Annotated in this window: 43 protein-coding genes, 1 tRNA gene and 1 riboswitch; of the genes, 6 read left to right on the top strand and 38 right to left on the bottom strand. The window is 55.7% G+C overall.

Annotated elements, in window-relative coordinates:
* Positions 1 to 156: 156 nt before the first annotated feature.
* The 13 genes from BM181_RS11410 to nikB (BM181_RS11470) form a co-directional block, all read right to left on the bottom strand.
* Positions 157 to 906, bottom strand: coding sequence for a class I SAM-dependent methyltransferase (locus BM181_RS11410; RefSeq protein ID WP_075445049.1), 750 nt, complete (start codon positions 904 to 906; stop codon positions 157 to 159).
* An 80-nt stretch (positions 907 to 986) separates the two neighbouring features.
* A complete protein-coding gene (locus BM181_RS11415; RefSeq protein WP_177207207.1) occupies positions 987 to 2,540 on the bottom strand; it encodes an ABC transporter substrate-binding protein in 1,554 nt (517 codons plus the stop codon).
* 87 nt (positions 2,541 to 2,627) lie between these two features.
* A complete protein-coding gene (locus BM181_RS11420) occupies positions 2,628 to 3,386 on the bottom strand; it encodes an ABC transporter ATP-binding protein (RefSeq protein ID WP_075445053.1) in 759 nt (252 codons plus the stop codon).
* A 4-nt stretch (positions 3,387 to 3,390) separates the two neighbouring features.
* A complete protein-coding gene (locus BM181_RS11425) occupies positions 3,391 to 4,170 on the bottom strand; it encodes an ABC transporter ATP-binding protein (protein WP_075445055.1) in 780 nt (259 codons plus the stop codon).
* A gap of 2 nt (positions 4,171 to 4,172) precedes the next feature.
* A complete protein-coding gene (locus BM181_RS11430) occupies positions 4,173 to 5,021 on the bottom strand; it encodes an ABC transporter permease (protein WP_075445056.1) in 849 nt (282 codons plus the stop codon).
* Positions 5,018 to 5,959 (bottom strand): nickel ABC transporter permease, encoded by a 942-nt coding sequence (nikB, locus tag BM181_RS11435; RefSeq protein ID WP_075445058.1) that lies wholly within the window; start codon positions 5,957 to 5,959, stop codon positions 5,018 to 5,020. The genes BM181_RS11430 and nikB (BM181_RS11435) overlap by 4 nt, the downstream gene beginning before the upstream one ends.
* A gap of 88 nt (positions 5,960 to 6,047) precedes the next feature.
* Entirely contained in the window at positions 6,048 to 7,364 is a 1,317-nt protein-coding gene (locus BM181_RS11440) for an MATE family efflux transporter (protein WP_371263039.1), read from the bottom strand.
* Positions 7,365 to 7,477: 113 nt separating this feature from the next.
* Entirely contained in the window at positions 7,478 to 8,392 is a 915-nt protein-coding gene (locus tag BM181_RS11445) for a sirohydrochlorin cobaltochelatase (RefSeq protein ID WP_075445062.1), read from the bottom strand.
* A complete protein-coding gene (locus BM181_RS11450; RefSeq protein ID WP_075445064.1) occupies positions 8,385 to 9,242 on the bottom strand; it encodes an ABC transporter ATP-binding protein in 858 nt (285 codons plus the stop codon). The genes BM181_RS11445 and BM181_RS11450 overlap by 8 nt, the downstream gene beginning before the upstream one ends.
* Positions 9,235 to 10,023 carry an ABC transporter ATP-binding protein gene (locus BM181_RS11455; RefSeq protein WP_075445066.1) on the bottom strand — a complete coding sequence of 263 codons (789 nt, stop codon included), beginning with the start codon at positions 10,021 to 10,023 and terminating at the stop codon, positions 9,235 to 9,237. The genes BM181_RS11450 and BM181_RS11455 overlap by 8 nt, the downstream gene beginning before the upstream one ends.
* Before the next feature lie 10 nt (positions 10,024 to 10,033).
* Entirely contained in the window at positions 10,034 to 11,608 is a 1,575-nt protein-coding gene (locus BM181_RS11460) for an ABC transporter substrate-binding protein (RefSeq protein ID WP_075445131.1), read from the bottom strand.
* Positions 11,609 to 11,662: 54 nt separating this feature from the next.
* Positions 11,663 to 12,478 (bottom strand): nickel transporter permease, encoded by an 816-nt coding sequence (nikC, locus tag BM181_RS11465; RefSeq protein WP_075445068.1) that lies wholly within the window; start codon positions 12,476 to 12,478, stop codon positions 11,663 to 11,665.
* A complete protein-coding gene (gene nikB, locus BM181_RS11470; RefSeq protein ID WP_256211372.1) occupies positions 12,475 to 13,383 on the bottom strand; it encodes a nickel ABC transporter permease in 909 nt (302 codons plus the stop codon). Before nikB (BM181_RS11470) ends, nikC begins: the two co-directional genes overlap by 4 nt.
* A 234-nt stretch (positions 13,384 to 13,617) precedes the next feature.
* Positions 13,618 to 13,823, bottom strand: a riboswitch (cobalamin riboswitch).
* A 377-nt stretch (positions 13,824 to 14,200) separates the two neighbouring features.
* On the opposite strand from nikB (BM181_RS11470), the gene hydE reads away from it, so the two are divergent.
* Both hydE and hydG read left to right on the top strand, forming a co-directional pair.
* On the top strand, positions 14,201 to 15,277 hold the full coding sequence (gene hydE, locus BM181_RS11475) for a [FeFe] hydrogenase H-cluster radical SAM maturase HydE (protein ID WP_075445072.1): 1,077 nt from the start codon (positions 14,201 to 14,203) through the stop codon (positions 15,275 to 15,277).
* Positions 15,270 to 16,685 carry a [FeFe] hydrogenase H-cluster radical SAM maturase HydG gene (gene hydG, locus BM181_RS11480; protein ID WP_075445074.1) on the top strand — a complete coding sequence of 472 codons (1,416 nt, stop codon included), beginning with the start codon at positions 15,270 to 15,272 and terminating at the stop codon, positions 16,683 to 16,685. Before hydE ends, hydG begins: the two co-directional genes overlap by 8 nt.
* Before the next feature lie 75 nt (positions 16,686 to 16,760).
* Here the strand turns inward: hydG and BM181_RS11485 are convergent, their stop codons facing one another.
* From BM181_RS11485 to BM181_RS11590, 22 genes are all read right to left on the bottom strand, one after another.
* Positions 16,761 to 17,426, bottom strand: coding sequence for a cytochrome b/b6 domain-containing protein (locus BM181_RS11485; protein ID WP_075445076.1), 666 nt, complete (start codon positions 17,424 to 17,426; stop codon positions 16,761 to 16,763).
* A 16-nt stretch (positions 17,427 to 17,442) separates the two neighbouring features.
* Positions 17,443 to 17,748 (bottom strand): iron hydrogenase small subunit, encoded by a 306-nt coding sequence (locus tag BM181_RS11490; RefSeq protein WP_075445078.1) that lies wholly within the window; start codon positions 17,746 to 17,748, stop codon positions 17,443 to 17,445.
* Positions 17,749 to 17,761: 13 nt separating this feature from the next.
* The gene (locus BM181_RS11495) at positions 17,762 to 19,018 is read right to left on the bottom strand and encodes a [FeFe] hydrogenase, group A (protein ID WP_075445080.1); all 1,257 of its coding nucleotides are present in this window, start codon (positions 19,016 to 19,018) and stop codon (positions 17,762 to 17,764) included.
* Between the two features lie 178 nt (positions 19,019 to 19,196).
* Entirely contained in the window at positions 19,197 to 19,754 is a 558-nt protein-coding gene (locus BM181_RS11500; protein WP_256211369.1) for a peptidoglycan-binding protein, read from the bottom strand.
* Between the two features lie 187 nt (positions 19,755 to 19,941).
* Positions 19,942 to 20,682 (bottom strand): NADH-quinone oxidoreductase subunit NuoB, encoded by a 741-nt coding sequence (gene nuoB, locus BM181_RS11505; protein ID WP_075445084.1) that lies wholly within the window; start codon positions 20,680 to 20,682, stop codon positions 19,942 to 19,944.
* A gap of 11 nt (positions 20,683 to 20,693) precedes the next feature.
* Positions 20,694 to 22,211, bottom strand: a complete 1,518-nt coding sequence (locus tag BM181_RS11510; protein WP_075445086.1) for a hydrogenase large subunit — start codon at positions 22,209 to 22,211, stop codon at positions 20,694 to 20,696.
* Positions 22,211 to 23,719 (bottom strand): proton-conducting transporter transmembrane domain-containing protein, encoded by a 1,509-nt coding sequence (locus BM181_RS11515; protein WP_082336288.1) that lies wholly within the window; start codon positions 23,717 to 23,719, stop codon positions 22,211 to 22,213. Before BM181_RS11515 ends, BM181_RS11510 begins: the two co-directional genes overlap by 1 nt.
* Positions 23,720 to 23,728: 9 nt before the next feature.
* On the bottom strand, positions 23,729 to 24,358 hold the full coding sequence (locus tag BM181_RS11520; protein WP_075445088.1) for a hydrogenase: 630 nt from the start codon (positions 24,356 to 24,358) through the stop codon (positions 23,729 to 23,731).
* 15 nt (positions 24,359 to 24,373) lie between these two features.
* Positions 24,374 to 25,279: a respiratory chain complex I subunit 1 family protein gene (locus BM181_RS11525; RefSeq protein ID WP_255449417.1), complete on the bottom strand. Its 906-nt coding sequence runs from the start codon at positions 25,277 to 25,279 to the stop codon at positions 24,374 to 24,376.
* A gap of 1 nt (position 25,280) precedes the next feature.
* Positions 25,281 to 27,323, bottom strand: a complete 2,043-nt coding sequence (locus BM181_RS11530; protein WP_075445090.1) for a proton-conducting transporter transmembrane domain-containing protein — start codon at positions 27,321 to 27,323, stop codon at positions 25,281 to 25,283.
* A gap of 213 nt (positions 27,324 to 27,536) precedes the next feature.
* Positions 27,537 to 27,613 (bottom strand) — tRNA-Arg (locus BM181_RS11535).
* A 193-nt stretch (positions 27,614 to 27,806) separates the two neighbouring features.
* Positions 27,807 to 29,486: a carbon starvation CstA family protein gene (locus BM181_RS11540; RefSeq protein ID WP_075445092.1), complete on the bottom strand. Its 1,680-nt coding sequence runs from the start codon at positions 29,484 to 29,486 to the stop codon at positions 27,807 to 27,809.
* Between the two features lie 230 nt (positions 29,487 to 29,716).
* Positions 29,717 to 30,823 carry an NADH:flavin oxidoreductase gene (locus BM181_RS11545; RefSeq protein WP_075445094.1) on the bottom strand — a complete coding sequence of 369 codons (1,107 nt, stop codon included), beginning with the start codon at positions 30,821 to 30,823 and terminating at the stop codon, positions 29,717 to 29,719.
* Positions 30,824 to 30,934: 111 nt separating this feature from the next.
* The gene (gene murA / locus BM181_RS11550) at positions 30,935 to 32,200 is read right to left on the bottom strand and encodes a UDP-N-acetylglucosamine 1-carboxyvinyltransferase (protein WP_075445096.1); all 1,266 of its coding nucleotides are present in this window, start codon (positions 32,198 to 32,200) and stop codon (positions 30,935 to 30,937) included.
* Between the two features lie 89 nt (positions 32,201 to 32,289).
* The gene (locus tag BM181_RS11555) at positions 32,290 to 34,284 is read right to left on the bottom strand and encodes a SpoIVB peptidase S55 domain-containing protein (RefSeq protein WP_256211370.1); all 1,995 of its coding nucleotides are present in this window, start codon (positions 34,282 to 34,284) and stop codon (positions 32,290 to 32,292) included.
* Between the two features lie 72 nt (positions 34,285 to 34,356).
* Positions 34,357 to 35,802 (bottom strand): phosphodiester glycosidase family protein, encoded by a 1,446-nt coding sequence (locus tag BM181_RS11560; protein ID WP_075445107.1) that lies wholly within the window; start codon positions 35,800 to 35,802, stop codon positions 34,357 to 34,359.
* Positions 35,739 to 36,803 (bottom strand): flagellar basal body P-ring protein FlgI, encoded by a 1,065-nt coding sequence (locus BM181_RS11565; protein ID WP_082336289.1) that lies wholly within the window; start codon positions 36,801 to 36,803, stop codon positions 35,739 to 35,741. Before BM181_RS11565 ends, BM181_RS11560 begins: the two co-directional genes overlap by 64 nt.
* 26 nt (positions 36,804 to 36,829) lie before the next feature.
* Positions 36,830 to 37,423, bottom strand: coding sequence for a flagellar basal body L-ring protein FlgH (locus BM181_RS11570; protein ID WP_075445137.1), 594 nt, complete (start codon positions 37,421 to 37,423; stop codon positions 36,830 to 36,832).
* 23 nt (positions 37,424 to 37,446) lie between these two features.
* Positions 37,447 to 38,199 carry a flagellar basal body P-ring formation chaperone FlgA gene (gene flgA / locus BM181_RS11575; RefSeq protein WP_075445109.1) on the bottom strand — a complete coding sequence of 251 codons (753 nt, stop codon included), beginning with the start codon at positions 38,197 to 38,199 and terminating at the stop codon, positions 37,447 to 37,449.
* 5 nt (positions 38,200 to 38,204) lie between these two features.
* Positions 38,205 to 38,996 carry a flagellar basal-body rod protein FlgG gene (gene flgG / locus BM181_RS11580; RefSeq protein WP_075445111.1) on the bottom strand — a complete coding sequence of 264 codons (792 nt, stop codon included), beginning with the start codon at positions 38,994 to 38,996 and terminating at the stop codon, positions 38,205 to 38,207.
* Between the two features lie 92 nt (positions 38,997 to 39,088).
* The gene (locus BM181_RS11585) at positions 39,089 to 39,889 is read right to left on the bottom strand and encodes a flagellar hook-basal body protein (RefSeq protein WP_075445113.1); all 801 of its coding nucleotides are present in this window, start codon (positions 39,887 to 39,889) and stop codon (positions 39,089 to 39,091) included.
* Positions 39,890 to 40,003: 114 nt separating this feature from the next.
* Positions 40,004 to 41,026, bottom strand: coding sequence for a rod shape-determining protein (locus BM181_RS11590; RefSeq protein ID WP_075445115.1), 1,023 nt, complete (start codon positions 41,024 to 41,026; stop codon positions 40,004 to 40,006).
* Between the two features lie 365 nt (positions 41,027 to 41,391).
* Here BM181_RS11590 and BM181_RS11595 point away from each other — a divergent pair, with 365 nt between their 5' ends.
* On the top strand, positions 41,392 to 42,348 hold the full coding sequence (locus BM181_RS11595; RefSeq protein WP_075445117.1) for an L-lactate dehydrogenase: 957 nt from the start codon (positions 41,392 to 41,394) through the stop codon (positions 42,346 to 42,348).
* Between the two features lie 67 nt (positions 42,349 to 42,415).
* Here the strand turns inward: BM181_RS11595 and BM181_RS11600 are convergent, their stop codons facing one another.
* Complete coding sequence (locus BM181_RS11600) at positions 42,416 to 43,735, bottom strand: sensor histidine kinase (protein ID WP_075445119.1); 1,320 nt, start codon at positions 43,733 to 43,735, stop codon at positions 42,416 to 42,418.
* Positions 43,736 to 43,745: 10 nt separating this feature from the next.
* The gene (locus BM181_RS11605) at positions 43,746 to 44,474 is read right to left on the bottom strand and encodes a LytR/AlgR family response regulator transcription factor (protein ID WP_173371048.1); all 729 of its coding nucleotides are present in this window, start codon (positions 44,472 to 44,474) and stop codon (positions 43,746 to 43,748) included.
* 186 nt (positions 44,475 to 44,660) lie between these two features.
* Between BM181_RS11605 and BM181_RS11610 the strand changes: the two genes are divergently transcribed.
* The 3 genes from BM181_RS11610 to BM181_RS11620 are packed head-to-tail and all read left to right on the top strand — an operon-like array spanning position 44,661 to position 49,340.
* Entirely contained in the window at positions 44,661 to 45,701 is a 1,041-nt protein-coding gene (locus BM181_RS11610; RefSeq protein WP_075445123.1) for an HD domain-containing phosphohydrolase, read from the top strand.
* 2 nt (positions 45,702 to 45,703) lie between these two features.
* On the top strand, positions 45,704 to 46,822 hold the full coding sequence (locus BM181_RS11615) for a BMP family ABC transporter substrate-binding protein (protein WP_075445125.1): 1,119 nt from the start codon (positions 45,704 to 45,706) through the stop codon (positions 46,820 to 46,822).
* Positions 46,815 to 49,340: an ATP-binding protein gene (locus tag BM181_RS11620; protein ID WP_075445127.1), complete on the top strand. Its 2,526-nt coding sequence runs from the start codon at positions 46,815 to 46,817 to the stop codon at positions 49,338 to 49,340. The genes BM181_RS11615 and BM181_RS11620 overlap by 8 nt, the downstream gene beginning before the upstream one ends.
* Before the next feature lie 56 nt (positions 49,341 to 49,396).
* Here BM181_RS11620 and BM181_RS11625 read toward each other — a convergent pair whose 3' ends face one another.
* Entirely contained in the window at positions 49,397 to 49,798 is a 402-nt protein-coding gene (locus tag BM181_RS11625; RefSeq protein WP_075445129.1) for a hypothetical protein, read from the bottom strand.
* Positions 49,799 to 50,164 lie beyond the last annotated feature (366 nt).

Below are 50,164 nucleotides of genomic sequence, written 5' to 3' on the forward strand. Positions count from 1 at the left end.
AGCGGAGAAAAAGTGCACCCGCCCCCACCCAAGCTGAGCTGTACCGAGTTTGTTTTAACCACGTACGGACAGATAAACTGCAATTTGATAAAAAATGCCCCCTAAGTCAGATTCCACCTCCGACTTAGAGGGCGTTACATAGTCAACGGATCATTTTTATTTATAGGCATATATCGCAAACAACGGAACATTGTCATAATGCATGGCAGGGTCATTGTGGACCTGTGGCGCGATATCCGCTTCCACCTCCACCTTCATCCCGAGTTCTTGCAGATAACTGGCATCCCAATCGGGACGGCGATGCGTGCTGATACGCACAGCATCCTTGATCCTATTGCACGTATCCACAAGATCCTGGCTGATATTGGCATGGACGTTTTCCTGTTCTTCTTTGCGTGAGAAGGTCTCCAGCCCATAGTCCGAATCGAAATTCATCAAGAGCCCGCCCGGCTTCAATACCCGCCGCCACTGGCGATAAGCCTCCATGGCATCGGGCAGCGTCCAGGTGAGATTGCGGCTCACCACCACATCAAATGCTCCCTCCACAAAATCAGGCTCCTGCGCATCCATCTTCATGAAATGCACCGTAACCCCCGCCGCTAACGCGTTGCATTTTGCTTCGTGCAGCATATCTGCCGACATATCGATGCCGGTTACCTCATGTCCAAGCCGTGCGAGCAGGATGGAAAAGAACCCCGCCCCCGTGCCAACATCGAGAATACGAAGCGGCCGCACCTGCGGCAGCCTTGCCTGCAGCACCTTTGTCCAAGCAGCCGCGCTAGGCCCGGCCAGTTCCTTTAACCGTGTCTGGCTGAAAGCCTGACTGCGCGCATCCCAATAGCTTTCGATTTCCTGCGCCAGTTCCCTATCCTCATTCTGTAGCACGGTCTGCAAAGCTTCCTGCATAACGTGTCCCTCCTCTGTACTATCTCTTCGCTTTCATTGTAGCGGATAACCAGAGGCTGCGTAAGCCCCCCAGGGGGATATCACTCAACATCGAGATCAGCTGTTACCTGATAGTAGTCACAAGCATGCGAAATATAGTTCTTGACATTAGCTTTAGAAATCATGCTCATCTTAAGGAACGAGCAGAACACAAACGCGTGGTCATCGAGCACTACCTGCTGCATCTGCAGGGCCAGCTCGGCGCGCTTGGCCGGATCGAACTCGCGGCTGAGCTGAGCCTCCAGCGCATCGAGTTTCGCACTCTGGTATCTGCCCTGGTTCTTCGTAGCCGTGGATACAGCAAACACCGTAAACCAATATTCCGGATCACCAGTCGGGGCCTGGACATTGGCCATCGCATAGACATCCCATTTCTTCGGATCTTTTACCACCTGATTGTTATCGGCTGTATTGTTGATGTCAACGGCAATGCCGATAGCTTTGAGCGTGGACTGCGCCGACTCAGCCAAGAGCGGCAGCTCCTGGCGGCTCGGATATGTCAGCCATTTGACCACGAGCTTGCGGCCATTCCTTTCGCGGATGCCATCGCCATCGGTATCCACCCAGCCGGCCTGCTCCAGGACCGCCTTGGCAGCCTCCGGATTATATTTCTCAGCCCTTACCTTCTCGCCACCAAAGGCCGAACCGGCAGGGAACACACCATTTGCAGCAAAGCCATTGCCCTCAAGCAGGGTCGTGACAAAATTCTCCTTGTCGATCCCCAGAGCTATGGCCTGGCGCACTGCCGGATCAGCACAGACTGAGTCCGGATCGAAATTCATCTTGCCAAAGAAGCAGCGCGAAGTCGAGATCTGCGAAATCGTGTATTTATCATTGCGGAACAACGGATAGCTCTCATAGGCCATGCCATAAGCAGCCTGCACCTCTCCTGACTGCAGCGCGTTGGCCAGCGTATTGCCGTCCGTGATCGTGCGGATGGTCAGTTTATCGAGCTTCGGCGTGCCGCCCCAATAGTTCTCATTCTTCTTGAGCGTCAGGTGGTCGTCCGGCTTCATATCCGTCACGATGTACGGACCTGTACCGGCAACAATGCCGTTTTCAAAACCAGCTTCCACATCAATGATACAGCCATAGGGATCGCCCAGATAGTTCAACAAGGCCGGTCTTGGCTCAGTCGTCTTGATGATGAGCTCCTGCCCGTTGGCCTCAAGCGAAGCAATCTTGAGGTCCTGCTTGGCGCGCTTGTTCTCCGCAATCAGATGCTCAAGGCACTGCTTTACCGAAGCAGCATCCATCTTGCGGCCGCTCGAATAAGTCACATCATCGCGCAGCGTGATCTTCCAGGTCAGCGGATCGATATTTTCCCACTTCGTCGCCAGCCATGGCTGGATTTCCATATTGTCTGAGTACTTGATGAGCGTCTCACCGATACCATAGCGGATGCACGCCCAGCCTGCATAGGCATTGTGCGGATTGACATCAGGCTCTTCGTTTGAGCTGTTGAAGGTCGTATCACCGATAGTCAGGGTTTTACCGCCTGCATGCTTTGCTGCCTGATTGTCACCACAACCGGCAAAGACACCAAGGCAGAGACTGACACTCACAGCCAATGCCGCCAGTTTTTTCCATTTCATATGTATCATCCTCCTATGTCTACCTTCTGCCAAAGGAAATGGCCCTCATAACGAGGCAAGCGATATGCCTCGGGCAACACAGCAGCGTCATAACACGCTGTCGATAAGCCGTTGCGTATATGTCTGCTGCGGGGCACCGATCACCTCATCCGGCGTGCCTTCCTCGACAATGCGGCCTTCGTGCATGACCAGCACGCGGTCGCAGAAATCCTGCACGAGCGCGATGTCATGGCAGATGAACAGATACGCCAGTGACAGCTCGCGCTGCAGCCGTGCGAGCAGGGCCAGGATATCTGCCTGTACCGTCACATCAAGTGCCGACGTCGCCTCGTCCAGCAGCAAGAGCTTCGGCCGCAGCGCCAGCGCTCTAGCGATAGCCGCGCGCTGGCACTGGCCGCCACTGACCTCATGCGGATAGCGCTGTGCAATCTCCACCTCCAGGCCACACAGCATAAGCAAACGCTCCATCTCCTGCCAGGCTGCCTGCTTCTGCCAGCCAAAGTTCCGCAGCCCCTCAGCAATCCCATCGCCCAAGGTACAGCGCGGATCAAAGCTATCGGCCGGTGACTGGAATACCAGCTGCATATGACGGTAATGCTCGCGCAGCTTGCGGCCGGTCAGCTGCGTGATGTCTGTCCCCTGCAGGAATATCCTGCCAGCGGTCACATCTGTGAGCCGTGCAACCATGCGCGCTATGGTCGTCTTGCCACTGCCACTCTCGCCGATGATGGCGACCTTCTCACCTGCCGCCACGGAAAAACTGACATCATCGACGGCCAGCAACGTCCGCCTGTCATCCACGGGAAACACTTTTCTTAGGTGTTCCACCTGCAATACGGGAACCACTCCATCACCTCCTGAGCTGCGGCACAGCGGCCAGTAGTCTCTGCGTATACTTTGCCTGCGGCCGCAACATCAGCTCCGAGGCGCTGCCGTATTCGACAGCTTCTCCCGCCCGCAGCACGAGCATCTTGTCGGCCATGACGCGGATGACACCGATATTGTGCGTGACCAGCATGATTGCCGTCCCGAAGAGCTCCCGCGCCAACAGCATCTCCTCGATGACTTGCTTCTGCACCGTGACATCGAGAGCAGACGTCGGCTCATCCGCCAGCAGCACCTTCGGGCGCAGCAGCATCGCCGCCGCCACGCCCACGCGCTGCTGCATGCCGCCAGAGAGCTCAAACGGATAGCTTTCCAGAATGCGCCGCGGCTCGCGGAAGCCAAATCTTGCAAACAGCTCCTGCACCTGTTCTTCGAAAAGCTGCGCATCCGTCATGCCATGCGCCTGCATCATCTCCCAGAGCTGCGCCCGCACCGTACGGATAGCGCAGAAGGAACTGCCTGCTGACTGGAAGATCATACCGATATCTGCGCCGCAGAGGCGGCGCAGCTCCTGCGGTACAAGATCTGGCAGGGATTTGCCCTGATACCAGATATCCCCCCGCGTGACAAGGCCATCTTTGCCCAGCAGCCCCATGGCCGCTCGTAGCAGCGTCGATTTGCCGCTGCCGCTCTCGCCAGCGATGCCGAGGATTTCTCCCGGCTGGACACCAAAGCTGATATCATGTAGCACGCATTTGCCATTGTAGCTGACATCTACATGGTCATAGCGAATGATTTCGTTCATGCCTACCTCCTGTTCTTCGGATCGAGCCAGTCACGGACTGTATCACCGAGCAGATTGAAGATCATGACCGAAAGGAAGATCGCAAAGCCTGGCGCCAGCGTCACCCACGGCTGTGTCGCCAGCAGATTGCGCGTATCACTCATCATGCTGCCCCATTCAGGAATCGGTGGCTTGGCACCGAGGCCTAAAAAAGAGAGTCCTGCCAGCTCCATCATCATCGTGCCGATATCGAGCATCGCAGTCACGAGCAACGGCCCGGCAATATTGGGCACTACATGGCGGCAGATCAGCCGCAGGGGCGTGCAGCCCGCCATCTTCGCCGCCTGCATATAAGGGAGCTCCTGCTGGGCAAGCATCTGGCTGCGCGCCAGCCGCGCATACTTGGGCCAGCTGATGGCCGCCAGCGCAAAGATGGCATTATGCACACCACCACCGAGCACCGCAGCCACCGCCAGCGCAAACACGAGTCCGGGGAAAGCCAGGAACATATCGGCCAGACGCATGATGAGCGTATCAATCCACTTCCCCGACCAAGCACAGAAAATCCCGATCAGGCTGCCAAACACGGTGATGAAGCCAACGAGCAGCAAGGTAGAGAAAATACTGGTAAAGCTTCCCGCAATGACACGCGACAGCATATCGCGGCCATAGCGATCCGTGCCCAGCCAGTGCTCCGCTGACGGAGCCGCCTTGGCGATGGCCAGATTCTGCTCATAGGGATCATAGGGACACAATGAGCTGCTGAAGAACGCAGCCAGGATCAACACTCCCGCCAGCCCGCCGAAAAACAGCAAGCGCCGCCGCAAATGATCGCGCCGTACTACCTGCACGCGAACTGTAACCTCACTCATTGGCGGCTCACCCCCAGACGGATGCGCGGATCGAGCCGATGATATAAGAGATCCGTCACCAGATTGACAAAAACATAGATGATGGCCATCCACATGACATACATCTGGATGACTGGATAATCACGCATATTGATGGCGTCCACAGCCATCTTGCCTACGCCATCCCACATGAATATACTCTCAATGATCGCTGTGCCGCCGAGCAGGCTGCCGATGGACAAGGCCAGCAAGGTCATGATGGTCAGCAAAGACGCCTTCATGACGTTCTTCCAGAGGATGATCCTGTCGCTGACGCCACGAGCCATGGCCCCCTGCACATAATCCTTGCCCAACTCCTCAAGCACCGCCGAGCGCACCTGCCGCAGATATTTTGCCGACATGGCGATTGCCAGCGTAAGAGTAGGCATCACAGCGCTCTTCACATCCATGCCGCCCGATATGACCGGCAGCACGCCAAGCTGGATGCCCAGGAACTGCATGAGCAGCATCGCCACAAAGAAATTCGGCATCGCATTGCCGATGAAACTGACGAACCGCAGCACAGAATCCACGGTCTTATCGCGCTGGACGGCCGCCGCGATTCCACAGGGAAGCGAAATGACGACCGTCAGCACCACCGAGAGCACGGTCAGCAGCAAGGTCGCCGGCAGTTTGCGCAAGAACGCCGCAAACACCGCCTCGCCAGTGACATAGCTCACCCCCATATCCCCATGGAGCAGTGACCATAGCCAGTGCAGATACTGCTCGAAGAATGGTCGATTGAGCCCAAGCTCCTCACGCCGTGCATCGATGACCTCCTGCGCGACCTCGATACCACGGTTCGTATAGAGCTCCGTCACTGCATCACTGCCCGCCATATACATGAGCAGGAACGATAGAAAAGTAATCCCCAGCAGAATGGGAATCAACTGCAAGAACCTTTTAAGGGCATAATCCATCCCCGTTATTGCCTCCTAACCACCATGCTTACAAGAATAAAGCAGTACAACACATGCTGTACTGCCATCAATAATCTGTCTTTTCACATTATATATGATTCTCCAGCGGCTGCGTAAGCCCCCCAGGGGGATTCTTTGCCAATTTCCAGGTCAGGAATGACGCACAGCCAGCGCGCAAGCTTTGGTCGAGGAACACCGCCAGCCAGGCACCAGCCAATCCCATATCGAGCGTATAGAGCAGGAACGCCGTGATAAGCGGGCGCAGGACAGCGATGCTGACAAAGGAATAGGCCGCCACCTGTGCAGAACGGCCACTGCCACGCAGGATACCAGCGCAGACCATCTGCTGCGCTTCCGGAAAACTCAGCACAGCCACAAAGAGCAGCACCATAGCCCCCAGCGGCAGCATGGCTGCCTCCTGCGAATACAGGCAGAATATCTGCTCACGGAACACCACCGTGAGCAGGCAGGCCGCCAGCGAGAAGACCAAGCTCCATTTGACGCCTATGCCCAAGCTGATGCGCCAGCCGCCCCAATCCTGCCGGCCTTTGGCCTGACCAGCCAGCACCGTACTGGCCTTCCCCAGCCCACCGGCAAAGCAGTAATAAAAATCGCAGAAATTCATGCAGATGGCATGCACCGCATACGGGATTGTGCCGAGCTCAGCCACCATGCGGGTATAGAGTACCATACCTGCCCGCTCAAAACCCTGCTCAGAGAAGATACTGCCAAAAACAGGCAGCATCTGTCGGAAATAGGCAGCATTCGGCAGGAAACTGCCACGCAGGAGGCCCTGCCGCCACAGGCTGTACACTACTACCGCCAGCGTATAGAGCGTGCCGGCAAGCGTGCCAATGGCTGCTCCGCGCACACCAAGAGCCGGAAAAGGCCCCAACCCGAAAATCAGCAACGCATTGACCACGAGATTCAGTACATTTCCCTGCAGATTCGTCCGCAATACGGTCCCCGTCTGCCCAAAGCCCAACTGCAGGGCCTGCAGGATAGCCGTCAATGACGTCACATAGACTGCCGCCAGCGCGATCCAGCCATAATCAAGAGCCAGCGCCAGGTACTCGGGCGCCGCTCCCATCCAAAGCAACAGCGATGGCAGGTATGCGCCAAAGAGCATATGCAGTCCCAACAGTACGAATGCCCCCAAGCCCAGCGACTGCCGCATGATTGCAGCGGCCTGTTCCCGTCTGCCTCCGCCAAAGTGCTCCGCCGTGAGCACGGTAACCGCCGAAGCCAGCGACCGCGCAACCGTCAGCAGCATCATGCGCGGCTGCGTGAAAATGCTTACGGCTGCAATCGCCGCCGTTCCGAGCACACCGACCATGATGAGGTCCACCGAACTCAGCAGGATCATGAAGACGCCTTCCCAAGCGGCCGGCATCGCCAGCTGCAAGTATTTCCTATCCGCTTGTGTCCATAAATATCTTTGTATCATAATACCTTTAGCATACCGATATCCCAGCGCTTCTGTAAGCCCCCCTGGGGGATATATCTTTTTCCCAGCTTCTACTCACTTGCTTCCCTCTGCAATACAGACCAGCATTCTCTGACCCGTGCCCGATAAAGGCTGCGGATGACCGGATTCTCTCCCATGCCATGAAGATACGCATCAACAGCAAATCCCTGTGCCTCCAGCTGTGATTTATGCGAATCTTCTTCAGCGCCGGCCATATCCTGGCAGGCATGATTGCCCGCCACCAGCATCAGCGGCAACAAGGTGATATGACGGACATCCTGCTGCCGCAGCTGCGGAATGACATCGTCCAGCCGCGGCCACCCCTCTACCGTGTAGACAAAGGCGCGCGGCCACCCTTGCTGCCATAGCTTCAGCTGCATGATGCCATGATAGGCGTTCGCCAGATGCGGCGAACCATGCGCCAGCAGCAGCACAGCATCCTGCCGTCCCAACGGCGGAAACACCTTGCTCACAGCCCGCATGACATCACCAACATCATCCGGTTTCCCCCGCTGTCCCTGCCAGTACATCAACGGTGTTCCCAGTACCATCCGTTTGGTTTGCGGACTGTATTCCCTCCACAACTCCAATGCGTAATGATACTCAATCCCCGGCAGAACATCCGTCGTGATCATAGCAATAGAATTATATCCTGCTGCCAACAGCTGCTGCAGCGCTTCCTCTGGCAATGGATAATGGATCCCTTCCCTTTCCCGGATGCGCCGCACGACAAGGTGCGAGGTCAATGCCGATACCACATGGATTCCTGGATACTCAGCCTGTATTTCCGCCACCAGCGTATCGATAGTCTTCGCCCGTGTCCCGGCATAAGTCGTGCCAAAGCTCAGGACAAGGATTGCTGCTTTGATAGCTTCCCCCTGGCGGGCCGTATCATCATAGCATCTCATGCCAAGCTCAGCCGCCCGTGCCAGTGCCGCCGAATAGCGCGCAAGACCTTCAGACATACGCCACCTCCTGCTGTTCCCCGCACGTCAAAGGACTGCCGCTTCGAGCTGACAAGTCAACGTCACGGGAATGTACCGAAAACACCGAACGCAGCAAGGCCTGCGTATACGGGTGCTGCACTTCCGTCAATTTCTCTCCTGGCAGCTGCTCCACTACCCGGCCCTGCTTCATGACTATCACTTGATGGCTGAACAGGCTGACCAAAGCCAAGTCATGGCAAATGAACAGATAGGTGAGCCCCTTTTCCCGCTGCAATCTCACCAATAGCCGGATCACACTGTCCTGTACCGACACATCCAGTGCACTGGTCGCTTCATCACAGATGATGATTTCAGGTTCAAGCGCCAATGCCCGCGCAATAGCCACGCGTTGGCGCTGGCCGCCACTCAGGCTATGCGGGTAGCGGTCAGCAAAATCCGCCGGCAGTTCCACCAGCTGCAGCAGTGCGCGTGCTCGCTCTGCCACCTCCTGGCGGCGGATCACCTCAAAGCTCAGCAGCGGCTCACAGATGATATCCTTGACCTTCATTTTCGGATTGAATGCCGTAGCGGGATCCTGGAAGATCATCTGGATATGACGATAATTTTGACGTTTTGCTTCACCGCGGAGGCTCGTGATATCCGCCCCGCGGAACAATACCTGACCGGCCTCTGGGGTATATAGCCCCATGATCGTACGCGCCAAGGTTGATTTTCCGCTGCCGGACTCGCCGACAATAGCCGTTGTCTCCCCTTTGCGGATAGCGATGCTGATATCATCACACGCCTTCAGCCGTCCGCCAGCCGGCAGCGGAAACTCCTTGGTGATATGCTCCACGCGCATCAATACCGGCTCTGCTGTCTCAGACATACCGCACCCCTCCGATCTCTGGCACTGCTGCCAGCAACTTCTTAGTATATGCCGTCTGCGGCTTGTCCAGGATCGATGCTGCGGAGCCATATTCCATCACCTTGCCCCCGGCCATGACCATCAATTTGTCTGCCATACAAGCCGCCACACCAATATTATGGGTAACCATGACCAGCGCCGTTCCCGAATCGCGTACCACCTGCATCAGCTCGCGTACAATCTGCGCCTGTGTCGTCACATCCAGTGCCGACGTCGGCTCATCAGCCAGCAGCAGCTGCGGATGGAAGGCAATGGCCATGGCAATGCCGACACGCTGACGCATACCACCAGACAACTCGAAGGTATATGAAGCCATGATGCTGTCGGGATCCGGCAAATGCATCCGCCCCAGCAGATCCTTGGCCATTTCATCAGCCTCCGTATCCTGCATATCGCTATGGGTCTGGAGATACTCGCGGAACTGGTGTCCAATCGTCTGGACCGGATTCATCATGTTGCCACTATCCTGAAATATCATGGCCATCTCCTTGCCCCGCAGGCGCCGCCATTCCTCTGCGCTCAAGTGCCCCAGATCCTGCCCGGCGAAGTTAATCTGGCCACGGCTTATCCGGCCCGTTCCGGGCAGGACACCGAGTATCGAGCGTATGACCGAGGTCTTGCCACTGCCAGACTCACCGACAATAGCCAGCACCTCACCTGCCGCCAGGGAAAGCTCCACATCCTGCACCGTCGGCGCACTGTCCCCATAGGAAATATCCAGATCCTTGATTTCTAACAACATGGATATCTCCTTACTTTCCTGCCGGCTTGATAAGATCCGTGACCCAGTAATAATCCGACGGATACATCTTCACACCGGCAAGTGCCGTACTGCTGATGATATTGGTCTGCGGATAGCCCAGGAATAATGCGGCACTGTCATTCAGGATGATCTGCTGGATTTCGATGATCAGCTGACGGCGCTTGGATTTATCAAATTCCACGGCCAACGCATTGAACTTCGCATCCAGGGCAGGATTGCTATAGCCAGAACCATTCTGCGGATTTTCCCCATGGAAGTTGGATTTCCAGTACCAGGACAGATAAATTTCCGGGTCTCCCGTGTTGGCCGTCGTGATATTGGAAATCAACAGATCATATTCCCCTTTGATCCCCATTTGATCCACCAGGTTGTAGTCCACATTCTTGATCTGGATATCAAAGCCCAGCTTCTTGAGGTCTGCCTGCACAGCCTCCGCATACAGCGGCAGCTCAGCCCGGCTGTTGTAGATAACAAAGTCCAGCTTGAGCGGCTGGCCATCCTTTTCGCGGATCCCATCACCATCGCTATCTCTCCAGCCGGCCTCATCAAGCAGACGGGCAGCACGCTCCGGATCATAGGCATTCGGGTCAGTGAGCTGATCGAACCCATAATCCATGGACGGCGGCACCGGCGCCTTGCCTGCCATGAACGTCCCTTTCAGCAGCACTTTGTTATAGGTTTCGCGATCACAGCCACAGATGAGCGCAGCGCGCACCTTCGGATCTTTGAGTATCCCTTTCTGGTTCAGACGGGCCAATACCGTACGCAGGGACGAGATCTCGTCTACCACATACTGGCTATTGTTGCGGAAGGTGTCGATATCGCCAGCTGCGATATTCACAGCCATATCCACGTCCCCGGACTGCAAGGCCATGGCCCGGGTATTGGGATCATCGATGCTCGGGATCTCCACCGTCTCAAACGGCACCTCACCAGCCCAATAGTTGGGATTCTTCTTCATGACAGCTTTTTCTTTGACAAAGGACTCTACCATATACGGGCCGGTACAGATGGGGCCTTCCTTGGCAAAATCACGGCTAGCCTCGGCCTTCGTATCCACCACGATGAACAATGGATCTGCCAGGAAGCCCATGAGATTGGGCATTGGTTTTTCCGTCGTTATGATGAGGTTCTGGCCTTCGGCCCGGATTTCCTTATACTTGAAGAATGTCTCCGCACGATTGTTCTTGGCAAAAACGCGTTCCAGTGATGCCTTGACAGCCTCGGCCGTCAGTTCATCCCCATTGGAGAATTTCACGCCATCGCGGATCTTGATGGTCCATGTCAGATGGTCGTCACTGATTGACCAGTTCTCCGCCAGCCACGGCTGCACATTCATCTTCTCATCAAACTTTGTCAGGCACTCACCCAGACCATAGCGCATGACTACCCAGCCAAAATAGTTCTGCGTCGGCTCCAGGGTATCAGCAAAATTCGTCACACCAACCTTCAGTATGCCCTTCTGCACCGACTCATTGCCAGCCGTACTACCGCAGCCAGCAATCAGCGCAGCAGCGGCAATCCCGCACAAGCCCACGCTTACAGCCCGCCAAAGTTTCTTCATTCTGCTTTTTTCCATGAAAATATCATCCTCTCCACAACATGACTAAATCACATCTCAGTTCTGACGCGGATCCAAAACATCGCGCAAATTGTCTCCCCACAGGTTGAACACCGCAACTACCAAAAAGATAGCCAAGCCTGGATAAACCATCAGCCACGGTGCCGATTGGATATATTGCCGCCCTTCATTGAGCATTAATCCCCACTCTGGTATTGGCGGCTGAGCCCCAAAGCCCAAAAACGACAGCCCTGCAATCTCCATCATCATCGTGCCGATATCCATCGCCGCCGTGATGACTACCAGCGGCAACGTATTCGGCAGGATATGGCGCCACAAGATCATCGGCGTCCGCGTGCCGCTGAGACGGGCCGCCAGCACAAAATCCTGCTGCCGGAGCTTGAGCACCAGACTGCGCACCAGGCGCGCATATTTCGCCCAGCTTACCACCAGCAGCGCCATGATGGTATTGATGATACTGCCACCAAGTATTCCCGCAATGGCAATCGCCAGCACAATCCCAGGGAATGACAGCATCATATCCGCCAGCCGCATGAAGACCATCTCCACACGGCCGCCAAAATAACCGGCCAATGTGCCTACCAGCGACCCCGTCAAAGCCACCAGTACCACCAGGCAGAGCGTCATAAACAACGACGTCTGCGTGCCGCAGATGATCCGCGAAAAAATATCGCGGCCCAGCTTATCCGTCCCCAGCCAATGCTCAGCCGACGATGGCTGCAAGGCCAGCTGCATATTGCTGGCCAGCGGATCTTGCGGTGTCAGGTAAGGAGCAAACAATGCCACCAGCACGATAAGTGACACCAGCGCCGTATAAAAGGAAAACAACTTGTGCTCCCAAATAAGCGTCATCTTCGTACCTCCCTTCTAAGGCGCGGATTCAGATAAGTATACGACAGATCGACCAAAAAATTGATGGACATATAGACCAGGGAAATCCAAAGGACAAAGCCCTCGATAAGCGGATAATCACGCATCGTGATAGCCCGCACCGCCATGTTGCCGATCCCCGGCCATGAAAACACGATTTCGACTACGGCTACACCGCCTAGCAGCCACCCCATCGACATCCCCAACAACGTGATCAATGGCAACATCGCATTGGGTAGGACATGTTTCCAAAGGATTGCCATCTCCGACAATCCCCGAGCCCTGATTCCCGTGACATAGTCTTGATTCAGTTCTTCCAATACCACCGTACGGACCTGCCGCATGTATTTCGATGACATATAGATTGCCAGTGTCAAAGCAGGCAGCACGATTCCCGCCGCCGTGACTTCCGACTGCGCAATGGGAAACAGGCGCAGCTTCAAACCGAATACATATAGCAGCAACAATCCCAGCCAAAAACTTGGCATCGATACACCGATAAAGGACACCCCCCGCACGAGATGGTCTGGCAGCCTGTTCCGCTTCACAGCCGATAAGATCCCCAGCGGCAGCGAAATCAGCACCACCAGGACCATCGTGACAAATGCCAGAAGCAACGTCCCTTTGAACCCCTCCAGCAATTTTGCTGTAACCGGTTTCTTCGCAGAGTAAGACATACCCATATCTCCCTGCAAAACACCAGCCGCCCAATTCCCATACTGGACCAGGAACGGCTTATCGAGCCCCAGCTCATGCCGCGTCTGAGCCAGCGTCTCCTCCGACACGATTGTATCCGAAGCTTCCAGCAGCATCGAAGCCGGATCACCAGGTGCCAGCCAGGTCAGGCAAAAAGTCAGGAAGCTGACACCAATGACCGTCACCACCATCTGCAAAAGGCGGCTCCCATATGATTGCAACCACAACATCTCCCTCTCACCTCCACAAACAGATAAAAACCAATATCACGGAACTCTTATCCATAAACAGCGTCCCTCTTCTCCCTTCCCCGCCCGCACACCGGACAGGCATAAAAAAAACCTGTCTGCAAAATGCAGACAGGCCAGGAATATCCAGAGCACGAATCTCCTCCGAAAATCCCCTCCCTATCGCTCGCAGGTCAAACGGTGATTGTCAATCAGGCAGTTCTCCTGGCTCCAGTTCATCATGATTGCTGCGCCTTCCCAAGAAAATCATTCCTCAGTGACCGGGATACCCTCAAAAGTGGCATCCACGAAGCAGCATCACTCGCTGTTACAGTGGCGGGACCGCGCCGGACTTTACCGGCTTCCCTATTAAGTCTTGCGACACCTGATCCATACTTTATGATATTGCATATCATATGCAAAAATATGCGAAAACATTGTGATTATACCATTTTCTGAACTGCGTGTCAAAACTAGACAATTCCCCTAAACCGCTTAAAAATTATGTTTTTATCCCCCCGGGGAGCTTCACACCCCCATTAATATTTTTTATAATAAAACTAATCGTAAGATATATTCCATTCACTAATCCAGAGGCTCAACTGTTTTAGCTGGAATGTATATGCAGAGAATAACTTCCCGTTTGTCTACTGCAATATATAGACGCCGTGCATCAGTATGATTATTATCAATGGATACGATGCACGGCGTCTTATTTCCCTATTTTTCGTGTTATAATGAAAAAACAACGACTACTTCAGCAACCATCCGAGGCTAGACTATGAACAGGAAAAACTTGCTTGACCAGTTGGCTCATACCCATACCCTCGCCTTCGAAGACTTCATCGATCTGCTTGCACACCAAGATGAAGAATTGCAGGCATACGCAGCCGGACTGGCCGTCAAAACAACACAGCGCTATTACGGCAACAAGGTTTTCAGCCGCGGCCTGATCGAATTCACGAACATCTGCCAAAACAACTGCTATTACTGCGGCATCCGTGCCAGCAATGAAAACGTCCAGCGGTACCGGCTGAGTGATGAACAGATCCTGCAATGTGCCGCCACCGGCTATGAACTGGGCTTCCGCACCTTCGTCCTGCAAGGCGGCGAGGATCCCTACTACACCGACGACAGGATCTGCCATCTGGTGCAGCAGCTCAAGTACAAGCATCCCGATTGCGCCATCACCTTGTCCATTGGCGAAAAGAGCCCAGAAAGCTATAAGCGCTACCGGCAGGCAGGGGCCGAGCGCTACCTTCTGCGCCATGAAACCGCAACGCCTGCGCATTACCATAAGCTCCACCCGCCGTCCATGAGTGCCGAAAACCGCTACGGCTGTCTCCGTACCTTGAAAGCGCTCGGTTTCCAGACGGGCGCCGGCTTCATGGTCGGCTCACCATGGCAGACATCGGAAGATCTGGCCCGCGACCTCATCTTCCTCCACGAGCTTCAGCCGGAGATGGTAGGCATCGGCCCCTTCATCCCCGCCGCAGGAACACCGTTTGCCCAGCAGCCAGCCGGCACCTTAGACCAGACGCTGTTCCTGCTGAGCCTCATCCGGCTGCTGCTGCCAGAAGTGCTGCTGCCAGCCACCACGGCCTTGGGCACAATCGATCCCCGCGGCCGCGAAAAGGGCATCCTGGCTGGTGCCAACGTAGTCATGCCCAACCTTTCCCCCCGGAACGTCCGGGCAAAATACCAGCTTTACGACAACAAGATCTGCACGGGCGAAGAAGCTGCTGAATGCATTGTCTGCCTAACCAAGCGAATTGAATCCGTCGGCCGTGAGCTGGCCGTCGACCGTGGCGACAATGTCCGCTATATGAAAATGAAGGAGGAACCCTACTGTGTATAATCCCAAATCGAGCAAAGCCGCAGAATTCATCGACCACGAGGAAATCCTCGCCTCCCTTGAATATGCTGACCAAAACAAGAACAATGCTGAACTCATCGATTCCATCCTCGCGAAAGCCAAGGAATGCAAAGGCCTTGACCATCGCGAAGCATCGGTTCTATTGGCCTGTGAGATCCCCGAAAAAAATGAGGAAATCTTCAAGCTTGCCGAAGACATCAAAAAACAGTTCTACGGCAACCGCATCGTGCTGTTCGCCCCGCTTTATCTGTCCAATTACTGCATAAACGGCTGCGTCTACTGCCCGTACCACGGGATCAATAAAACCATCCCGCGCGTAAAGCTTACGCAGGAGCAGATTCGCGACGAAGTCATCGCTCTGCAGGATATGGGCCACAAACGCCTGGCCATCGAAGCCGGCGAAGATCCGGTCAACAACCCGATTGAATATATCCTCGAATCCATCCATACAATCTACTCGGTCAAGCACAAAAACGGCGCCATCCGCCGCGTCAACGTCAATATCGCCGCCACGACAGTGGAGAATTACCGCAAGCTCCACGAAGCTGGCATCGGCACCTACATCCTGTTCCAGGAGACCTACCACAAGGATTCCTATGAGAAGCTCCATCCAACGGGACCGAAACACGACTACGCCTACCACACCGAAGCCATGGACCGCGCCATGGAAGGCGGCATCGACGACGTCGGCCTTGGTGTACTCTTTGGCCTAGACAAATACCGCTACGAATACGCTGGCCTTTTGATGCATGCGGAACATCTCGAAGCCACCTTCGGCGTTGGCCCCCACACGATTTCCGTGCCGCGCATCTGCCCGGCTGACGATATCGATGTCAACACCTTCAGCAACGCCATCGACGACGATATCTTCGCCAAGATCGTTGCCTGCATAAGGATTGCCGTTCCCTACACGGGCATGATTGTCTCGACGCGCGAATCCCAGAAATCCCGCGAACGTGTCCTGCACTTGGGCATCTCCCAGATTTCCGGCGGCTCCCGCACCTCCGTCGGCGGCTACACCCAGGAGGAACGCCCCGACGAGACAGCACAGTTCGATGTCTCGGATACCCGCAGCCTCGACGAAGTCATGAAATGGCTCATCGACATGGACTACGTTCCTTCCTTCTGCACCGCCTGCTACCGCGAAGGCCGCACCGGCGACCGCTTCATGGCTCTCTGCAAAGCAAAGCAGATCCAGAACTGCTGCCTGCCCAACGCCCTGATGACCCTGAAGGAATATCTCGAGGATTATGCCTCCCCGGAAACGAAAGCTGCCGGCGAGAAACTGATTGCGAAAAACATCCCCGATGTAACCAATCCCGCCGCCCGCAAGACTCTGGCCGAACGCCTGCAGAAAATCGAACAGGGCGAACGCGACTTCCGTTTCTAAGCCTATAATGGATTCATGAAAACGCCCCTATAACTGAGCTTCAATGCTCAGTTATAGGGGCGTTCGTATTCTCAATCAGTCTTTGACTTTTTCGATTTCATTCTGGGTCCAGAGCGGATGATGATGTGCCGCGTGTTTGGCATTGATGGTGCCATCACCGAACATGCTGCAAAATTCCGGCCAGTTGTAGATGCCGAGGGGAATATGTCCCCCGCAGACGCAAAGGAACAGGCCCAGGCCAACAATCAGATGAATGCGGTCTGCATAGTAGGCAATCTCTTTCGGTACCAGCGGCAGGGCAAAGTAGAGCACCGCACCCGTAAGGATGATGAGCAATGTACCGAAAAATACCATGATACCCATCATTTTCTGACCCGAGTTGATCTTTCCCATCGGCGGTACATCGATTTCCTGCAGAAAAATCATTTTCTGCGGGTAGCCGCCGCCGACTTTCATCCATTCAATATCCTGCTTCGTCCAATGGAACGCCTCGCGCCAGAACGCTGCCACACGTCCTGGGCAGAGCAGGAAGAACAGCGTGCAGGCAATCATGAGGATCCATGCGCCTACGATATGGATCTGCATGGAAAGATGCATTGCCGCCTCGCCAAACGGGCGGAAAAACAGGATGACACCAGTTACTCCTGCCGGCAGGAACCCCAAGACCAAGCACCAATGAAACAGGCGGACTGGCAGGCTATGATGAAGGATCCGTTCATTTCCCTTAAAGTTGTTATCCATCGCAATCCCACCTTTCTTACAGGACACTGCGGTCTACATAATGCGTATGGAAAAGCTCTTCCGCCATCGGACTCAGCGGCTGGAAGTTCATCTTCTTGTACATGTTGAGCAGGCTCTGGTTGTGATGGCTCTGGCGTTTCGCCTGTTTCTCATCATCCTGATACAGCCCCGCCGTACGCATCTTGATGTATTTGTTACGATCGACAATCAGATCCGTCACCGTATAGGCACCGGTCCAAAGGACTGCCGCAATGACACCGGCAAAGCCGAGGAATTCACGGCGGTTGATCTTTACTTCTTTTTCTTTATAGGAATATCTCATAACGCACCTCCTATCACCATGGCAAGATAGCCTTGAACTTGCCGGTCCAGGACGTTCCCATCGGGTTGATTGGCTGGCCGCCGCCGTTTACGCAGCCGCCCGGACAGTTCATGACCTCGATGAAATGATACGGGCTGCTCCCAGCTTCGATTTCAGCCAGCAGTGGCTCGACATTTTTCGTCCCATGGACAACCGCGATCTTCAGCGTGATTTCCTGGCCATTGTCCTTGAGCTTGAGCGGGATATCCGCCGTCTTGACCTCCTTGAGGCCGCGGACAGGCTCATAGCGGAGCTCACCGAGCTCCTCCCCCGTCAGGACGAAGTAAGCCGTGCGCAGGGCAGCTTCCATGACGCCGCCCGTTGCACCAAAAATCGTACCTGCGCCTGTATACTCAGCCAGCGGATTGTCTTTCTCCTCAGCCGGCTCCACATTGCGGACATCGATATTAAGCTTTTTGAGCAGACGTGCCAGATCGCGGGTCGTCAGGACGACATCGGTATCCTGATACGTTGCCGTATGGCCTTTCTTCTTCCAGTAATCAGCAGCTGCCGTGAACTCCGGCCGCGATGCTTCGAGTTTCTTCGCCGTGCAAGGATAAACACCGACGCAGAAAATCTGCTCCGGCTGCACGTGCCAAATTTCCTCAGCACCGTAGATCTTAGCTACTGGGCCAGCCATTCCCTGCGGCGACTTCGCCGATGACAGGTGCTGGCGCAGATTTGGATGATAGAGCTCCATATAGCGCACCCAGGCAGGGCAGCAAGAAGTGAACTGCGGCAATGGGCCAAGTTCGCCTTCCACAGGCTGCTTGAGCACGTATTTCTGGATTTTGTGGATAAGCTCCGTCCCCTCTTCCAGGATTGTATTATCCGCGGCAAAGTTGACATCCATGATCTTGAAGCCCGCTTTCTTCAAGGCTCCATACATCTGCTCCGTGATGAGTTTGCCCGGTTCCATACCGAACTCCTCACCCAATGCAACACGTACTGCCGGGGCAACCGTTGCCACGACTGTCGTATTGCCATCCTTTAATTTTTCAATAACCTGATCGACTACATCGACCGTATCCTCGATTGCTCCGAATGGGCAGTTCACCAGACACTGTCCGCACTGCAGACAACGCTCATTGTTAATCTGATGGTTTGCACCGTAGGCGCCATCAATGGCGTCAGCGGGGCAGAAGGATTTGCATGTGTCACATCCCTTGCATTTCCCTTCATCGATCTTAATGATGCCGGTGAGCTCATTCGCCTGATAAGATTTTGGCATAGCTTTCGTCCTCCCCTATCCTGCAAACAATTCTCAATTATCATCATAGTTTATTATCCCTATATTAAATTATAAATTTATTTGATTGCAAGCACAAGCTCCCCCAGGGGATATTCCTGCAAAAATTTATATAAAAACAAAAAAGAGGCCTAAAAGCCTCTTTTCTAACCAGTAAAAATCAATCCATGATATAGATTTCAAAATTCTGACGGCCAAACGCCAGCGCCTCACCATACGTGTCGAAAGCCACATCGATATGGTTGCCGTGAAAACCACCGATATCTTCAGCTACAGCCTCGCCATAGCCTGGGATAAACACATGCGTACCGAGCGGAATGACAGCCGGATCGACGGCAATGACGCCATGGCGCACCTTGGTGCCCGTCGCCGTATGCACAGAATTGCCAGGATCTTGCGCACTATAAGCAGTCGCTGACACATAGAACATGGTCCCCGCATGTGTTTCCGGATCTACAGCGGGTGGCTCATACGTCTTACCGCCCGAAAGGACACGATAGGTGCCATCGCCGCAGATGCCATCGACCTCAAGCCCCTTGGCCTCCTGGAATTTTCTGATAGCTGCTACTGTCTGCGGACCACAGATACCATCGGCCTCCCCGGAAAGATATCCCTGCTCAATCAACAGGGTCTGAACATGCTTGACGGCCTGGCCGCGCGATCCATCCTTGACGAGAATGGCAGCCGCAAATGCCGCCGAGCAAAAACATATTAACATAAGCATAACAACTAAGGAAAGGAGTATTCGTCTGTTCAATAAGATCACCTCTCAAAAGTAATTGTCTTAGTTTCTGATCATAACGCCGTTGTTCCTATAAATAAGAGGTGCAGACCTAACCTGCACCTCTTATACTCTATCATAATCTATGATTTCTCGTCAAACGAAGAAGAATTTCTCCGACCATTTACAATTTTTCCGCCAACAGATCAGCTGCCGCCAACAGCCCTGCAATCATCGCCGACGGGCGCGGCGGGCAGCCAGGCACATAGATGTCGACAGGCACGACTTTATCGGCCGCGCCGACAATCGCATACGAAGCACCATACGTCTCACCACCAGCTGCGCAGGCACCGCAAGCCATGACCAGCTTCGGCTCCGGCAGGGCCTCATACGACATGCGCAGAGCCTCCTCAAGGTTGCGCGTGACGGTACCCGTGACCATCAACATATCGGCATGGCGCGGCGAAGCATCGAAATGCACGCCATAGCGGTGCAAATCGTAAATCGGATTCGACATCGCGCCCATCTCAAAATCGCAGGCATTGCATGAACCCGCATCAAGATGACGGACATGCAGGCTGCGGCCGAGTTTCTGCCGGATGACATCAGCCGTGACCTGCTGTGCCTTTTCCACGAGATAGGGCATCGCTTCGTCAGCCGTATGCGACAGCAGTCCCTCAGGTGCATCCGCCGCCTCAGCGCAGGCCGCCACGCAGCGGCCACAGAACAGGCAGCGGCGGTAATCGACAGTGTATTCCTCCCCCTGGCACTGGAAGGCCCCAACAGGACACGCCTTGGCGCAAGCCGCCAGTGCATCAGCCGGGCACTTGCCCGCAAGCTTTCCCCGGAACCGTGCGCTGCCCGAAAGCGAGATAGCTTCCGTGGCGATCTTATCATGAAGTAAACGCTCTAATACCTTAAACATCGTTTCCTCCTTTAACGGTCCAAGCAGGCATAGCAGAGCTCAAAGCTCTTGTTGATCAGCGGGAAGTCGGGGATGATATCCCCCTGCACGGCAATCGGCAGCGCCGGCCAGTTCGGATAAGAGGCGCTGCGCACGAAGATGCGGTCGATGCGCCCCTCTGCATCGAGTGCGACAAAGTGCAGATTGCTGCCGCGCGCCGATTCGCTGATGCCGAAATCTTCACCAGCAGCTGCCGGAACCGCAACGCTGAGTTCCGTATGGTCAGCGTCCAAATGCTCCAAGAGCTGGCTGACCATGAAGAAGCTCTGGCGCAGCTCCTCGATTCGCACAGCCAGTCGTGCTGCCACGTCGCCGCTCTTCTGCGTGACGACAGCAAAGTCAAGATCTGGATATGCGCCATAGCTGAAATCCTGACGGCTGTCATGGGCAAAGCTGCTCGCACGTGCCCCGACACCGACCAATGCCAGATCCACCGCCGTCTGATGGCGGACAATCCCCGTCGTACGGATGCGGTTCTGGAAGTTTTCCTGTTCCGCAAACATCTTGTCGAGGGCTTCGACGTTTTCCGCTACGGCAGCCAGCGTCGTACGGATATCCTGCCGGAGCTCTGCCGTGATGTCCAGCGACACACCGCCAGGCACGATGACACCGCGCAGGAAGCGGTTGCCTGCCAGACGTTCCTGCAGACGCATCAGCATCTCTTTCGTGCGGCCGCCAAGGCTGATGGCTGGAGCAAAGCCGACACCAGCAGGGATGTTGCCGCAGTCACCGACATGATTCGTGATGCGTTCGATTTCCATGAGCAGCGTGCGGATAAGCTGTGCGCGCTTGGGAACCGTAACTTTGGCGATCTTTTCCACCGCCTGGCAGAAACTCCAAGTATTGGCAATGCTGCAAGCACCGCAGATGCGCTCAACGATGGGCAATGCCTCATGCGGCGTCTTGCCCTCCATGACCTTCTCCAGGCCGCGGTGCGTGAAGAACAGCTTGGCATCAAGCTGGAGCATCGACTCACCCGCCTGGCTGAAGCGGAAATGCCCCGGCTCGATGATGCCCGCATGTATCGGGCCAACCGGCACCTCATAGATGCCCTCACCGTGCGCAACACTCATCTTGATTTCGCTGCCCTCGCCTGCCTTGGCCCGCGGGCTGGCCGTCGCCGAAACCTGCTTGCGCAGCGGGTGATACCCCTGCGGGAAGGATTCGTGGAGCACCAACGGGCGCGGGTCGGGATGGCCGGCCGGCACAAATCCGAACATATCCTGCATCTCACGCTCATACCAGGCTGCGGCTGGCAGGATCGGCGTCAGTGAATCGTAGCGCAGATCGCCATCGGCTGGCACTGCTGCCTTCAGCACCGCCAGGCGTTTTTCCTCCGGGATCTCGAACATGACATAGATTGCGTAGCCGCGGCCCACAGCCGTCTCATCGCGGCCAAACATCGCCGTGAGCGGATGACGGCCAGCAGCCGATAAAGCCTTGGCCTCCGCCCGGAGGTCTGCCAGCTTGATTTCCTTTACATTTTCCATCAGGACATACCTCCTAAAACAATCTGCCCAGCGGCCATGATGAGGTCACTGAGATACGGGATTTCCGCCAGCGCACCGCTGATGATGCCACTGGACAGCAGCAATACCAGGAGCACCGCCGTATCGAGACGCCCCATAAGTTCCCCCGCACACTTGCGCGACGGTTTGCCGCCGAGCATGCGCATGGCATGGTAAAGGATACCGATGAGCATCCCCGCCAGCAGCACCAGCGCCAGGATTCCGAGCCACGGGCGCTCCGCGAGGAAGAAACTGTCGATGATATAGAACTTGCTGAAGAAGATACCCATCGGCGGCATGCCGAGAATACCGACAATGCCCAGCAGCCAGAACAGCGCGGTGCGCGGCGACTGCTGCAGCATGCCATGCATGCGCATCATGTTCTTCGTGCCATAGGCTTCCATGATCGTACCGGCCGTATAGAACAGTGCGTATTTGACGAGGGCATGGTTCATCATATGCAGCAGCGAAGCCTCGACTGCCAGCGGCAGGAACAGGCCAAAGCCAGCGGCCATCAAGCCGAAGTTCTCCATCGAAGAGTAGGCCAGCATGCGTTTGATGTCACGCTGGACGACGACAAAGGGGATGGCCAGGGCAATCGTCAGCAAGCCGAAGAACAGGAACAGGCCGCTGATAAAGCCCATGCCGACAGCAGGCATGATGACGATGACATTGCGCAAGAGCACGTAGATCGCGCAGATGCAGAGCGCACCTGAGAGCAGGCCGCTCGTAAGCGCTGGGGCCTCCGAATGCGCATCAGGCAGCCAGGCATGCATCGGCGCCAGGCCGACCTTCGTACCGTAGCCGACAAACAGGAAGCAGAAGGCCACCTTGGCCAGTGCCGGATTGAGCTCGCTGCCATGTGCAGCCAGATACTGCCAGTCCAAGGCCTGTGCGCCGCCCATAGCCAGGATCTGCGCATAATAGACCAGGATCGTGCCCAGCAGCGCCAGGCAGATGCCCACCGTGCAGACCATGACGTATTTCCACGCCGCCTCCAGCGACGTGCGGGTGAATTTGAAGGCAACGAGCAGTGCCGAAACCAGCGTCGTCGCCTCAATGGCTACCCACATAAGGCCGAGGTTATTGACGAGCACCACCAGCATCATCGTCCAGACAAAGAGATGGGAAAGCGCATAGAAGCGGCCCTCAAGATGACCGAAACGGCGCAGATAGCCGTAGCGGATATTCGTATCGCGATCCAGATACGCCTTGCTCGTCCAAGCAAAGGCCAGATAGAGCATCGTGACAATGACGAGCATCCATAGGCCCAACGCATCGAGATAAAGATAGCCGAAGGCCTGCGGCGCCGCTGGGTCAAACTGCATGACCAGCCGGACGACGATGGCACCGGCCGCCACCGAGGTCAGACGGTTGAGCCAGTGCAGCAAGCCCTTGCCAAGAACATTGACTGCCGCGATGATACTGAATACCGGCGGCAGCGCCAGCAGCGTATAGACAAGCTGCGGGATAGTATAGTTGAAATCCATATTGCTGTCTTATCCTTTCAGTTTCTTCATGACAGTCGTATCGGTAGTCATAAACGAAAGGCTCATGCGGTTCGTCAGGATGACCAGTACGACAACGGCGATAAGGACGTCGAGGAAGACGCCGAGCTCAACGACGAGCGGCAGGCCTTCCGTCATCAGCAGGCCCAAGAGATAAATTCCATTCTCAAGCGTAATGAGACCAACCATCTGCAAAATAGCACGCTTGCGCATGACCATGAGCGCCAGGCCCGTCATGATCATGAGGATAGCCGCCGCGATGATGCTGCGTCCCGGCGTGCCCGGCAGCAGATGGTCGACAAGCAGATACCCCATGACGAGGAAGGCCGCAGCGGCCAGTGTCGAATAATTGACATTGATATCGGAAACGATCTCGCGCTCATCGGTGATGCGGCCTGCCAGACGCAGGATCGCACCCGGGATGAACAGCACCTTGACAAAAATCGTCAGCAGGCCCGGCAGCCAGGCATGCAGGCCCGAACCAGCCCCCAGGCCGATGGCCAGGCAGGCACCAGCGATGATGCCAGACTGTGCGGCCAGACAGTAGACCGAGCGTTTAAGCTCCATGATCCGCGTCTGCAGGAAGACGACAAAAATCAAGAGTACCACCAAATATTCCATGTTTTGTCTCCCTCCTTATTCCGCAATCAAAGAAACAACAAGCAAGATCAAAGCCGCAGCCAGATAGACACGGACCTTGAACAGACGCATCTTATTGTTGAGCGTCTCAACCACGCCGATGACCAGCGCCCCCAAGAGAACCTTGACCGGTACAGGGATTGCCAGCGGCAGATATAAGGTGCTGAACAACACCAGGAAAATCAGGATCTTGAGCATACTGCCGAGATGGATGAGCGACAGCAGGCGGCCAGAATACTCCAGCGTCATGCACTCATGGATCATCGTGAGCTCCAGATGTGTATCGGGATTATCGACTGGCAGGCGGCTGTTCTCAGCCAGCATGACGAGGAAGAACGCCACGCAGGTCAGTACTGCCGGTACCGTGAAATAGAACGTGTCAAAATCAATGACCATGCGCGTGAGGGTCGTCGACTGATAGCGCATGGCATTGACAAGGATGGCCAGCATGACCGCTGGTTCGACGAGCACGGAGATATAGATTTCGCGCGATGCCCCCATGCCGCCAAAAGCCGTAGCTGAATCCATCGCCCCGAGCGTCATGAAGAAACGCCCTAACGCCAGGAGATAGACAAACACGAATGCATCCCCCATGCTGAGCCCCGCACTGCCTGCCTGCATGACGCTGACGAGCAGCCCCGGCACCATTGCCGCCGCCATCAGCGTCGTGCCGAAGTAAACGGCTGGCGCCAGGATAAAGATGCGGCTCGTATAGGGCGTGACGATGACTGGCTTGCGCCACCATTTCCAGAGGTCGAAATACTCCTGCAGGATGCTGGCTCCCTGCCGCTTCTGCAGGATGGCCTTCGTCTTGTTGATGATGCCGACGATGAGCGGCGCAAAGATGAGCAGCAGGACTGCCTGTGCCAGGCCCACGCCTAAGCTCTGTACCATATAACCCATCTTACATCACCCCCCAGATCAGAACGGCCACCATCGCAATCATCGTATAGCCGATATAAAGACGTACACTGCCCTGCTGCACGAGATGCAGGAACGAGGACAAACGGACCATCAGATGCTGGACCGGCACATAGAGCCGCTCCGTGAACTGGTCCGGAATAAACAGATTATAATGAACCGTGCGGCCGAAATACGCATGCTCCTTCTTGAGGAAAGTGCGCTCCTTGCGCGGCTTCAAGATATAGTCGAAGGCACGGCGCAACGGTTTTGAGAAGCCCGTAGCCGTGTACTGCTGGCGGCGCGTCGGCACCGTACCACAGTTCCAGGTCACATCCTTCTGCACATAGAGGCCTTTGCCCTCAAGGGCAAGGGCCAGCACAGCCGTGACGATGAGGGCGAGCATCAGCAGCATGAATGGGCTGTAGGCCGAATACTTCGTGCCATCTGCCAAAATGCCCAAGCCATTCCAGACGACAGCATCAGCACTGACCATCGGCAGTGCCAGCATCCCTCCGGTAAGGGATGACTCCATAAGCTCGACCAACGGCATCGGGAAGATACCCAGGACTACGATCAGGAGCGCCTCCAGCCCCATGCCCAGCAGCATGAAGAACGGCATTTCATGGGCCTTCAGGACGAGTGCCGAACGACGGCGTCCCAGGAAGACCACGCCATAGAGACGCACAAAGCAGCCCAGTGCCAGCGCCCCCGTAAGGCCGAGCAGCACAAACGCAGCGATGACCAGAAGGCGCATTTCCTGCGTCCCCGTCTGCCAGCCCAGCGTGACAAAGCTCTGCAGAGCCATCCACTCGCCGACGAGGCCGCTCGTGAACGGCAGCGACGCCAGGGACATGGAACCGATCAGCGTGAACAGTGCCGTATAGGGCATCTTCTTCGCCAAGGCTCCCATGAGCTCAACATTCTTGCTGCCGACCGCATGCATGACCGCACCGGCACTCATGAACAGCAGCCCCTTCATAAGGCTATGGCTGAGCGAATGCACGAGCACCGCCGTGAAGGCAACCATAGCCATCGTGCCATGTCCCGTCTGCACGAGCAGCATGCCGCAGCCAAAGGTCGCAAAAATGATGCCCATATTCTCGACCGACGAATAGGCCAGGATGCGTTTCATATCCTTCTCCATCGAGGCGTAAAGCACGCCGAGGAACGCCGAGAGCAGGCCCACGATCATGACAACGAGGCCATAAGCAAAGACTTCCATGCCGAGGAAATAGAAGACAAAGCGGCCAAATCCGTAGACGGCGACCTTGAGCATGACACCGCTCATCAGGGCCGATACATGGCTTGGCGCTGCCGGATGCGCATTCGGCAGCCAGACATGCAGCGGCATCAGGCCGGATTTCAAGGCAAAGCCGATAAAGGCCGCACCGAAGGCCACATGACGCAGCGGCCCTTCCAGCGTGTTGTGCGCCAGATCCGCGAACAGCAGGCTCTCCGACTGGCTGCCCACCAGGTAGAACGCCACAAGGATAGCCGCCGTGCCCAGATGGGTCATGACCATATACTGATAGGCGGCATGGACGGTATCCTTCTTCTTGCTCTCATGATTGACGAGCAGGAACGACACCAGTGCCATGACCTCCCAAGCCAGGATAAACGTAAACGCATCGCCAGCCATGAGCACGAGCACCATCGAGAGCAGGAACAGGTTCCAAAGCCCCGAAAGAGCCCGGATGCCCATACCACGATACGCCTTGCCATAATCGATGCCATACAGACTGATAATGGCACCAGCCAGTCCCGTAATGACGAGAAAAGCCGCGCTCCATCCATCAGCAGTAAGATTATAGCCGCCCCAGCCAGCATCCATCAGCAGGCCTAAAGGGGAAAGCATCAACCCCGCCGGCAAGCCAAAACCGCTCATGCTGCCAAGGTAGCTGACCGCCACGGCAAAGACCAGTGCGCTTGCCGCCGCCGCCAGCAACATGCCAGCCGCATGAGCTGCCATCTCCAGCCGCTTCGGCCAGAGCATTGTCATGGCACCTAACGCATAGAGCGCCAGCGCCAGGAATAAGAAATCCATACACGCCTCCTAAAAATAAGTCCCAAACAAGAGAAAATAAAAAGTTGATGAAGTAAAAAGAAAACAGACAAAGATATCTTTGTCTGCTGTCAACGAGTCTATGCACGCAAAAGCCGCGTGATTTTGATATTATACTACATTTCTGCCTTGATTAAAAGCACATGAAGAAAAAAAACAGCCCCGGCCTGAAAACCGGAGCTGTGATATCCGCTATGGTGCGATTGGTGAGAGTCGAACTCACGACCTGCCGCTTAGGAGGCGGACGCTCTATCCATCTGAGCTACAACCGCAACAATATAATTCTATCAAACATATGCTATATATGCAAGAGCTATCCCACCATCAGACTATAAAAGCTCAACAGATTGCAGATTATCTGCCGTCCATCTTTCCAGGCCGCAAACACAAGAATCCCCGGTGCGCCTCGCAAACGCTCCGGGGATTCTTTGTCTTAGGGAAAATTACAACATGAGCGAATCTATCTTATGCTTCCGTTTCTGCTATCTCAGCCTTGCCCGTGACAAGTTCCTTGCCACAATGCTTGACCACCAGCACCGCCAGCGTCATCAGGGCCACTGCCAGTACGAGCTGCAGACCGTCCACCATGAATACGAAGCTTCCCGCCTGGAGTTTCGTCACGATACCGGCCACGCTCATGACGAGTGCGGTCATCGTGACCAGGAACATGAACGTCATCGGTATATAGAGCATCCATCCCTGGCGTCCTGTCGTACGCAGGAACACAGCCAACGAGATCAGCACGAGCGCGGAGAGCAGCTGGTTGGCTGCACCGAACAGCGGCCAGATATTCATATAGCCAGCCAGGCACAGGATAAAGGCCAGGACCAGCGTGATGATGGTCGAGAAGTACTTATCCATGCAGAGCTTGGCTGCTGCGCCAGCCGTTTCACCTTCGCTCGGCGTGAAGAGCTCCTGGAACGACATGCGGCCGATGCGGGCCACGGAATCGATCGTCGTCATCGCCAGCGCCGAAACACACATCGTGATGACACAAGCTGAGACGCCAGCCGGCAGGCCGAACATCTGGAAGAAGTTGCTGATGGAACCTGCAAAGATCTGGAACGGCGTCCCCTTCGGCAGGATGCCATTGCTGGCAGCAGCACAGGCGATGACCAAAGCAACTACACCGAGCAGGGACTCTACGAGCATCGAGCCATAGCCGACCGGCAGCATATCCGTCTCATTGGCTACGGCCTTTGAGGAGGTCCCCGAAGAAACGAGGCTGTGGAAACCGGAGACTGCGCCGCAGGCAATCGTGATGAACAGGATGGGGAACAGCGACTGGCCATTGACCTCAAAGCCAACGAAGGCCGGCATATTGATGGACGGATTGGCGACAACAACACCGATGACACCACCGGCTACCATGCCCAGCAGCAAGAACGACGAGAGATAATCACGCGGCTCCATCAGCAGCCACATCGGCAGCACCGAAGCGATGAAGCAGTAACCAAAGGTCACATATCGCCAGGTCTGGGCATCGAAGTAAAGCGGGAACTGCATGCCAACTGCAAACATAGCAATGACCAGCACAACAGCAACGACGAATTTGACGGCCCCCGTCGGATTGAAGCGGCGGATATACCAGCCAAAGCCCATAGCCACGAAGATATAGAGCATCGAGATCGATGCGGCCTGCGCCCCTGGGACGTTCGGCGTGCCTGCCTTCGTCATGCCGCTGAACGTATTGGCGAGAATATCGGCAAATGCCGCCAGCACGAGCAGGGTGAACAGCCAGCAGAACAGCAGGAACAGACGGCGGCCCGTCTTGCCGACATACTGCTCGATCAGCATGCCCATCGACTTGCCTTTGTTCTTGACGGAGGCGTAAAGTGCCGTGAAATCCTGCACAGCACCGAAGAATACGCCGCCGATGAGCAGCCACAAGAGCGCTGGTGCCCAGCCGAACATCGCTGCGATGATAGGGCCGGTTACAGGGCCTGCCCCCGTGATCGACGAGAACTGGTGTGAGAACACCGTGAAACGCGAGGCAGGGGCGTAGTCCTGCCCATCCTCGAATTCTACCGCCGGGGTCTTCGCCCGCGGATCGATCCCCCAGGTCTTGACGAGCCACCGTCCATAGCCAGCATAAGCTGCTGCAAATACGACGATGGCCAGCCCTACCAATGTCAAACCATTCATCATAAGCCCTTCTTTCCCGAATGAATACACAAATAAAATAAATCCCGCCCACATCGCAGGATGCAGGCGGGATACATTTGTATCTTCATTAAGACACAACTCCACAAATCGAGTACATCGCGCCATTGCGATTGGACATTTCTTATGGAATGTATCTTAACACCGGAAATATCATGTGTCAACTTGTAAACATTAAGAAGTAATCTTCTGAATACTGTCAACTTTTGTTTTTATTGTGCAGACTTTTGCGCTTGGCGTTCTTTCTGACGGGCCTTTTCCGCCTTCCAAGCCCAGACGCAACGGATGCCAGGGTGCATGTTGGGCAGGACAAAACAACGGCTGCACGAAACGCAGATGGATTTTTCCGCTCCAGCCAATGACTTGGTGACAAAATCCGGCTCAGCGATCAAGGCCCGCCCCAGCGAGACCGCATCGATGCCAGCAGCCAGGACGGCCTCCATGTCAGCCAGCGAACGCACGCCACCGACGAGGCTCAGCGGCTGCTCAGGGACAAGCTGTTTGAGCCTTGCCGCTTCCTCCAGATAGTAAAGCGTCGCTGTCTTTGGCTGATTGATGAAATCAACGCCAGACAGCTCGACAAGCTCCACACCGATTTCCCGGCAGCGCTTGAGTATCCAGACCATATCCTCATGATACGCCGCCTTATCTTCATGCTTCGTATCGATATTGATCTTGATGAATACCGGGAAAGTCTCCCCACAGGCCTCCTTGATGCCACGGACGATTTCCTCGACGATGCGGAAGCGGTCCGCAATGCTGCCGCCATACGCATCGGTACGCTGGTTGAACGTCGGATCGATGAACCGTGAGAGCAAGTACGAATGTGCCGCGTGGAGCTGCAAACCATCGGCGCCGACAGCCTGCAGCCTTTTTGCTGCGGCAATGAAACACTGCTCGATATGGTGGATTTCCTCTATAGTCAGTGCGCGCGCCTCCCGCCCCTTCTTCAACGGCCGGGCGACGACATCGACGAGATCGTCGTTGTCGATTGCCCGCGGCCCTGCATGTGAGAGCTGCGGGATGAACCGCGCCCCTTCCGCCTGCACGCTTGCCGCCGCGCGGCGGAACTGCTCGGCAAAACAATCCGCATAGATATTGACCTGCTCAGGGTTCGCCCGGCCGAGCGCATCCACGCAGCAATGTCCCGTGATAATCGTACCGACACCATTTTTTGCCAGCTGCTCATACATCGCATATTCAGCCTCGGTCATATACCCCTCCTGGCTTGGCAGGAAACTATGGACTGCCGACCGCAGCACACGATTCTTGAGTCTGATATGGGGAAGTTCCAGTGGTGTTTCGATTCTGGTACTCATAAGCTACCTCCTGTAAGCGTTCTATAATACACACGTTATTTTCATAACTTTATCGCAAATATAAAAAGAGTGTTGGATGACTAGCACCCAACACCGGATTTCATGGAAAAGTTATTGATCGACACGGCAGATATCCGCACCCAGGCCCACGAGCTTGTCGACCAGATTGTCGTAGCCGCGGTCGATATGATGGATATAGCCTACCTGTGTCTCGCCCTCAGCCACGAGGCCTGCCAGTACCATAGCTGCACCAGCACGCAGGTCCGTCGCCTTGACCTGACAGCCCATGAGTGTCTCAACCCCCTCGACAACCGAGGTACGTCCATCGATCTTGATGTTCGAACCCATGCGCTTGAGCTCATCGACATGCATGAAGCGGTTCTCGAATACCGTCTCTGTCACGAGCCCTGTCCCCTCAGAAACTGCGAGCATAGCCATGAACTGCGCCTGCATATCCGTCGGGAAGCCCGGATATGGCATCGTCTTGATATCAACAGCCTTCGTGCGCTTATTGCAGACCACGCGGATGCCATTGACATCCTCTTCGATGGTCACGCCAGCCTCTTTGAGCTTGGCAATGACCGGCTTCAGATGTTCACTGATCGCATTCTCGATGTAGACATCGCCCTTGGTCATCGCAGCGGCAACCATGTAGGTACCAGCCTCGATACGGTCGGGGATGATCGTATAATCGCGGCCCATGAGCTTCGGCACGCCATCGATCTTGATGACATTGGTGCCAGCACCACGGATCTTCGCGCCCATCACATTGAGATAGTTCGCCAGATCGACGATCTCCGGCTCCTGTGCTGGATTCTCAAGGATTGTCTGGCCTTCGGCCATTGAAGCCGCCATCAGGATATTCTCCGTCGCACCGACGCTCGGAAAATCCAGATAGATCTTAGCGCCTTTGAGGCCCTCCGGCGCCGTCGCTTCGATGAAACCATGACCAATCTTGATGTCCGCGCCCAGCGCCTCGAATCCCTTGAGGTGCAGGTCAATCGGACGCGTGCCGATGGCGCAGCCACCCGGCAGCGATATCTTGGCCTGGCCGCAGCGCGCCAAAAGCGGCCCCATGATCAGAAACGAGGCACGCATCTTGCGCACGAGGTCATACGGAGCCTCACAACTGCCAATCACCGTGCTGTCAACCTTGAGCTGATGCTTTGTCTCATCAAACTCAGCCTTGACGCCCAACTTCTTCAATACTTCGGTAATGGTATGAACGTCTTCGAGTGCCGGCACCTCATCCAGCAGACTCGGGGCATCCTGCCCCAGAAGCGTCGCCGCGATGATTGGCAGGACGGCATTCTTGGCGCCGCTGATCTTTACCCGGCCCTCCAGCCGGTTTCCCCCATGTATAATCAACTTTTCCATTAAGTTCGTTATCCTCCTATAGTTGTGCTTTCAGAAAGCATCAACACATAGTTTATCATCATATCATCCTTATGACAATAGTCTTCCCGTCAGTTTCTCGCAATCGTCAGCGTCGAATGGACGACGTTGTCGATGATGTAATTCGTAGCAAATTTCGTCTTGCCCGCGCTTTCCTTCCCCTGGAGGCCGAGCAGATCGACTTTATGGCCCTTGGCCTGCATAGCCTGCAGGGCACGGCGCTGAGCGCTGGCCGACACCGGCTTCTGCACCTGGCTCGGTGCGATGATGACCTCATTGTTGCGGCCCGTTTCCTGCAGATTCTTGAGCTTATCCTCCGTTGTCTGTTTGGAATCCTCTTCGCTGACGACATCAACGCCCGACTGCTGCAGAAGCATAAGAGCTGTCGCTGGCACGAGGCCGCCGCCACGGATATCGAGATTCATCGGCCCGCTCGGCTGCGATTCCGGCACCGTGAACGGAATGACAAGGGTTTCCTTGGCCTTGCGGTACGGCTTGATGGTCGTCGTGAAGTTGACCGTCTCCCCCGGCTTCACGGTTTTCTTGTCCGGGATGGCCGAGATGAGCGACGCCGTCTTGCGGTTGCTGTCAACATCGATATTGACCTGGACATCGATGATATCCGATTCCTTTTCCTTATTCTGGCTGATGACATTCATGGCCTGCATGAGCTCAGCCATGGCGATCTGCCCGACATCCGAGGCATTATAGAACATGTTCTTGCGCTCGACCTTGCCGCTCGCAACAGCATCCGTGCGGATGGTGAACCCCACCTCCGCAGTACCGGCGCTGAGATCATCGGCCGTCTTGCTCAAGGCTGCATAGGCAATGCCGCCGCTGAGCTGCGGCAGGAAATCTTCATCGTAAGCAATGCGGGCGTTGTAGTCCGCCGTGCGGCCCAAGGATTTATCGGTCACCTTGACCTTGATGGGTACCACCGTCGGGAACTTGCCAAGCACGCCAGCGATTCCCGTGGCACGATCCTGGTTGATACGGCCGATGATGTTGCCGATGCTGGCAATCTTCATGCCGTTGCTCTGGCCGCTGATCGTACCGACCACCTTCGCATCCGTCATGAAGTAGTTGACGTTGCCGCGATGCAGGAACGGGTGTCCAAAGGCCAGGATTTTCTTGCCGTCCACAGCCGTCACCGTCCCCGTGGCCCCGACAGCAAAGTCGCCATAAGCCACGGCCACGCCGACAGCGGAGCCCGGAACGAGGGAGGCATCGTAGACAGTCTTCTGCGCCTCTGCCATGGTCGGCGCGCCCATCGGCAGGAACTCCATCGTCCCCTGCGGATCGATCTGCTTCTGCAGGAAATCCAGGCCAGCCTGATTGAAGCCCGCAAAATACATGACATCCTTCGGCTCAGCCTTAGCCGTATCAGCGGCTTTCGTCTCGTCAGACGCCGTCTCCGCTGCTGCCTCCTCTACGGACGCCTCTTCATCTTTTGCTGCTGCGGCCTTCTTGTCGGCAGCAACAGCTTCTCGGGCGCGGGAAACGAGCTCATCGCCATAGACAGTGTCCTTCGCGCCGTTCGCCTCACGCTCCTTGCGTTTCTTTTCCTTCTCGGCCTTGGCCTTCGCTGCATTCTCTGCCGCCTTCTTGATATCGATGGTATGGATGCGCGTCTTGTTCTTGCGGTCCGGCATCTTCCAGAGCGGTGTCATCTCGTCGATAGGCGTGATGAAGAACGTGTAGGGCGTCATCTCCTTGATGCCCGCCGCCACAGCACCGATTAGATAGCCATCAACATAGACGGGACTGCCGCTCATTCCCTGCAGGATGCCGCCTGTCTGCTCGATGACCGGCCCGGAAGCCTTCGCCATGATCATAGGCTGCGAGCCCTTGCCATTGTCGACCAGGCCGATGATATCCACTTGGAAATCGCGCAGCTCACCGGAGCTGTCAATGACCGTATACGCCGTCCCCGTCATGCCCTCCCGGATCTGGTCATGCGCCAGGATCGGGTCCATCGCCCAGACGGGCAAAGCCTGAGCCGACAAAAACAGAGCCGTCAGCCCCGACACCAACATCTTCTTTATATATGTACGCAAAACAGTCACCTCATCTTAATGCGTAAAAATCCATTGTTTTTCTATTATAGCATACAATACGCGGAAAGACAGTTGTACCCATCATTTTTTCTGCAGGATCAGTGCACTGCCGACCCGGCGCTCCTGTCCATCGGAAGGCGAATTCTGCACCTGCCCGCCGACAACCAGATCACTCGATCCGCCGCCATCGAGATTGATGGCATCGCGAGCACCAAACTTCACGAGCAACTGTGCCCACTCGGTCAGCGTCAGCCCATGGCTGTCCGCCTGGCGGCCATCGACGACGCCAAACAGGTAATTGCCATTCTTGAGCACGGCCACCGCACTGCGCGGTGCCCGTCCATACCGGATGTCCGAGGGGAATTGCTCAGCCGCTACCGTCACATTGACACGACCATTCTGGACGAGACGCGGGCCAGCGCCCATGATATCCACAGCCTTGTTCCACTTCGCGCCCAAGTCCTGCTCGATGACCGCGCGGTCACCGACGCGCACGCCAGCAAATGCATCCATGGCCTTGCCATGGACCGAAACGACATACCCATTGGACGGTATCACGGAATTGCCCGTCTGGATCTTCGTCACCCGACCATTCTGCACAGTGAACTCCAGGCCGAACTCATTCGTACGCGTACGGCTGCCATACCATTTGTTGTAGAGGATCAGATTATCGACACCGCGCTCAGCATCGACCCCCGAAATGCTCTGAGTCACATCCCCCAGCGTCACCTGGCCATCATAGGCAACCGTCCCGAATATCGAGCTGCCATCTGGCAGGAAACCGATGGCCGAACGCGTATAATACGTCGTGCCAGCCATCAGGCCATCGATCTTGACCGTGCCGATCATATCACCATTACCAGCAAAATAAGTCGCATTCACCGCCGCCACAGCATTCTGTGCATCCGATATGCCACTAGTCGACTGCAGTCCCGGTACATGGCCACGAGCCAATACCGGCTTCACCGTATACAGGTCTTTGTCCGCCTCAACGAAATACGCCGACACTTTGCCCGCATCATCCCAATAGATATAGCTGCGCTTGGCCAGCCCCGGTGCTGCCATCTCCGTATACAGGCCATCAAAAGCCAGCGGCAGGATATCGCCCTCAGCCTCCGAGCCCGTACGGCGCACCGTCCCTGACGGCTTGGCCGAAGCCTTCGCCGTCTTCGGCAGGATGTCCACGAATACCCGCGCGGGGTTGCTGAGTTTGTTAGCCTTATAAGTAAGTCCTGGCTTGAGCCGCAGGGTGACCAGCATGTGGCCCTTGCTGAGTACATACTTCACCGACTCGATGCGGCTGCTATGGAAGGGCTTGCGCTTGAAATCCTTCTCCGATACGTTCGCCATATCGATAGTGATTTCCCGCCCATCAGCCGATGCCTTGATCTGATAGGACGGCTCCGACGAAAGATCAAATACCACGCGGTCATGCTCGCCACCGCTATGATAGCGCACCGAAGTCAAGTCCGCTGCCGAGGCCAGCACCGCCGTCTGCAGGGTGAATACCGAAGCCAACAACGCCACTGTGAATTCGCCGTTGCAGGCAGCACGATTGTGCTGGCCTTGTCTTCCTGCACATCCACATCCGTATTGCGCGTCACGATCGTCGTACCATAGCTGAAGGGATCCGGCTGGTTCGCATTCGCGTTCTTCTGCACCTTGATGGACAAGCCGCCCTGTGTGATGGCGATTTCGTCCACCGACACATCACCGCCCATGACAATGGTACCCGTACGCTCGTTGACGACTACCTTGGCGATATTGTCCGGCATGACCGGTAGCTCCTCGATTGTCGAGACAAAGCCTACCACGTTATTGCGGAAGTACGCGGGGATCGTGATATCGATACGCCCTGGATTCGAAGCCTGCGCGACATTGCCATACTGCGAATTGATGGCATTGGCAATGCGTGCAGCCGTCGTGAAGTCCGGCTCGCGCAGCGACAGCGAGATGCGGCCAGAACCGCCGATCTCATCTTCGACACTGCGCTCGACAATCGCACCATTCGGTGTCGTCCCCACCGTCGGGAAATTCTTGGTCGCCGTATTGCCGCCGTTGCCAGCCGCAAAGCCACCTGTCGACACCGGCCCCTGCGCGACAGCATAGACCGTGCCATTGCCAGCCCGCAGCGGAGTCTGCAGCAGCGTACCGCCCTGGATGCTCTTCGCATCGCCAATAGACGAAGACGTGATATCTATCGTATCACCCTCACGGACAAACGGCGGCAGCGTAGCCGTTACAACAACCGCTGCCACATTCTTCGCCTTAAGCGTCGACTGATCGATCACCACGCCAAAGCTCTTGAGCATATTGACAATCGACTGGATCGTCTCCGTCGACTTATTGCCATCGCCCGTACCGTTGAGGCCGACGACAAGGCCATAGCCCATGAGCTGGTTCGAGCGCACGCCCTGAACCTTCGCGATATCCTTGATGCGGGTCGCCGCGCTTTCAGCCGCAGCCGTTCCCGGCATCAGACTCAGCGCAAACACGCCCGCCATCAACAAAGCCAGTAATTTCTTCATACGTCTATCTTTCCTCCATGTCATCCTTAGAACAGGAAGTTGAAAATCTGCGTCAGGATGCCCTGCCGCTGCTTCGCATTGAGCGGGCCCTTGCCATCGAATTTCACGGTCGCATTGGCAATCTTCGTCGAAGGGATCGTGTTGTTGGCCGTCACATCGTCCTGGCGGCAGACCCCGCGAAACGTGATCTTATGCTCGTCGCGGTTCTGCCAGATGGACTGCGTACCCTCGACAGTCATATTGCCATTCGGCTGCACGTCGACCACCGTGACCGTGACATTGGCGCGGGTCGTGTTTTTGGAAGTAGCCTGGCCATTTGCCTTGAACGAGTCCGACCCACTGGCCGAAGCCGCCTTCAGGAAGTCGAAGATGCCCACACCAGCAGACAAGTCCGTCTTGCCGCTCTTGCTGTTCGAACTACCGCGCGTAGCCGACAGGCTCGTCGTCTCACTGATGACGATTGTCAGGATATCGCCGACATTGCGCGCCTTGCGGTCTGCAAACACATTATAGGACGAATCTGACCACAGCGACTGGGCAGAGGCCATCGGCAGCGTAAGGTTCACCGCCAGCAGGCTCACCGCCAGCACTGCCGCCAACTTCTTATATCGTTTCCCCATTTTCTTCATAGGTTCACCTGCTTTCAATTCACGATTTCAACGGTTGCAGCATCGACTACCGTCCCGCGCAGGACTTTCCCCGATGCCACGTTGCGCACCCGGATTTTTGCGCCCAGGCGGCCGCGCTGCATGGCGATGCCATTAGCTGACACTTCGATGCCATGATAATTCACGCGGATTGTCACGGGTGTGCCCACATCCATCACAATTGGCTGCTGCAGCATTACCGACTCCACTGCAGTCCCCTCTTTGATGGTGCGCGCAGCTACCCGGCCCTGCACCTCCTCCAGCTTGGTGAGGTAGCGGCCTGCCCCGCCAGCGACGCTGCGCTCCTCCAGCCGCAGGTCAGCGGCTGCGATTGGCTTGTCGATGCGCAGGTCATGCGCTGCCACGAGCACCTTGTCGTAGACATTGACACGGTAGTAGCAGACCACACGGCGATAGAATTCCCCATTCAGGAACACACGCAAATGTACGGGATTCGTATTGCCATAGCGGAGCTTCTGTGGCAGTTCCGCCTCACAGACGACCTCGCCAGCTGGCAGCTCCATCATCTGCGGAGCTCGTATAAGCTGCAATTCATGCCGCCGCATCTCGCCAGTCTGGACCAGCGTGCTCTCTATCTTCTGCCGGGCAATCTCTGCAAACTTCTCCGCAGGGACCATCTGCTGCACCACCCCCTGGGCATCTGCCACAGCGGGCAGCGAAGCGAACGCAAAGAGACAGAAGAAGCCACTCCATAACAAGCATAGAATGGCTAACGTGTTCTTCTTCATTTAAATCAGCGCTTGAGCCCGTTGGCAATCTCCAGCATGGAGTCGGAGGTGGTGACTGCCTTAGAGTTGGATTCATAGGCGCGCTGCGAGACAATCATGTTGACCATTTCCTCAACAATCTGCACGCTGCTCATCTCCAGGGTACCCTGCGTCAACGTACCGGCGCCTTCCTCGCCCGGGTTGCCCTCGATGGCTTCACCCGAAGCCTCAGAAACGATGAACAGGTTCTTGCCGATCGCCGTAAGACCGGACGGATTGACAAAGCGTGCCAGACGGATCTGGCCGACATTCGTCTGCTCGCCGCCAGCTGGCTTGCAGGAAACCTGTCCATCGCCAGCGATGACGATCGAGTCGCTCGGCGCCGTCTGATCGATCGTGATATCGTCGGCCAGCGGATAACCGTCAGTCGTTACCATGCGGCGCTGGGAATCGAGCTTGAACGAACCATCACGCGTATAGCCAATTGTACCATCCGGCAGCGTGATGCGGAAAAAGCCCTCGCCCTGGATACCGATGTCCGTCGGATTGTCCGTCGTCTGCAGCGATCCCTGCGTGAAGACGCGGTTCGTCGCTGCCACGCGCGTACCAAGACCAATCTGCATGCCCGTCGGATACTGCGAATCCGCACCGCTCTGGGCTCCAGCATCACGGATCGTCTGATAGACCAGATCCTGGAATTCCGCGCGGACCTTCTTGCCGCCATAGGTGTTGACATTTGCGATGTTATGGGCGATGACGTCCATATTCGTCTGCTGCCCCTTCATGCCGGATGCAGCCGACCAAAGTGCTCTCATCATGGTATAAAAATCCTCCCTTGTCCCTTACAGATATAAAGGCGTATCTGTTTTCCTCTTTATGGTTTATCGGATAAAACCGTCATTTCCTTAAATCAAACCCGTCCAACCTCATTGACAGATTTATCCAGCAGCGTATCCTGCGTCGTTACCGCCTTGGACCCGGCTTCATAAATACGATAGTTATTGATGAGGTTGACCATCTCCGAAACAACATTCGTATTCGAATTCTCGAGCATACCCTGATAGATTTCGCCCGTCGCCGCCTGGGGCTGCGCGCCCTGCTGCGGGTAGTAGAGGTTGTCCCCCTGCTTGAGCACAGCCCGGCGGTCGGGGCCAAAGCTCGTAAGCTGCAGCTGTCCGACCCGCTGGCCATCAGCCATGATCTCGCCCTTAGCGCCGATCGTCACCTTGGCTGCATCACCGGGGATTGTTATCGGCTGGTTGTTCGTGCCGAGCACAGCCTGCCCTCTGACCGTCTGCAGCTGTCCGCGCGACGAACGGTAGAAGTTACCATCACGCGTATAGCGGACACCCTGCGGCGTCTGGATGGCGAAATAGCCATCCCCCGAAATCGCTACATCAAGAGGATTGCCCGTCGTCTGGAAGCCACCCTGTGTATGGTCAGTCGCAATCTCATCGATACGCGAGCCCAGACCGAGCACACCCACCGTAGGAATGCTTTCGCCCACGCTGAACTGCTTGAACGAAGTCACATTATTGAGGTTCTTGCCATCGTTGATGCGCTTGATGAGCATCGGTTCGAACTCCCGGCTGATGGCATCATCGCGCTTGAAGCCCGTCGTATTGGCGTTGGCCAGGTTGTTGGCGATCGTGTCCGTACGCTTGGTCTCGGTGATCATGCCGGCTCCTGCCGTGTAAAGTCCACGCCACATGTATCTTCACTCCCTTATATCAGGCTTTTCTCCCAAGAAAAGCCACACTCTCCTACATCTCTATTTCGCGAAAAAAAGCGAAACTCCTTTCCAGGGTTCCGCCTTTCATCAAATTTATTTGCCCGTCTTGAGGTTCATGGCCTTGCCATCGAACTTCGAGAATGTGTCGAGGGCCTTGCCGCAGCCAAGAGCCACGCAGGAAAGCGCATCTTCGGCCAGTGCCGTCGGGATATACGTCTCGCGGCGGATGAGTTCATCCAGTCCATACAGCATGGCACCGCCACCCGTCAGCACGATGCCACGGTCCATGATATCCGCCGACAATTCCGGCGGCGTATCCTCGAGCACCTTCTTGACGCAATCGACAATGCGCGTGACCGACTGATGCATAGCCTCAGCCGCCTGTCGCGTATTGATCTCCACATTCTTCGGCAGGCCAGAGAGCATGTCACGGCCACGGATATCCATGATCTCATTGCGCGCATCAGCAAAGGCTGCACCCACACGGATCTTGATATCCTCTGCCGTGCGTTCGCCGATCATGATATTGAACTCACGCTTGACATACGCGATGATATCCTCGTCGAACTTATCGCCAGCGATGCGCAGCGATGCGCTGTTGACGATGCCGCCCAGCGAAATGACTGCGATATCCGTCGTGCCGCCACCGATATCGACGACCATCGAGCCGCAGGGCTCGACGATGTCAAGGCCAGCACCCAGAGCTGCGGCCAGCGGTTCCTCAATGAGCTGCGTATGACGGGCACCAGCCTGCTCAGCGGCCTCCTGTACGGCACGCTGCTCGACCATCGTGACCCCCGACGGAATACAGATCATGATACGCGGACGGAAGACAAAGCTGCGGCCGACAACCTTCTCGATGAAATGGCGCAGCATGCTCTCCGTGATGTCGTAGTCAGCAATGACACCTTCGCGCAGTGGACGGATAGCCACAATGTTGCCCGGCGTGCGGCCAATCATCTGGCGAGCTTCCTCGCCAATGGCCAGCACGCGGTTCGAGTCGCGATCCACCGCCACAACCGACGGCTCGCGCAGCACGATGCCCTTGCCCTTCACATAAACGAGTACGTTTGCCGTACCCAAGTCAATACCAATATCCATAGACATGCCAAACATGTTATTCGCGGTCCCCTTCCAATCTATAGCCATATCAGCGTACGAATCTGATATCTATTATACAAATCACGCTGAAAACTTTATGGAGCAATTTTCTTTTTCTTCCTGCCCCAAAAATCACATCTTATAATATATAATAAAAAAACACGAAATACAACAGCTGCCCGCTTTTTCTGTGGCATTTCTCACAAATTAATTCATTTTCACGTCATTTTCGACAATTAGCCTAATTTTAAGAAAACTTTCGCTTTTATTTCTTTTTCTCACGCATTGACAATGCCTAAACAGAATGATACGATTAGCTTGACTTAGGGATATTTTTCACATTAATATTCTTTCATAAAAAATCAGGGGGTTTTTACAACATGAACAACAGAAGAAAAATCGTCGTCATCGGTGCCAGCAACGTCGGCTCCGCCGTTGCTAACAAGATCGCTGACTTCCAGCTCGCAACGGAAGTCGCTCTGATCGACCTGAACGAGGACAAAGCTTGGGGCGAGGCTAAAGACTCCAGCCATGCTACTTCCTGCGTTTACAGCACGAACATCAAGTTCCACCTCGGTGACTACGATGACTGCAAAGATGCTAACATCATCGTCATCACGGCTGGCCCGTCCATCCGCCCGGGTGAGACGCCGGATCGTCTGAAACTGGCTGGCACGAATGCTAAGATCATGCAGTCCGTCTTCGGCGAGATCGTAAAACGCACGAAATCCGCTATGATCATCATGATCACGAACCCGCTCGATGTTGCTACCTATGTTGTATCCACCCAGTTCGATTACCCGCGCAACCTCATCCTCGGTACTGGTACGATGCTCGAGACGTATCGTTTCCGCCGTATCCTGGCTGACAAGTACCAGGTTGATCCGAAGAACATCAACGGTTATGTTCTCGGTGAGCACGGCAACGCTGCATTCGTTGCTTGGTCCACGACGGGCTGCGCTGGCTTCCCGATCGGCGATCTCGACGAGTACTTCCACAAAACGGAGAAACTCAGCCACGAAGCAGTCGAGCAGGAGCTCGTACAGGTTGCTTACGACGTCATCAACCGCAAAGGCTTCACGAACACGGGTATCGCTATGGCAGCTTGCCGCTTCATCAAATCCGTTCTGTACGATGAGCACACGATCCTTCCGTGCTCTGCAGTCCTCGAAGGCGAGTATGGCATCAAAGACGTTGCTCTTTCCCTGCCGCGTATGGTCTGCGCTGATGGTATCATGCGTTCCTTCGAGATCCATCTCACGGACGACGAGCTCGAGAAGATGCACAAAGCTGCTCAGAGCGTCCGCAGCGCTCTCGATGGTGCTGGCATCAAATAATTGCCACGGCATCACGCATAAAGCAAAAACAAAGGAGACTTCCTTCCGGAAGTCTCCTTTTTCGTGTCTAATCCGTTCCCTGCCAATAGACCATCACCGTGACCCAGCCATCCTGTTGGCGGAAATCACACCGGGCATGATACTTTTGGATAAACGACCGCAACGAGATCATGCCTGTGCCATGTCCGGGCAGCTCACTGTATGGCAGTCCATCCGCATCGAGCAGCAGCGGCTCGGCAAACCGATTGGCCACCGATAGAACGAACTGCCCGCCCGTATACTGCGCGGATACCTTGACCGCACGATCGGTGACCGGCTGCCGCATGCTCGCGTGCAGGGCATTCTCCAGCAGATTGGACAGCAGGATAGCCATATCCGTATCCATGCCGGTCATCTCCCGCGGCAAGTTCACTTTCTGCTGCAGTGGGATCTCCAGATTACCCAGATGATACACATAGATCGACAGCGTCGCATTGATCAGGTCATTGGCGCAGAATTCCTGCAAAGCCGTGTGCTCCAGCTCCGCTGCCTGCTTGTCGACCAGCTGCCTGGCCTCGCTGATGCGCCCCCCATCCAGCAGGGTACCCAACAGCCGGTTGTAATGGCGCATATCATGGCGCAGGACGCGCAGCGCCTGGCGCTTCTCTTCCTCGAGCCTGGTGTACTCCCGCAGGGAGTAGAGCTGCTGCGCCAGCAGATTATTGCGATTGACTTCCGCCGTATGCTCTGACATCTGATGTCCAGCCATCAGCACCAGCCGGAACATCAAGAAGAAGAAAATGGGCAGGGCCAGCCGGCCCACGCGTTCGGGCACGCTATGATAGAGCTGCCCGTCCAGCATCGGCAAAGCATAGGCAAACAGCACCACTAAGGGCATCAAAGAGATATACAGCCCCAAAGGCCGATATTGGAAGAAACGCTGCGTTGGCACCAAGCGGCTGAACAAGCGCCGCTCCAACGGGATCAGCAGCGTGAACAGCAGCAGATAGCAGCTCAGCAGTGCCAGCATGTGCAGGATATAGCTATAATCCCCGGGCAGGAGCCCGCCGACGATAAACCCGCTGATCGTATGCAGCAAAAGCGAAAACAAGCTGTGCATCCCCAGGACAAACAAATGCTGCACAAAGCCCCGCGGAATGCAGTAATAAGCCAGCAGGAAAAAGGGCACCCAGCCAAAAGCCACCAGCAGTTTGAAACGCAAGACATCCCCGTCATACATGTTCAGAACAGCGGTATAGCCTAAAACCGCCAGGACACCCCAGCCAACCGACAGCCATTGCAGCTTGCGCCGCTGAGCAGCCAATACAGTCCTGGCAAAGGGCAGGTAACGGAGCCATACCCCCGTAAGCTGCAGACAGACCAATGCCAACGCCAAGAGAACTACCATTGCCAGCCCCTCACTTTCTGAGCAGATACTCCATATATTCATGCGCCGTCTCACGGTAAAGCCGCCGGCTTATGGGCAGGCGCTCGCCATTATTGAGCGCAAAACCATCATCCGTCAGCGCGGACACCGCCGCCAGATTGACCAGCACATGATTGTAGCACTCGGTGAAATCAGCCACATCCAATGCTGCAGCCACATCCGCATAGGGATTATCGACAGCCATCTCGGCCCCCGACAGCAAGTGGATGACACAGCCGCGCCGCCCGCCTACCCGGCGGCCGCCCTGGACATCGATATAGGCAATGCGCTCCCAAGGGACCTTGACCGCGCGGCCATTCAGCTGCACCAGAAGCGAACTGTCTGCCAGCAGCGGCAACAGGCGCTGCAAGATATCCATAAGCTGCGTCCGCGCTTGTTCGACCGGCTTCAGCAGGTACCCTGCCGGATACGCCTGATAGCCCTCCAGCGCAAAATCGGCACTGTTCGTCAGAAAAATGATGGGCAGCTGCGCCGCCTGCTTGCGGACAGCAAGTGCCGTCTCGATTCCATTGATCCCCTGTATGCAGATATCGAGAAACACCAGTTGGAACATCTCTGGCGCAAAGCTGGCCAGGAATTCCTCGCCACTGGCGAAAAGCTGCATATCCGCCTGCGCTACAAGCTCGATTCCGCAAGTGCGCAAGACTTGTTGCAAGGCATCCCGCGCCTCGGCTTCATCATCAACAATAGCAATTTTCACAACTTTCCCCCACAAAAAAATCCAGAAAATCACTTCTACCATCATTATACATGATTTTTCTGAAATAGGAAGATTTTACCATTTTTGGCAAGAATCTACCACCTTTGGCAAGAGCATGGCATCCCGCCCCAAAGTCCGCTAAAATCAAGGTGAGAACAACTATCCCAACAACAAAGGAGGCTCACCATGAAGGCTACGCCAACCAAGCGTTACAACATACTGGCCATCGACGACGATGCCATGAACCATATGATGCTCGAAGCCATCCTCAGCAGCAGTTACGGTTTCACTGCGGCCGCCAGCGGCCCCGAAGGCCTGTCCATGCTGTCTGAGCAGGCGTTCGACCTCATCCTGCTCGATATCAATATGCCGGAAATGAACGGCTTTGATGTTCTGGCTGCACTGCAGCAATCACCGCAGACCAAGGAGATCCCCGTGATCATGCTTACAGGCGACCTTGATCAGGAAACGGAAGTCGAAGGCATCCAGGCCGGGGCCTTCGATTTCGTCCATAAACCATTCATTCCCACCCTGATCCTGCGGCGCATCGAAAGGACGCTCGAACTGAAGGCGCTGCAGCATCATATGCAGCAGGAAATCGACCGGCAGACAGCGATTGCTCAGCAGCAGCTGGCATCTACCCAGCGTCTGTTCCGCGAGATGATCGAGACGCTGGCCGATACGATCGATGCCAAGGACAAGTACACCAACGGCCATTCCCACCGCGTAGCGGAATACGCGCAGGAAATCGCCCGTCGGGCAGGAAAGCCGGCAGACTATCAACGCGCCGTGTATTACATGGCCCAGCTCCACGATATCGGCAAGATTGGCATCCCCTCAAGCCTTATCAACAAGACTACGAAACTGACTGACGCGGAATATGCAGAAATCCAGCAGCATACGATCATCGGCAGCGAGATCCTGGCCCATGTGACCGAGATGCCTGAGCTTGCCGATGCTTCCCGCAGCCATCATGAGCATTACGACGGCTCAGGCTACCCCGATGCGTTGGCTGGCACAGCCATCCCGGAAAAAGTCCGCATCGTCGCCGTTGCCGATATTTACGATGCAATGACGTCCAAACGCAGCTACCGCGATGTCTTGCCCCAAAGCATCGTTCGTCAGGAAATAATAAACGCCCGCGGCACACAGCTTGACCCATTCTTTGCCGATATCATGATTCAAATCATTGATGAGGATACGGACTACAAACTCCGGGAGGGCTAACCATGAACGACTACAAACAACGCAGCTTATCCCAATGGGGTACGCTGCTCATCATCAGTTTCATCCTCATTGTCCTGACTGCCGCCTGCTGGATTTTTACCACCAGCACGTTCGACCAGCCAAAACCAAAAGCCGGCATTATCCTGCTCGGCGGTATTGACGAAGAAGGCTGGAATGCCCCACAGTACCGCGGCATCCGCAAAGCATGTGACAATATGGGCATTGAGCTGCTGACCAAGGAGCGCATCACAGCCCCAGGCGACTGCACCAAATCCGTGCAGGAATTGGCCAATGCAGGTGCTGGCATGATTTTCCTGGCCAGTTATTCCTATTCGGAAGAGGCGCAGAAATTCGTGCGCGAATATCCGCAGATCGCCTTCGGTACCAACTCGGCTGAATGCCATGCCCGCAATATGACCTCCTATTTCATCCGCATGTATCAAGGCCGGTACCTGGCCGGCGCACTGGCTGGCATGCGCACCAAAAGCAATGTCATCGGCTATGTTGCGGCCATGCAGAATTCCGAAGTCAATCGTGGCATCAATGCCTTTGCCCTGGGCGTACAGCAAACCAACCCGCAAGCCCGCGTTGTCGTCATGTGGACCGGCAGCTGGCAGGACGAGGAAAAGGAAGACGCTGAAGCCCGCCGTCTGATAAGCGAAGCCGGTGCTGACGTCCTGACCTATCATCAGGATGAGCCAGCAGCCGCCAATGTCGCCGAGGAGCACGGCATCGACTACATCGGCTACTATGAGGATCTGGGAAAACATGCCTGGCGCTCCGACCATGCACTGACCTCCGTAATCTGCAATTGGGACCGCTACTACGAAGACATCATCCGCCGCTTCCTCAAAGGCGAACTCAACTACGTCGATAAGCAATGGGTCGGCATGGAAGCTGGCTTCGTTGAGTTATGCGATTTCTCTGCCGCCGTCACCGCTGACGAAAAAGCCAAGCTCGAGCAGCTGAAGCAAGCCATGCTCGCCGGCCGGTTCATATTCGCCGGCGAGATCTACGATCGTCAAGGCAAACTGCGCTGCCGCCCCGACGAATCCATCCGCGACGACCGCCTGCTCCAGCACATGGACTGGCTTGTAAAGGGGGTAGACATCCTTGAATAATCGCAGAAAAATGCTGCTGACGATTGCCATGACGATGTTCCTGCTCGTGCTTGCAGGCATCTTCATCCAACAGAAAATCGTCACCATGCTGAATAATGCGGCCGAACACTCCGTAGCCCGGCAGACCGAGGATATCTCGCTGCTGGCAGGTGAGCGTTTCCGCCGCTTCCTGACCCCGTTGCAGACCGCCGCCATGCATCTGAGCACCCATGAAGAGGACAAACGGGATGTATTGAACATGTTGTCCCTGCAATGTCCCGAAGGACAGGCCGGCCTGATCGACTTCCAGCGCCATACCATAGGCCGCCCTGTATCGAGCGACTCCTTTCCGCGCTTGCAGCTGGCCTTCCACGGCAATACAGTCATCGACTATAACCCTGACATCGGAATCCTGCTCGCTACACCAGTCGTCTATGAGGACAACGTCCGCTATGTCCTCTACCAAGTCTATCCGATTGGCGCACTGCCCAAACTATTTGCACTCTCTGACTACGATGCCTTCACGCATGTCATCATCCAATACCGCGACGGCAGTCTGGCCGTCCCCTATGAAAACTACACCACCGAAGACGCGCGGTTCTGGGGCGATGATGCCATCCAGCAAGGCATGCGCGAAGTCCACCGGCGTCTCCAGCGCAATAAAGCCGCCGCAGTCTACACCGAAGGTGCCGAAGGAAAATTCTTCGTCTTTGGTGCCGACCTCCCCCAGACCGACTTCTCCATGATCGGCTATATGCCCTGGTCAGCAGTCGCGGGACAGATTGTCAGCGTCTATCAGCGCGTGTTCTTCCTCTTCACGCTGATGCTTGTCTTGTTCGCCTGCCTGAGCATCTATCTGCTCATGGCCCAGACGCGCGTAGCTGAAAACGAGGAGCTGCGCCAGGCGCGGGCAGCTGCCGATGCCGCCAATCAAGCCAAGAGCCAGTTCCTCGCTAACATGAGCCATGAAATCCGCACACCGCTCAATGCCATCAGCGGCATGAATGAGATGATTCTGCGGCAGGCGCCACCAGGCGAAATCAAGCACTACGCCCACAACATCAAATCGGCCTCGACGGCCCTGCTGAGCCTCATCAATGAGATCCTCGACTTCTCGAAGATCGAGTCAGGCCATATGGAACTCGTCCCTGCCGACTACCAGCTGACCAAGATACTCCGTGAAGTCTGCACCATCGTCGGCGTGCGCGCTCAGGCCAAAAACCTGCAATTCAAGGTACACGTCGATCCCTATCTGCCCAATGGCCTGCATGGTGATGCTGGCCGCCTGCGCCAGATCCTCATCAATCTCCTGAACAACGCCATAAAGTATACGCCGGCAGGATCGATCACCCTCGATATCAGCGGCCGCCGGAATGAGAGCACGCTCTATCTGCGGGCCGCCGTGACCGATACAGGCATCGGCATCCGCGACGAAGACAAGAGCCGGCTGTTCCATGTCTTTGAACGGCTCGACATCAAACGCAACTGCCAGATCGAAGGCACAGGACTCGGACTGGCCATCACGCAGCGCCTGCTGAAGATGATGGCTGGCACCATAGATGTCACCAGCACCTACGGCACTGGCAGCACCTTTACGATCGAGCTGCCGCAGGCCATCCACTCCTTCGATCCAGTCGGCGCCTTCAGCCTGAATGCCTCGCCGGAATTCGAGGATGCAGACATCCCGCAGACCACCTTCATCGCTCCCGCCGCCCATGTGCTCATCGTCGACGACAATGAGATGAACTGCTTCGTCGCCGACAGCCTGCTCAAGGAGACACAGGTACAGACCGTCATCGCCCATAGCGGTGCCGACGCACTGAAGGCCTTGCAGCAGCAGTCCTTCGATGTCGTCCTGCTGGACTACATGATGCCTGGCATGGACGGGGTGGAAACCCTGCATAAGGCAAAAGAACTATTAGGCGACAGCTCCACCCGCTTCATCGCGCTGACGGCCACCGCCCTTTCCGGCTCGCGGGAAAAATTCCTCCACGAGGGCTTTGACAACTATCTCAGCAAGCCCATGACCGGCGAGGATCTCGCCGCCATGCTGCATCGCTACCTGCCGCCCGGACTGGTGGAAAAACCGCCGAAGCCTGCACCAGCAGCACCACAGCCAGCCCCCCAGGCTGCTGACAGCCCCGCGCCGCCGTCACCGGCTGCCGAAGCCCCGCCGCTTATCGACCGCGAGATTGGCCTGAAATACTGCAACAACATCCAAGCACTCTACGACAAAGTCCTCGCCATGTTCAGCGAGCAATCCGCAGCCAAGATCACGCAACTCGACCGTGACCTGACTGCCGCCGATTGGCAGGACTACCGCATCAATATCCACGCACTGAAATCATCAGCCCTGACCATCGGCTGCCGCGCACTCAACGAAGCAGCCAAAGCACAAGAACAAGCCGCCAAAGACTATCTGGCAGCTGATGCCTCTCCCCAACAGCAGGACCAGGCCGTTGCCTATATCGAACAACATCACGATAACATCATGAAACTCTATCAGCAAGTCGCCAAGCTTGCTGCCGGCCAGGCATGAAAGCAGGCTGCCGCACGCATCTATAACGTGCAGCAGCCTGCTTTTTCCGTTCTAAATCATTTATTCGTATGCCAATGCGTACGCACATTGCCGATATGCCAATGATAACGATGCTTGTACCGCGGGATCTGGCTGTCTTTGAGCTGGAAAGTATGGTGCACCTTCTGATTCGGCGCTACCTTCACATTCGTATGTTGATGAATGCTGGGATTCTGATAGATGATGCCGCCATTCGGATTACTAACCGTAAGGTCATATTGGATTTCCTTAGCATAAGCCGTCCGATCACCAGTATTCTCAAAATACCCACTGACCGCCGCCCTGCCTGGGGCTGTGAGTTTGACGTGCTCTACATGGAAAATGATATGCGGTCTAGCCTCTGCCCCTTGCAGGCAAAACACACTGCCCAGAACAAACACAGCCACGAACGCCAAAAATGTGGATTTGAAAATGCGCATAGAAAAGCCTCCCCTGATAACTTGCGCGAAATACTCTTTCCGATAGCATTAAACCACCTTGCCATTAAATGCACCTTAAAAATCCAACCTATATTTTTCAAATTGCAGTTTATCTGTCCGTACGTGGTTAAAACAAACTCGGTACAGCTCAGCTTGGGTGGGGGCGGGTGCACTTTTTCTCCGCTTCCGCTAAATGACCCGCGCGGCTGCTTTAGTACGTACTTAGATACATGTGCCGGGCAGGCCAGCGGCACGCCAATACATCGAATCGTTCTAGGAAGTACGTGCTGCAGGCCATCCCTCACTGCGTTCGGGCAAATCGCTCCCGCTGCGAAGAAAGTGTACCCGCCCCCGCCCTCTGCTACG

This window comes from Pseudoselenomonas ruminantium, from assembly GCF_900113715.1.
GTDB lineage: Bacteria > Bacillota > Negativicutes > Selenomonadales > Selenomonadaceae > Selenomonas_A > Selenomonas_A caprae.

What these genes read in the sequence shown, in the direction of transcription:
- BM181_RS11410 (WP_075445049.1), bottom strand. Translation starts at nt 906, where the DNA reads ATGCAGGAAGCTTTGCAGACCGTGCTACAGAATGAGGATAGGGAACTG.
- BM181_RS11415 (WP_177207207.1), bottom strand. Translation starts at nt 2,540, where the DNA reads ATGAAATGGAAAAAACTGGCGGCATTGGCTGTGAGTGTCAGTCTCTGC.
- BM181_RS11425 (WP_075445055.1), bottom strand. Translation starts at nt 4,170, where the DNA reads ATGAACGAAATCATTCGCTATGACCATGTAGATGTCAGCTACAATGGC.
- BM181_RS11430 (WP_075445056.1), bottom strand. Translation starts at nt 5,021, where the DNA reads ATGAGTGAGGTTACAGTTCGCGTGCAGGTAGTACGGCGCGATCATTTG.
- nikB (WP_075445058.1), bottom strand. Translation starts at nt 5,959, where the DNA reads ATGGATTATGCCCTTAAAAGGTTCTTGCAGTTGATTCCCATTCTGCTG.
- BM181_RS11445 (WP_075445062.1), bottom strand. Translation starts at nt 8,392, where the DNA reads ATGTCTGAAGGTCTTGCGCGCTATTCGGCGGCACTGGCACGGGCGGCT.
- BM181_RS11450 (WP_075445064.1), bottom strand. Translation starts at nt 9,242, where the DNA reads ATGTCTGAGACAGCAGAGCCGGTATTGATGCGCGTGGAGCATATCACC.
- BM181_RS11455 (WP_075445066.1), bottom strand. Translation starts at nt 10,023, where the DNA reads ATGTTGTTAGAAATCAAGGATCTGGATATTTCCTATGGGGACAGTGCG.
- BM181_RS11460 (WP_075445131.1), bottom strand. Translation starts at nt 11,608, where the DNA reads ATGAAGAAACTTTGGCGGGCTGTAAGCGTGGGCTTGTGCGGGATTGCC.
- nikC (WP_075445068.1), bottom strand. Translation starts at nt 12,478, where the DNA reads ATGACGCTTATTTGGGAGCACAAGTTGTTTTCCTTTTATACGGCGCTG.
- nikB (WP_256211372.1), bottom strand. Translation starts at nt 13,383, where the DNA reads ATGGTGGTGACGGTCATTGGTGTCAGCTTCCTGACTTTTTGCCTGACC.
- hydE (WP_075445072.1), top strand. Translation starts at nt 14,201, where the DNA reads ATGAACAGGAAAAACTTGCTTGACCAGTTGGCTCATACCCATACCCTC.
- BM181_RS11485 (WP_075445076.1), bottom strand. Translation starts at nt 17,426, where the DNA reads ATGGATAACAACTTTAAGGGAAATGAACGGATCCTTCATCATAGCCTG.
- BM181_RS11490 (WP_075445078.1), bottom strand. Translation starts at nt 17,748, where the DNA reads ATGAGATATTCCTATAAAGAAAAAGAAGTAAAGATCAACCGCCGTGAA.
- BM181_RS11495 (WP_075445080.1), bottom strand. Translation starts at nt 19,018, where the DNA reads ATGCCAAAATCTTATCAGGCGAATGAGCTCACCGGCATCATTAAGATC.
- BM181_RS11500 (WP_256211369.1), bottom strand. Translation starts at nt 19,754, where the DNA reads ATGTTAATATGTTTTTGCTCGGCGGCATTTGCGGCTGCCATTCTCGTC.
- nuoB (WP_075445084.1), bottom strand. Translation starts at nt 20,682, where the DNA reads ATGTTTAAGGTATTAGAGCGTTTACTTCATGATAAGATCGCCACGGAA.
- BM181_RS11510 (WP_075445086.1), bottom strand. Translation starts at nt 22,211, where the DNA reads ATGGAAAATGTAAAGGAAATCAAGCTGGCAGACCTCCGGGCGGAGGCC.
- BM181_RS11515 (WP_082336288.1), bottom strand. Translation starts at nt 23,719, where the DNA reads ATGGATTTCAACTATACTATCCCGCAGCTTGTCTATACGCTGCTGGCG.
- BM181_RS11520 (WP_075445088.1), bottom strand. Translation starts at nt 24,358, where the DNA reads ATGGAATATTTGGTGGTACTCTTGATTTTTGTCGTCTTCCTGCAGACG.
- BM181_RS11525 (WP_255449417.1), bottom strand. Translation starts at nt 25,279, where the DNA reads ATGGGTTATATGGTACAGAGCTTAGGCGTGGGCCTGGCACAGGCAGTC.
- BM181_RS11530 (WP_075445090.1), bottom strand. Translation starts at nt 27,323, where the DNA reads ATGGATTTCTTATTCCTGGCGCTGGCGCTCTATGCGTTAGGTGCCATG.
- BM181_RS11540 (WP_075445092.1), bottom strand. Translation starts at nt 29,486, where the DNA reads ATGAATGGTTTGACATTGGTAGGGCTGGCCATCGTCGTATTTGCAGCA.
- BM181_RS11545 (WP_075445094.1), bottom strand. Translation starts at nt 30,823, where the DNA reads ATGAGTACCAGAATCGAAACACCACTGGAACTTCCCCATATCAGACTC.
- murA (WP_075445096.1), bottom strand. Translation starts at nt 32,200, where the DNA reads ATGGAAAAGTTGATTATACATGGGGGAAACCGGCTGGAGGGCCGGGTA.
- BM181_RS11565 (WP_082336289.1), bottom strand. Translation starts at nt 36,803, where the DNA reads ATGAAGAAATTACTGGCTTTGTTGATGGCGGGCGTGTTTGCGCTGAGT.
- BM181_RS11570 (WP_075445137.1), bottom strand. Translation starts at nt 37,423, where the DNA reads ATGGGGAAACGATATAAGAAGTTGGCGGCAGTGCTGGCGGTGAGCCTG.
- flgA (WP_075445109.1), bottom strand. Translation starts at nt 38,199, where the DNA reads ATGAAGAAGAACACGTTAGCCATTCTATGCTTGTTATGGAGTGGCTTC.
- flgG (WP_075445111.1), bottom strand. Translation starts at nt 38,996, where the DNA reads ATGATGAGAGCACTTTGGTCGGCTGCATCCGGCATGAAGGGGCAGCAG.
- BM181_RS11585 (WP_075445113.1), bottom strand. Translation starts at nt 39,889, where the DNA reads ATGTGGCGTGGACTTTACACGGCAGGAGCCGGCATGATCACCGAGACC.
- BM181_RS11590 (WP_075445115.1), bottom strand. Translation starts at nt 41,026, where the DNA reads ATGTTTGGCATGTCTATGGATATTGGTATTGACTTGGGTACGGCAAAC.
- BM181_RS11595 (WP_075445117.1), top strand. Translation starts at nt 41,392, where the DNA reads ATGAACAACAGAAGAAAAATCGTCGTCATCGGTGCCAGCAACGTCGGC.
- BM181_RS11600 (WP_075445119.1), bottom strand. Translation starts at nt 43,735, where the DNA reads ATGGTAGTTCTCTTGGCGTTGGCATTGGTCTGTCTGCAGCTTACGGGG.
- BM181_RS11610 (WP_075445123.1), top strand. Translation starts at nt 44,661, where the DNA reads ATGAAGGCTACGCCAACCAAGCGTTACAACATACTGGCCATCGACGAC.
- BM181_RS11615 (WP_075445125.1), top strand. Translation starts at nt 45,704, where the DNA reads ATGAACGACTACAAACAACGCAGCTTATCCCAATGGGGTACGCTGCTC.
- BM181_RS11625 (WP_075445129.1), bottom strand. Translation starts at nt 49,798, where the DNA reads ATGCGCATTTTCAAATCCACATTTTTGGCGTTCGTGGCTGTGTTTGTT.